We start from the raw sequence: 54,612 nt of genomic DNA on the forward strand, positions 1-54,612 counted from the left end.
GCGCCCGTTCCTGACCGTCTACGAACCCGCCTGCGGCGCCGGCGCCATGATGATCGCGATGACCCAAGCGCTCGCGGCGCAGGGCATCGAGTATCAGACGAAGGTGCACGTGACCGCCGACGACATCAGCGCGATCGCCGTGCACATGAGCTATGTGCAGCTGTCGCTGCTCGGAGTGCCGGCAGTGGTCAATCGACGCAACTCCCTGACGCTGGAGCACTTCGACACATGGCCGACTCCGGCGCACGTTCTCGACGGCTGGGCTCGGAAGCTCGAACTCACTGGGTCGGCTTGAGCGCGGCCCTCAGCGGGGCAGGACGAGCCCGCGACTGTCCCACTCGTCGAAGTCCAACGCCCAGTGGCCGCCCTCACGCGAGCTCTCCACGAACCGATGACCGAGCGCGGTCCGATCCGTGCCCCAATCCTCAATGATCCGGATCGGAGTGCCGCTCTTGTACCAGCGCTCGTCGATCGCGGCGGCTATGCGCTCCGAGGCATTCATGAGACTTGTTCCACCGTTCTCGCGAACGATCACGACCGTCTCCCCGTCTGTCAACGACCACGCCTCGGTGTAGTAGCGGCCATTGTGCGCAGTCGCGACGTAGTCCGCGCCGAGGAAGATCGGCCGCCGCCCCTGTGGTGCATCGTTGGCGTCGACGGTCACTGCATCAACCATGGTTCACCCCTTGATCCTCAGCCCGCGATGAGCTGTGAAACGCGCCCGCGGGAGACTCGAAGAATGGCCGCGGAGTCGGTCACGGAGAACCCGGCTTCGCGGAGGTGGCGTGCCGCGGCGCGCGCCTGAGCGGCCGCCTGTACGCTCGCCGCCGTGGCTTCCTCCGTTGCCTGCCTGGCCGCCGAAACCTCGTCATAGAGCGCCCCGATGTCAGGGACGACCGTGATCGTCCAGTCGCTGTGGTCGATGCGGGGGTCGATGCTGTCGAGGTAGTCGCGTACCTGCTGCTCGGCCTTATCGAGCGTTGCAACCTGAGTGGCGGCGTTGCCGTCGATGTGCAGTTCCCAGCCGCGCTCCCACTTGTGAGCCGTTGCGGTGATGTTCATGAGTCCTGATCCTCCTTCTTGGATGCCTCGATCGCCTTCAGCACGTTACGAACCAGCCCCGGCGACACGTCGCGCGTCTGGGTGATCACGACCTGCTGGGAACCCTTCGACCACACCTCGTGATCGCCCTTGCCCTGCCTCGAAGAGAACCCGGCCTCCCGCAGCAATGCGACGAGCGATCGGTATCTCATCGGCTTGACCATAAGACTAGTTTAGGGGGGCTAGATACTCAATGTCAATCCCCCCTAGATACCTCTGGATCCCGAGCTCACTGAGGTGGCGAAGTGTCTGGCTCTCTGAATCCGGGATTGCTCTCGCGAGACGTTCGTTCGCGATCCTTCAATGTCTGACCCCCCTAGTAGTTTGTAACTGTCAGGGATACCAGTTACTAGGAGGATCAGAAATGGCCACCACAACCCCCGCCCAAACGGTCGCCGACTACTACGCGACCACCTACGGAGCCGAGTTCGCAGAGCTCGCCCTCGCCAGCACCCACGACTACTTCGACCTGTGAGGAGACCCACGATGACCACCGCACTCCCCACCCTCAACCGCCAGTCCAACCCCCTGCTGACCGTCATGCGCGCAGCGGGCCGCGCCGGGGTCGCCGTGCTCCTGTGGGGCAAGCCCGGCATCGGCAAGTCGTCGCTGTTGCAGGCGCTCGCCGACGCCGAGGGCATCCCCATGGAAACCGTGATCGCGTCCCTCCGCGAACCCGCCGACTTCGCGGGCCTGCCCGTCGTGCAGGACACCGGCGTCGAACTGGCCGCGCCCGCCTGGGCGGTCCGCCTCGCCGGGGTCGATGACGGCTACCTGTTCCTCGACGAGTTGACCACCGCACCGCCCGCCGTGCAGGCCGCAGCGCTCCGCGTCGTCCTCGACCGGGTGGTCGGCGATCTCACCCTCCCGCGAGGCGTGCGCATCGTCGCCGCCGCGAACCCGCCCGAGCAAGCCGCCGACGGCTGGGACTTGGCCGCACCCATGGCCAACCGGTTCCTCCACATCGACCACGAACCCGCCACCGACGACTGGATCGACGGCATGACCACCGGCTTCCGGGTGCCCGCGTCCGGTCGAGTACTCGACTACTCACCCCTGCTCCGCGCCGCGAGCCGCGCTCAGGTCGCATCCTTCATCCGCACCCGCCCCGACCTTCTCCACGCCCTGCCCCGCGACGACGCCGCCAGCGGACGCGCCTGGCCCTCGCACCGCACCTGGACGATGACCGCCGACGTGCTCGCGTTCCTCGACCCGGGCGACACCCCCGCCAACCTCCTCGCCGCCAGCGGCTTGGTCGGCGAGGGCGCGGCCACCGAGTTCATCGCCTGGCGCTCCCTGAACGACCTCCCCGACCCCGCCGACGTGCTGGCAGACCCCGAGTCCGTCCCGTGGGCCACCCTCGAACCCTCCCGCGCGTGGGCCACCCTCACCGCCGTCACCGCCTACGCGACCGCAGACGGCACCAAGACCGGCTGGACAGCCGCATGGGCACCCCTCGCCGCCGCCGCCAACGCGGGACTGCAAGACGTCGCCGCCGCCAACGCCCGCGCCCTCCTCAAGTCCCGCCCCACCGGAACCCGCCCCCCGGCGAGCGCCCGCGCGTTCCTCGCGATCCTCACCGACGCCGGACTGATCCCCCAGGAGGCCGCAGCATGAACCCCACCATCCGCCCCCTCACCGACGACGAACGGCGAGCGCTCGCCGCAGCGCGTCTGGTTGCCGTCGAGTCTGCTCCCTACCTCGCCCATGCGCTGTTCTCGGTGCGGCCTCTTGCAGCGGTCGGGCTGGCCACGTTCGCCGTGGACGCGCACTGGCGGCTGTACGTCGACCCGGCGACCCTGGCCGAGTGGGGTCCGCAGGTGTCGGGTGCCGTTCTCGTGCACGAGGTGTTCCACCTGGTGCGCGACCACGCGGGCCGCGCCGCGGCGTTGCCGGGGCCGGTGGATCACGCGCGGTGGAACATCGCCGCGGATGCCGCGATCAATGACGATCTGCTCTCTGCGGGCCTGCCGCTGCCGGAGTGGGTTGTCACACCGGCAAGCCTCGGTTTGCCCGCTCAGGGCGTCGAGGAGGCCTACTACGCCGCGATCTCGCCCCAGCCGCCGCAGAGCGAGGTCGGGTGCGGGTCGGGTGCGGGTGACCCTCGGCAACCGTGGGAACCGGCACCCGATGCTCCCGGGATGCCGGGGTTGGACGACGGTCAGGTGACGATCACGCGCCGCAAGGTCGCGCACGACGTGCGCGACCTTGCGGCGACGGGGCGCGGCACCGTCCCGGCTGGGCTGTCGCGCTGGGCGGGTGAAGAACTGGCCGCGCCTACGGTGCCGTGGCGGAAGATGCTCGCCGGTATGGTGCGTCGCGCGGCCTCGCTCACCACGGGTCGGATCACATACACATACACGCGGCCCGGGCGCCGCCGCCTCCCCCAGATCATCACCCCCGCGATGCGCGCGCCGCGCGTGACGGCGGCGGTGGTCATCGACACGTCGGGGAGCATGACCCGTGCCGACCTCGATACCGCGCTCAGCGAGATTGGCGGCGTCGTCAAAGCGGTTGGAGGCTCGGTCAAGGTGATCGCGTGCGACGCCCGCGCCACCCGCGCTCGCAATGTGCGGCACGCGCGCGATGTCCGGCTGATCGGCGGCGGTGGGACCGACATGACGGTCGGGATCGCGGCTGCCGAATCACTGACGCCCAGCCCCGATGTAATCATCGTCCTGACCGATGGGGACACTCCCTGGCCGTCGCACCCGACCCGTGCCCGCCTCATCGCTGTGCTCACTCGCGAGCGCGGCATGAGCAGGCTCCCCGCATGGGCGCGCGGCCTCCACGTCCCCGCCGTCACTGCCGAGAATTAGCGCCTCGCCCTCACGGAGCGACGAAATAGGGCCACCCCCCAGACGAACAGGAATAGGGCAATTCCGAGTACAGACCATATGACCACTGCGATCGCTACGCCCATGTTGGCGTCCGTGCCATTCAGGGCATTGAAAGTGACAAAGAAGAGGGTCGAGCTCCAGCCGATGAGACTCAGAACCTTCCCGACACCGTCCATCAACGCCATGAACGTTCCGCGCTGCGCGCCGTGCACGCCCGCGCGGATCGACATACCGGCACCGTTGACGATCACACCGATCACGAGGATCCAGGCTGCAGCGGTTGCCGGATCGGGCAGCTCCGGAACGGTCCACAGCGGCACTACTAGCGCCACAACCAGCGCGATCGCAGAAACGATCAACCACCATCCGCGTGTAGGAGAGTCTGCCGCTTGCGTGTCACGTGTCATTGCTACATCATGCCCTGCGTTCAGCGATGCGCCGGGTGCTCCTACGGGAAGGGCCTCGAGCTCGCCTGATCGATGAGGGCCTTCTCTGCGGGACTCGACAAGGCAACGGCGCCCGTCGATGCCTCTTGGCTCATTGTTCACCGGATGTGTCTAGTTCTGCCGGTGTCGGTGCCCCTCGGTACATTGGAAGTAGACAGAGAGAGGACACCATGACCTCAGCAACACCACCCATCGACTCCGCACTCATACGGCTGGGAGACCGCATCTGCGAGGCTGCGGGCACCGACCTCCGCACGGTGCTCGACGATCTGACAAGCGGTTCAGGCGGCTCCTGCACGCCTCCCGCGATCCGCTCCGGCTGGCAGGTGTCCGACACGGCCCTCCCCACCCCAGACGGGACGGTGGCCCCGTGAGCCGCGCACAGTTCGACCTCGGCGCTCGGCTCCGCGCGGCGCACACCTCCGCCCCGGTCCCCACCGCCGCGTATGCACCCGCGATCCCGCCCACGGGCGGCATCGCCGTGACCGTGGATACCGACGGCGATCACGTCTACCTCGCCGCCACAGACGACAACACCGGTCGCGTGCTCACCGGCACCGACCGGGCAGGCCTCGACGCCCTCGCCTCACTCGGAGCCACCCTCACCGCCCCGCGCCGCCCCGTCGTCGTCGGCACCTCACGCGACCTCGCCACCCTCACAGCGCTCGCACGCGCCTACCCCGACGCCGCTGCATCCCCTGTGATCGGCTGGTGGGACGACCGTCTCGACTACCCCGGCACCGACGCCGTGCACGTCGTCGCCGACGCCGCACGGCTGCGCTGGACCCTCGGCGTCCACCCCGACCGCGAGCGGGAGGTCGACACCTGGGCGCACTGGCTCGGCGTCACCATCACAGGCCCGCAGCGACTCCTCGACCTCGCACGCCGCACGACCTCCGGCCCCCTCCTTCCGGGCATCCTCCACGCCAGCATCCTCGACACCGCCTCCTGGGAGCGGTACACGAAGCGTCTGGCGGCAGGACGCCCCTGGTGGACCAAAGACACCCGCATCGACGCCGCGCTCGGACTGATCGGCCGCTCTCACGCGGCAGAGTGGTACGAGTCCCTGCGACTGTCGGACCCCCTCGTCGCCCTAGCCGCCTCGCACGACGGAACCCTCGTCCCGGGCCACGTGATCGCCCGCGCCGACGATGCCGCCGTGATCGCCGCCGACCGTCCGCTGAGCAGGCTCCGCGTCGGGACGAGGGTCAGCGGCTGGGCAGGCGACCCCGCGAACGCAGGCGCAGTCGAATGCATCACCGGGACCGTCACCGCCGCCACCATCGACACCGCCGCGCAACTGACGATCACCGTGAACGGCATTCCTCGCCGCCACCGCGAGGTCAAGATCGGCGACCGGGTCACCCTCCGTCCCGCACGGGTCGATCCGAACATGCAGGCCACCGCACGCCAACTCGCATCCGCGGGATACCGACGCGGCACCAACTGGATCGCCGGGAGAGGCAAGCCCGTTCCCCGCCGCGGCGACGTTCCTCTCGACGTCATCGTCGCCGCGGCTGGCACCTAAACTGTCTACTTATCCCGGTGTCGGTGGCCCCTTGTAGATTGAAACCATGAGGAAAGCACCCGCCGCAACCACCCAAGCCCCACCCGCCACCACGGCCTCCCCCACCACGGCGAGCGCGACGGATCACCTGCGCAATCCCACGCTCGCACAAGCACTGTTCTCCGTATGGAGCGGCGACCCCGCAGTCGTCATCGACTCCCCTCCCGGAGCAGGCAAGACCCACCTCATCACCCGACTCGCCCACCAACTGCACACCCGCGCCGGGATGACCGTCGCCGTCGCCGCACAGACCCGCGCACAAGCCGTAGACGTCGCCAACCGCACCGCCGCGACCGGCGCACCCACGATCCTCCACGTTGACGCCGAGAAGGAACGCCCCCGCACCCTCAACCCCGGCGTCACCCTCACCAACTCCCGCACGCTCCGCCCCGGCAACGGCGTCATCGTCGCCACCACCGCCCGCTGGCTCTGGGTTCCCGGCAACCGCAGCGTCCACTTCGACGTCCTCCTCATCGACGAGGCCTACCAACTCACCTTCGCCGACCTCGGAGCGCTCGGCGCGCTCGCCGATCAGTTTGTGCTCGTCGGCGACCCGGGCCAGATCGACCCTGTGGTTACCGGGATAACGCGGCGCTGGGACGCGCAGAGCACCGGCCCGCATGTCCCTGCTCCCCAGGCGCTCGTCGCGGCGCACGGCGACGATGTGGCGCGGTTGAGGCTGCCGCAGACGTGGCGGTTCGGCCAGGACACCGCCGACCTTCTCGCGCCGCTGTATCCGGCGCTCCCGTTCACGTCCGCTCGGCCGCCTCGGCACCTGACGCTCGACGGCGACACTCTTCCTGAGTACAGGGCGATGCCTGTGCCCGCGACGGGTGGCACCGCCGATCCGCACGTGATTCTCACCGCGACAGGGGCTGTCCGAGACCTCATCGCCCGGGCTGCGGTCACGACCCCGGACGGCACCCGCCCCATCGGTGCGGCCGACGTGGCCGTGATCGCGCCTCACGTGGAGCAGGCGGCGCTTGCGGCGGCGGGGCTGGCTGATCTGCCTGACGTGTTCGTGGGGACGATCAATCAGGCGCAGGGGCTTCAGCGGGAGGCTGTGGTCGCGATCCACCCGCTGCTCGGTCATGACGTGGGCGAGAGCTTCGCTCTCGACCTGGGCCGGTTGTGCGTGGCTCTCTCGCGGCACCGCGCGCACGTGTCGGTGGTGTCCGATGAGCGCTCGCCCGATCTTCTCGCTACGGCGCTGGCCGAGCACCCTCAGTCGGGTCGGATCGCTGTTCAAGAGCAGTTGCTTGGCCGCCTCATCGCCGCGGGATGAGACCTGCGCCCGGCGCCGGTCACCCCTCGGCAGGTCCTCGTCGCGTCGGCGGGGACCAGTCCCATCCTGGGACCGCGTCGAGCGCGGCCACTTCCGTGTCGCTCAGCAGGCCGGCGGCGTGCCGCTCGCGCCAGTAGGCGGCGCGGCGGCCGAGGGGGATGCTACGGCGGCCCATGCGGTGTGTGTCCGCGTACCGCAGGCTGCCGGCGTCTCGCTCGGGCTCTGTGGAGATCCAGGACAGCAGCGCTGTGATGAAGTCCCCCTGGCGCGTCTTGCGCTCCTCGAGGGCACCGGGGATCCGCGTGAGCTCACGTCGCTGCGATGGCGTCAGCGGCTCGTTGCGCTGCTGCCGGAGCCATCGTGAGAGCGGCGCGTCGGCGCGCTCCAGCCCGTCGAGCGTCCCGCGCTCGGTCGCATATGCCTGAAGCCGCGAGAGGTGCTTCGACCAGACTTTCGTCGACCGGGCCGAGTATCCATCCCACGACCATCCCGCTCTGCCTGCGAGCTCGGCGATCTGGGAGGCGCTGAGCGCGTCGGCACGGTAGCGAATGCGCACGTTCTTCACCCGCTGGCCGAGGGGATAGTCGACGCCGCCGGCGCAGCTCGTGGCCGCCTGCGGAACGCGGGCATCTCCGTGGCGCGCGATCCACCAGTCGAGCTGCTCGAGGAACGCGGACCAATCCGCGGGTCTCATGCTCATTGTTCGGGCCCTTCTGCAGCCGCCGTGGATGGCCTCGGCACCATGTCTGCCTTGCCGACCATCCATCCCCGGCATCTCGTGCGCGGGGCGATGTTATGCGGCGCTAGTAGGTAGGTGGACGCCATGCGCAGGGCGGTCATATCGGCGTTCCACATCGCTGCGGTGTTGCGGCCGCACTCGGGGCAGATGGCGCGCTCTGCGCGGCTGCGGACGGCGCCGCGCCGGCCGCTCATGAACGCCCACTTTCGGTATCGACGCGCTTCACGCGAGTGACGCTGTCGAGCTTCCGCTCGATGTGAACGAACGCTCTCTGCAGGCAGGATTCTCGCCCTCTGGCGGCTCCGCGCTGTTGCTCGTTCATCGGCACTTCCATTCGCGCGCTTAGGACGTTGACATCGGAATAACTAGACACCCTATCGTCGTCCACCGACAGTCCCGGCGGCGATACACGCTCCCGAACACCATCCTCCTGCTTCTGTACCTTCATGTCCGAAGTAGATGCTACTTTGTACCTGTCAGGGATACGAACAGGAGTGATCATGCGTCGAGCCAGTATCGGAAGCATCCGCACCACAGTCAGCACTGCCGCCGACACCCAGTACGAGAGCAACCAAGCACTCGCCCGCCGCGAGGAGGAGCTCGATGGCTACGCCGCCGACGGGTACACGCTCGTCAGCACCATCTCAATCACTGCAGCCGACCGCGCGATCATCGTCGACACCCTGCAGCGCATCACGGAAGGCTGAGCCGTGGCGGCCACTTGGGGCGGAGTCACAACCGTGCAGCCACCGCCTTTGACGAACCCGTCAAGCCCCTACTGCCAGCGGTGGGCAGGTGGTCGGCACAGTTGGCGGCACGTGAGCGAAGGAGGGTTCGATGCCTCACAGTTCGAGGTGCGACCGATTCCCGAATCCCTCGCCCGCTTGATTGTCGCCAGGCACCACTACGCCGGAACGCTGCCGGCAACACGGTTCTCCTGGGGGATGCTCACCCGAGACGAACGTCTGATCGATGACTCCACGCCACAGGTCGACGGCCTGGGGCTAGTCGGCGTCGCCTGCTTGAGCGTGCCCATGGCCGCATCCGTTCTGTCCAACGTTTTCCCGCAGCTGGAGCCCTTCACAGAGTCGCTCGAGCTCGGCCGACTCGTCCTCACCGACCCCGTTCCTGCCAATGCCGAGAGCTGGTTCCTAACCCGGGTGTGGCAGCAAGCGGCCGCGACAGGCCTGCGCGGCATCGTCTCCTTCGCTGATCCCCTCCCTCGCCACCGCGTGGCCGCAGTCACCCTGCCAGATGGAAGCGTGACCGAGTCGGTCGAGATCTTGAGTCCCGGCCATGTGGGCTCGTGCTACCAGGGCGCCGGCGCGATCGCCTGTGGCCGATCCACCGCACGCACCCTCATCTACCTCCCCCGCTACGGCACCGTGCTGTCCGAGCGAACGCTGTCGAAGATCCGCCAACAGGAGAGCGGCAGCGCAGCGGCGGAGAAGCGGCTGGTCAGCCTCGGCGCCTCTCCGAGACGCCGAGGCCAGGATCCTCTGACCTGGCTGCGGTCCGCACTGGACGACGTCGGCGCGACACGTCTACGCCATCCGGGAAATTTCCGATACGCGTGGCCCATCGGGCCCCGCCGACAGCAACAGCGATCAGCGATCGCCATTGCCACCACCCCCTACCCGAAGGCCGCCACCCACCGGCTCGCTTCACCACTCAGCAGCTCGCTTCACCACTCAGCAGCTCGCTCACCACTCAGCAGCTCGCTCACCACTCGTCACCACTGATCGGCGCCGACCATGCGCTGGCATCACCGGACGCAGGGTCTTTTGTCGACCGACACCATCCAGTTCCACCCCTTGTTGGTAGAGGCAGCCGCCCATCGAAACCCGAAGCGACCGACCCGTGCTCGGCCCACACGAACGGTAGGAGTCTGTGATGGAGAAGGACGATCTGCTGAAGCTGACGGCGTGGCCGGAGCGTGAGGAGGACGCTACGGCCGATGCCCTGATCGTGCACGGCGCGCGCCTCGCGATGGGGTGGTCCGCCGAGACACGACCGCTCTCAGCGCGCGTCTTCCGGATGTCGAAGGACGACCCGGAGTACCAGGACGCGATGCGCCGCTACCTCGACGCCATGACAGCGATGATCGCTGAGGCGCAGGTCACGGCGGCGCTCGTCGCGATCCAGGAGGTGTCGCGCGAGCAGGCGAACGACGTCGCACGCCGACTCTGGCACTTCACCGAGGACGGCGGTCTGCTGCACGAGCTGATGTTCGACTACCTCGACGCTCGCGGCATCCCGTCTGAGCAGGTGTGGGAAGCGGCAGAGGCCTTCACCGCGTCGGAGCACGGTTCGGTCGATCCGTCGCCGGTGGATCCCGAGCACTGACAGACAAAGGAGACTAGAGATGACCATCGACGAAAAGACCACGTACACGGCGACTTCTCTGCCGGGCGCCCAGCCGCGTGAAACCCGCGAGGAGGCTGAAGCGGACGAGGCCCGCGGCGTCGAGCTGGCGGAGTACCTGGCCGTCCTCCCGACACTCACCGAAGAGCAGTGGGCGCGGGGTGCGGTGTGGGTTGAGGCGCGGGGTGCGGCGTGGGTTGAGGCGTGGGATGCGGCGCGGGATGCGGCGCGGGTTGAGGCGCGGGTTGAGGCGTGGGATGCGGCGCGGGTTGAGGTGCGGGATACGGCGCGGGATACGGCGTGGGATACGGCGCGGGATACGGCGCGGGTTGAGGCGTGGGATGCGGCGTGGCGTGCGGGTGCGGCGTGGGATGCGGCGTGGGATGCGGCGTGCGCGATCATCGCCCGCGACCTCATCACTCCCGTCCAGTTCGATACCCTCACCGCGCCGATGCGTGCCGCCGGGGTCAACTTTGACGCGCTCGCAAACCACGAGGACGGGAGTAAGTGATGCCCGCACGGCCTATCGAGACGTTCCAGAGTGAGGGCTGGTATCGCCCCAGTGGCGCGCGGTCGGAGCACTACTTCCGCCCTTCCGACCGCATGAGCGCACGTCTTGGCACGCCGTCGCTTGAAGCGATCTGCGCGCCGAAGAACGGGTTGGGTTACGGCAGCGGCGAGGGCATCCGGCCGTGGCTGGAATCCACCGCGAGGGGCCGCGTGTGCAAGCAGTGCGCGCAGATTCAGGAGGCCGCACTGTTCGCCGAAGGTGACTGGTTCGGTTCGGGAGGTTCGGAGCATGCCTGACGGAAGCCCCATCGACCAGTGGTGGAAGTCTCACCGACCGGCGCGCTCGACCTCGGCGTCGAAGCGCGTGTGCGCAGCGAACCGCTACGGCGTCGCCTACTGCGGCACGAGCCGCAACGCGGGCATCTCCACCAACCCCACATCCGTGACGTGCGCCGACTGCCAGGCCGCGATCGCCGCGGATCAGAGTTCGGCCGCTCCGTCGCCCCCCCAACACCGTCGGGAACGAGTGATGCCGATCACCCAACCGATCCCTCGCCCGACAACGCGGGCCGAGTACGAGGCCGCGAAGCCGTCCATGATCGACACCCACGGCCGCCCCCTCGTGATCACCATGTGCAGCGCCTGCAAGGTCGAGCACTTCACGGTTGAGCCATGCCTGTCCATGGTGCCGTGCCCGCGCTGCGGATCCACTCGGTCACGCTGCTTGCGACCGTCCGAGCACGAAGCCGCAGAGTGGCACGCGGAGCGCATCGAAGCCTTCGACCAGCTGCGCGATCGCCTCGAGGACCAAGGGATCGCACAAGTCGCCAAGTGGGCTGAGCACGCATCACTCGCGATCGCCGCATGCGGTGGCGCGGAGGGGCAATCATGACGCCGCGGATCGGCACGTCAGAGCCCACGATGAGCGACTTCTATTGCGGGGCGGGGGGCTCGTCGACGGGTGGCGTCGCAGCAGGGGTGCGAGTGCGCATGGCAGTGAACCACTGGGATCTCGCAATCGAGACGCACAACACGAACCACCCGGACACGGATCACGACAAGGCCGACGTCAACAAGGCCGACCCGCGCCGCTACCCACGCACGACGATCGGCTGGTTCTCCCCGGAGTGCACCTACTGGTCGCAGGCGCGCGGCGAGAAGCTCCCCGACGGGCAGCTCGCGTGGGACTTCTTCGGCGACTCGCTCCCGAACGAGGCGGCAGACCGCTCCCGGATGGGCATGTGGGACGTCCCGAGGTTCGCCGCGCACCACCTCTACGACATCGTGATCGTCGAGAACGTGCCCCGCGTCGTGAAGGGCGTGCACTGGAACCGCTGGCTGACGTCGATGCACGACCTCGGCTACCTGCACGAGGTGGTCTGGCTGAACTCGATGCACGCCCAGGCCCTCGGGGACGGCGCCCCGCAGTCCCGCGACCGCGTCTACATCGTGTTCTGGCGCGCCGGTAACCCGCGCCCCGCGTTCGAGAAGTGGCTGCGCCCCGCGGCGATCTGCCCTGAGCACGGCCTGATCCAATCCGTGCAGGTCTTCAAGCCGAAGGGCTCCCCGATGAAGACGTACGGCGCGCAGTACACGCTGCGCTGCCCGCACCCGTCTTGCAACACCGAAGTGTTCCCCACGGTGGCCGGCGCGGACACGATCATCGACTGGTCGCGCCGCGGCACCCGCATCGGCGACCGGAAGGCGCTCGGGATGCGGGAGCTCGAGGAGAAGACGATGCTCCGCACCTTCCACGGCGTCAAGCGGCACTGGGCGCCGATGGTGATCGAAGCCGCCGGCAACACGTACGACGCGGCGTCGCCCCGCCACCCCCAGCACGGCAACCCCGACGCCTACTACCGGGCGTGGCCCGTCGACGAGCCACTGCGCACCCTCCACACAACCGCGTCGAAGGGCCTCATTGTCCGAGGTGAAGGGAACACCACACCGGCCCGGCCAACGGACTGCCCGATCGGGTCGATCACCGCCGCCGGGTCGCAGTTCCTCGCGACGCCGCCGCTGATCGTGAACAACGTCTCGGGGGCGGACCTGTCCCGCACGCGCCGGGCGTCGGACCCGCTGCCCTCGCTGGTCGCCGGCGGGAACCACGCCGCGCTGCTCGTGCCGGTCGAGGGCCGTGACGGGAAGACTGCTCGCCGGGCCGCGGACCCGCTGCGTACCCAGTCGACGCGCAACGAGACGGGCATCCTGGTGCCGCTGCGGAACCACGGAGTCGCGAAGTCCACGAGATCGCCGATCGACACGGTCGCGGCATCCGGTAACCACCACGCGCTGCTGATGCGAAACAACGGCGGACCGGAGAAGTCCGCGTGGCAGACGACCCCCGCATCCGAGCCGCTGCGTACTCTCACGACCGCGGGACACCAATCTCTCATCGAGACCGATGCGCTGCCCGAACCTGCATCGACGCTCACCGATGACGAGATCTGGCAGATGGTCTACGACGCCGAGTTCCGGATGCTCGAACCGGACGAGGTGAAGTGCGGGATGGCGTTCCCGACGTCGTATGTCCTCCTCGGCAACAAGCGGGAGCGGGTCCGCCTGGCCGGGAACGCGGTCACCCCGAACGCCGCGCGCGACATCATCGCCGCGTGCATGGAATCTCTCGGGTACGACAGCTGGGCGCTCGCGGCTTGATCTCGATCAACGAGACGGAGCGGTCTCGTCAGCGGATGCTTGGTGGCTAACGCGCCGGATGATGAGGTAGGCGATGCCGAGAAGGGTGCTCAGGAACAGGCCGACGTAGACGAGCCTGAGCGTCCCGCCCTCGTCGTCTTGACGCATCCGCAGAGGGATGCCGACCCCGATCATGATGGCTCCGGCGAGGGCGATCACGATCGGCGCGATCGCGGCCAGTTGAGCATTGAGGTCTACGTGTCAGACGACCTCGAGGTCGAGGTCGATCAACCTGACCTCTAGGTCAGGAATCGTCTGCGCGGGGTGGCATCGGGTCGCGCGCACCGCCGTCACGGTGACGGTGTCTCCCTTGCGCACGGCGACCCGGATCAGCTCTGCTTGCGAGCCGGAGGCGTGGACGTTGTAGGCGCCGTCCGGACCGTCGATGCGAAAGCTGACTCGCGCGGTGCGATCAGAGATGCGTCGAGTCAGCGTGAGAGGCGAGCGCACGGTTCCCGTGACGGTCACCGAGGCGGACTCTTCAGCGTCTGGGGCAGGCGCGGTCTGGGTGGTGTTCATTTCTCCTCCTGATACCGATCGGCTGGCGCGCCGAGTAGAGCGCGCCGGAGCACGAGGTCGGCGTCGACGGCGCATCCGGCGCCGAGGTGGTCTCCGACCATCGCTGCCGCGCAGCAGAGCTCGCCCTCGTCGTGCAGCGCGGCGAGCGCGGCGAGGATGTTGGTGAAGGTGATCGTGGTGGTGCCTTCGGTTTCGTCGGGGCGGTGGAGGTAGTGCGTCACCGTGACGTGTTCGTGGTCGAGGTCGGTTTCGGTGGCGATCAGCCACGGCGAGGTGCGCCCGTCGAGAAGGTCGATGAGGTCGACGATCTGGTCGTCGGAGATCTGCTTGGTGAAGGTCAGGGGGTAGTTCATGGCTCGCTGGTCTCTTCGCTGGGCGGGTTGGGGACGGTGAGGGAGTCGAATCCGTTGAGGTCGACGCGGTGGCTTCTGGGTGTGACGCCGGCGATGTAGGTGGGGTGCCATTCGAAGCCGGGGGCGTTTCCATGCTCGGAGGCGTAGTCCGCGAGCTCGCCGAGGGTTCTTCCGATGACAGGCCGGTCGGCGCGCAGCGAGATCGCGATGATGCCTTGCACGGTGCGGGGGTGGAGGAGTTGCCGTTCGAGGTTCAGCGTTTTCAGGTGAGCGGGCCACAGATCTTCGGCGTTGGGGCCGTAGTCCTCGACGAATCTCGCGTGAGCGGCGTCGGTGACCTGCTGTCGGATGAGGTCGACGACGGGGCCGGTGTAGCGGTTCGCTTCAGCGGCGAAGGCGGCGCGTTCGTCGTCTGCGGCTTTCTGTGCGAGGCGGCATGCTGTTCGCCACTGGGTCAGTTCGTCGAGGAGCTGTTCGTCGGCCCAGGCGAGCGTGGGGCGTGTGTCGCCGTAGTCGCGCGCGTCGGCGGGCCACCAGGGGGTGTGGCCCCAGCGGGAGCCTCCCGAGTAGGTCGAGAACGCGTGTGGGGCTTCTCCGTAGTCGGTGGTCGGTGTCAGTGAGACGGCGCCGTTCAGCCGGGTGATGTCCCAGCCGTGGGAGCGGACGACTGGGTCGGCTTGGTGGTGCCAGGAGAGCGGGTCGTGGTCGGGCGTGATCTGGGCGTCGGCGGGTGTTCCTTCTCTCGCCCAGGCGTAGGTGAAGAGCTTGCGTGAGGCGGGGCGGCGCGGGTCCCATAGTTCGGTGACGCAGAGCGCAGTTCCTGGCGTGCGTTCGATCGCGGCCGCGATGAGGGACTGCCGTTCGGGTGCGGTCAGGTGGTGGGACGGGTTCGCGCCGAAGGTCCATGTGTCCCATGCTTCGCTCTTCCAGGCGACGTGGAGCGCGGAGGCGGTTCGTTGCGGGAGGAGCTGCCAGGTCGACGTGGTCCCGATCTTCCCGTTGCGGTAGAGCCGTGTCACGTCGAGGTAGATCCGTTCCTTCCGATCGTCGGGTGAGGGCGTGTACGCGAACCATCTGCCTTGCCGGTCGCGGGCGACGGCGATCGCGCCCGGCAGGGCGCTTCCGAGCTTGATCATCTGCGTGGCGCCGTGGTCGACGGCGCTCGCGCGGCGGGAGCGGTGCTCGGTAAGGATCTGGTCGGCGGCGCGCTTCTCGTGTGTGCCGCTGCCGTTGAGCGGTTTCGTCCAGGTGTGTGCGAGCTTCCACCAGTGCACGAGCTCGTCGACGAGTTGCTCGATCGTCTCGGCGTCGGCGCCTTCTGTCACGAGTAGCTGTCCTATGAGGCCGCGGAAGTCGTTCTCCTGCTGCGCTTCGGAGTGCTTCGCGTCGAGAGCTGCGCGGATGGTGGGCACCATCGAGAGGAAGTGCTTGCTGCGTTCCTCTCTCGAGTAGAGAAATCGTTCGAGTTCGGGGATGCTGACCAGGTCGAACGGCAGGACCCAGGAGTCGTCGGGCATGATCACGCACGAGGCGCGGAGTTGCGCCGTCGCCGCGGTCTCGCCGCGGTAGATGTAGCCGGGTTCGCCGGGGACGGGCATGTTGCGCTTGTAGATCGGCTCGGCGCGCTCGTAGCGGATCACGAACCCGCCGTCGCGGCGCCCTTCGATCAGGTGCGGTACGTTCGCGGCCGGGTACTCGGCGTTGCCTGGGTGGAGGCGGGGGTGGTAGCCGCGGGTCCACTTGTCCCCTTCGACGTGGAGGGATCGGAAGTCCCGTACGCCCCAGTTCCCGATGACGCGCAGCCCGGGGCGGAGCATTTTGTTGAGGCGCCGCTGCCAGCTCTCGAAGCTTTCGCCGCCCTCTCCCAGCTGGATGGAGTCTTCGTCGTCCTGGATCAGCTGGATCTTGCCGGCGTCCTGGTCGGCGATCGAGAGGAAGCTGACTCCAGCTGGCGGGAGTGGGTGCCACACGGGGGTGCGGTCGACGAGGCCCTGCAGGACGAGCATGATCCGCATGTAGTGCCGGCGGCGGGCGTCAGCGATCTTCTCGATCTCGAACCATTCTTCGCTGCCCGGTCGGACGGGCTCCTTGGCGCCTCGCCCGAAACCGAACAGGCCACGGTCGAAGACCTCGACGAACTCCCGCCTACGTGGGAGCACGCGATCGCGGATCCGGAGCGCGGGATCGACGGTGAGCAGGTACAGCTTCTCGCCGTTGCGCAGTAGCCAGTAGCTGCGCTGGTTGGCGGCGTCGCGGCCGGCGTCTTCCCACAGGTTCCCCGATCGCGACTCCACCTTGGTGGGGATCAGCACGACGACGCCCTTGGGCTCCGGGAGGACACGGTCCAGGTGGGCGGCGTCGGAGATGAGCCAGTCGATGAACTCGGGGATGTTGTCGGCGGTCAGGCCGGTGTGGGTTCCCCCCATCATGATCAGCGATTCCTCGGCCATCACGAGCACCTTCTGGCGGAGCGTGATGGGGGTCTCCGCGGGCGCCGGCTTGCCGTCGCGGACGAGCTGAAGCTGTTCGTCTCGGCCGAGGTAGAGGTCCACGGTCCACAGCACTTCGGCCATCTGCTCCAGCTGCTGCTTCAGGGGGGCCATCCGCGCCTCGAGCTCACGACGCGCCTTGTCGAACTGGGCTTCCAGCTCCTTGCGCTGCTTCTCGAGGTCCGCGCGTTGCCGTTGCTGTTCAGCCTCCATAGACGCGCGCTGGCGGGCGAGTTCGGTCCGCGCGGCTACGAGCGACTCCCGCGTGGAGGCCGCGTCGGAGCCGAGGCGCGGTGTGAGGTCGCTGCCGGTCATGCCTGCTCGACCTCCCATGAGGTGGTGTTGTAGGTGCTGTCACCGTCGGCGCCGATCCCGTAGATGGAGCCCTCGTCGGCGTTCTCCAGCCACTCGATGATCGCCTCGGCCATCTCATCGCGAGACGCGAACTTCCCCTGCTCGCGTTCGACCTCGACGGTGACGGTGAAGGTGAAGGTGTGCGCCATGTCAGTCCTCCTCGGAGACAGGTGGGGCGGTGACGATACGCGCCCTGGTGGGGCGCGAGAAGAACCCGAACGCCTCGTCGTCGACGCTGACTTCGATCGTGGCGGTGAGGGCGACCCGGTGGCCGCGTGCGGGGCGGCCGTTGAAGTCCAGAGATCTCGGAACGGTGCCCCACGCCTTCCACCCGGCCCCCGAGAGGAGCATCTTCAGCGATCCTCCGTACTTGCTCTCGACCCACTTCGTAGAGAGCACATCGGCCTCGATCTCCACGCGGCCGGTCGGAACTGGACGCTTCGCTTCCTCCCGGTTAGCGAGGTCATCGAGAGCAGCTTCAGCTGCTACCCGCCACTCGTCGACGTCGAGATCTCCGGCGTGGGACTCCTCCGCGGCCTGCAGGAGGAGACCGATGCGGCCGCGGATCGGGTCGGTGTGCCGGAGCAGCGCGTGCTTCTCCGCGAGCGCTTCGTGGACGGCGCCGTGGCTGGCCATGAACGCCGCTCGCGCCCGGGCGATCCGCGCGGCTGTTCGACGCGTGCGGTCAGCCTCCTGGGCGCGACGTCGCGCGGTCTGGCGGGCGGAGGAGACGAGGAAGGACCGAGCGCCGGTGCCGGCGCAGGAGAAGCATCCGGTCGTGACGTCATGAACGGCCGAGGTGTAGAAGGTGATCTTGCTGGGGGCGCTGTATACGCCGGTCCCGCCGCAGGATCCGCACGTCTCGACGATGCGTTCGCGGCCCTTCCTGCCCGGGTACGGGTCGACGTAGGAGCTGGTGAGTTCCAGCTCCTCAGCAGTCATTTGACCGGTCATCACTCCCCCGCTCTTATTCGTACCTTTGTTAGTTTCATACTAGGCAGCTTTCGACGCCGCTCGCAAGCTTCTCGCGTGCACACCCATCGTCCGCCCACACCCCGACAGGGGGGCCTGTCCCGACTGACGCATATGCTCGCCGACATGCCCGATCGCGACACCTGGCCATCCGTCGAATGGGCAGAGGTCTGCCGCTGGGTCGACGAGAACCGACCCGATCTCCGCGCCCGTCTCGGGCCGCCCGTGGAGCCCGTCGCGCCTAGAGGTGACGACCCCACCGAGGACGAGCGGCCGCGTCAATCGGGGCGCGCAACGCACGACGAACTACGCTAGAATGTAACTGACAGAGATAGTTACTAGGAGGCGATGAGATGGCGAACGAATCCGCGATGCAGGCGATGAAGGTACTGCACAAGCAAGCCAACCCCGCCGCCACAGTGCGCGCGGCTCCCGAGATCGAGGCACGCCGCCTGGAGAAGTCTCGCCTGCTGGCGCTGAACAACGCCGCCGCGCTCGTCGTGCAGATCAATCGCGCCGCAGGAGGGACGGATGATGCCCTTGTTCAGCGACTGACCGACGACGCTCAGATCATGCTCGCCGCAGCGGCGGGATTCCAGGAACTCATCGACGACATCCCCAACGGTCGGCAGCTCGCCGCATGAAACGCGTCCAACGACGTGCACTCACGTTTGCGTTCGGAGTCGCTGCAGCGGCGGCCGCGGTCGCGATCGCCATCACACAGTTCACCCCGAAGGTCCACCAGGTTGTGCCCACCCCCGACCTTCACGCTCTGGTCGCCGCCGGCTACGTGACGGTCACCGATGGTGTCCCCTCCTACGACACCCTGGCCATCAATGCCGCACTCGACCAGCTCCCCGAGGACACCACCACCGACACCACACGCCCGTATGACCGGGCCTTCTTCGGACAGCGATGGGCCGATGTCGATCGCAACGGCTGCGACACCCGCAACCAAGAGCTCGCAGCGTGGATGAGTTCCATCACCTTCAAGCCCCGGACCAACGACTGCGTCGTCCTCCACGGCACGCTCGATGACCCCTACACCGGCAGGACGATCACCTTCACCCGGGGGCAGGGGACCAGTGAAGCTGTCCAGATCGATCACCTCTGGCCCCTGGCTGCGGCATGGCAGCGCGGCGCGGACAACTGGAGTGACGAGCAGCGACTCGAGTTCGCGAACGACCCCCTCAACCTCACCCCCGTCGACGGACCCACGAACCAGTCCAAGAGCTACAGTGGGCCGGAGTGGTTCCCCCCGAACCAGAGCTACCGCTGCACCTACGCCGCCCGGCTCGTTCTCGTCGCCGCCACCTACAGGATCGAGCTGACGAAGACCGACCGGTCGGCTCTCCACTCCGCACTCGTCAACTGCGGCTGAGCGCCCGCCTCGCGGCATCCGAGCGGCACCGACTACTCCTTCCGAATCAGCCGAAGCGCAGCCATGCGGGCCCCTCGAGGCCCCCAACGGCGCTCCGCGACGGCGCGGTGTCTGAAGGGCGCGGTACTGTGCTTGGAAGACGCCCGGTCGGGTGTGGCGGTTGAGAAGTGATTCCCTGACACGAACGCTCCTCTCATCTCCCGCCACTCCACCCGGGCGTCTTTCATGTTGCCCCCGGCTGCGTCGCTACCGGGCGTGCGCGCGAGCTCGTTGCTCGCCTTCAGTCGCGCTCGGAACCGTCCTGCGAGAGCGGACTGCGCGAGCTCCTCGAGTCGTCCCCGACAAGGCCGCTCAGTTGGCTGATCACCTCAGGACGCATCCACGAGGAGCAGCCAGCGAAGACGAGGAGCTTGTCGAGCCTCCCATTCCGAGATACAGTTAGTAACTGTCAGGGATACAGTCTAGTTGGGAGTGGTCATGAGCACAGAGGTCGTCCGCAGCGACACAATCGATCTGCTCGTATCGGCGCTGATGGTCTTGGGATTGAGTCCCGACCCGAAGAAGCCGCTACCGACGGGGGAACAGTGCGTCACGCACATCGCCGATGGCGTCGGCCGCGACCTGGCTGAGGCGAACCTCGACGCCGTCAGCCTCTCCGAGGGGTCGAACCCCCCGGAGGCGGCGTACCGGTGGCGGCCGGTCATGGAAGTCGCGCTGAGGTACACCCTGTCGCCGGCGGTGGCTGTTCAGGTGGAAGCGGCGCGACGCCATGTGGTCCGCAACTGCGCAGCACACCCCGGGTGGGAACATTCGCAGGCGCGCCAGATCGCGGCCCGACTTGGGGAGAGCCTGCGGCGGGGACCGCTGCAGCATTGGCCGCGAGAGACCCACGGCGACTTCCGCGGCATCGCCGCCTGCACTCCTGGGTGGACGCGTGAGGACGGGTTCCCGACGCTGCAGTCGAGGGCAGATGCATGAGCACCGCTTCGCGCCCCGGCCGCTCTCTTCCTGCGGCGCTCCAGCGTCGCCTGCGGCGCCAGTTGACGGTGCTCGTGTCCGCGGCCGCGGTAGGCCTCGCGGCATGGCTCGGCGTACTCATGATGCCGGTCCTCGATCGGCTCTTGATGGTGGGGCTGCTGCTGCTCGTGTCCTATGCCTTGACGGTCTCGCTCGTCGACTTCTTCCGCCGCGAGTAGGTGGGGAGTGATGGCCAGGCAGACGATCACCTGGACGCAGAGTGTGCAGTTCACAACCACCGTCGACGTCGACGAAGGCGAGCTCACTCGGTGGGCATCCCGCGCCGACCACGTGCGCACCATCGACGGAGAGGTAGCCCGCTCAGCCGGGAGCGACGATGTGTCACGGATGCTCAAGTCGAATCAGCACCTGCGCGCAGCTCTGTTGCAATCGTGGGCGGCCGAGACGGCTCAGGAACAGCAGTGAGGGCGCCCGCGTACGGACGCCCTCACTTGCTGCGGCACTCAGACGAGTCGGGCCGCGAGCTCGGCGATCTTGTCGGGCCGGAAGCCTGACCAGTGATCCTCGTCGGTGATGACGACGGGGGCCTGCAGATAGCCGAGGGCCTTGACGCGCTCGAGCGCGTCAGCGTCCTGGCTCATATCCACGACCTCGTAGTCGATGCCCTTCGAGTCCAGCGCTCTGTACGAGGACGAGCATTGAACACATGAGGGCTTGCTGTAGACGGTGACAGTCATGCGGGGGTTACCTCCTCTCTTCGGATCGTAGTGTGCGGTGGACCTCAGACACGCGGGGCAGATAGTCCTACCCCTGCGCGCGGGGGACGGCCCTTCCCGCCGCATCAGGAGGACCTCTCCTGACGGGGGGTGGTGGAGCGTGCAGCTTTCAGGACGCGGGCGATATGGGTGTCGTAGCCGGCGAGTGCGCCGCCGGCGCTCGCTGCGGCGCGACCTCGTTCGCCACATCCGCAACCCCAGCGGCCGGGTCCGGCGGGAACGAAGAAGTGCTCGAAGGCAGGCGGGTTGGCGGAGCTCACGTGCTGCGGTCCGCGTAGTCATCGGGGCCCGCGGGGGTAACGCGCACAGTGACAGCCGCGACGATGCCCGGGTGCCTCCAGACGCGTCCGTCGACGAGCATGACAGGGCGTGTCCCAACTGCTGCGGTGGGGTCCGCGGAGATCTCTCGCGCCCAGGTGCCGATGATGCCGCTGGTGGGGTCCGCGAACCCGAGGAGCTTCGGCAGCACGCGGCGCGGCATCCCAGAGTTGACGACGTGGTCGGCATCGACGAGGAGAGGCGGCGGTTCGATGATCGCGTCTGCAGGCTGCGTCAGGTACACGGTGTACGCGGTTCGAGCTCTGCGCAGCATCCCGGTGCTCACGGGGTGTGCTCTTCCACCTGATGGGCAGCAGCGACGATCGCGAGGACGCCTTCGAAGTCGGCGCGGCGAGCGAGGCGGATCATGGCGCGGGTGATCTCGACGCTCAGATCGAGCTTGGAGAGCACGTAGTGGCGTTGGCGCGCTCTGGCGGCCTCGGCGCAGGTGGTGAGGGTGCGCGAGCCGTGGTTGGGGCATCCGCCGCGGCTCTTGCATCCGTCGAGGAACCCCGCCGGCGTGCCATGCTCGACGCGTTCGAGCATGTCGAGGGTCTTGCTCATCAGGCGGCCAACTGCACGTCGGGAACGGCGGAGATCTCGGGTACGTGCAGCACGCGCATGACAGTCCTCGACGTGATGTTGAGCCGCTGCGCCGTTGCCTCGAGGCTGTATCCCCGTTCGCGAGCCAGGTGGATGGCGAGGTGTCGCTCTTCTTGGGTCAAGCTCACGCGCTCACCGCACAGAGCGAGGTCGATCGCGACGTCGTCGACGACCGATTCCTCGTCGACGAGGGCAGGCTCGTCGTCGGTGTCGATGTCGTCCCACGCCATGGGGGGCAGCCATCGGCGCGCGCGCGCGTACTCGAGCGCTCCGGTGCGCACGGCCTTGTCGTAGCGAGTGACGTCAGGGGCGGGGGTCCGCCACAGCTGCTCATACAGCGCCGCTGCAGCGTTGTGCAGCTTGGCCGGGATGTCAGTCTCGCCGGTGAGGATCCTCCCCATCCTCGATTGGCTGATGCCGAGCATCCTCGCCAAGCGGGTCTGCGCCCAACCGAGCGTCCCGAGCGCTTGGATGCGTCGACGCATCCCTCGCGACGAGACCTTCACCTCCGCGGGGAGCGACGCCAGGTCAGGAGTGACAGCGAGGAGCTTCTCTGCCGTGGAGCGATGGATGCGCGCGGGGGACGAACCCCGACCGCTGCCGTCCCTTTTCTTGCTGCCGAACCAGATCGCACGAACGGTGTCGGCACTCACGTCAGCGGCGGTAGCGATCGCGGTCACTGTCATGCCGTGCCGGAGGAGGAGGCCGATGTGGACCTTGACGGGTGATGTCGGCGACATTCCGCAGTCGTACCTGCCGTAGGCGATGAGCTTCTTCCGCTCATAGCAGCGAGTCGTGTTCGCGGCGCGGCACTTCGCGCATCCGCACTTGTGCACCCGGTAGCAGGTCGGCGTGTTGCCGTGCTTGTGATCGGGCGGGCAGAGCGTCGTCCTATCCATCCTTCACCCCTCAAAGTTGCTTACATTTATGAATGTAAGCCCTCCGTGTTTCCGATGCAACCGGAGAGGCGGTCCCTCCTACCTACAAGGGGTGGGCGCCCGCTGGGAAAGTCGACAAACCGCCAGCTTCAGGAAGGGGGGGCTCAGCTGCGGGGTTGCGGGCGTCGCCGGTAGAACCCGTCGACGTCGCGACCGTTCCGTTGATGGGGTGCCACCCAGACCTCGCCCGACGCGCTCTGCGCAGATCCCGAGACTTCATCGATCGAACGCGACGCGGGGCGGGATGGCGCTGCCAGCGGATGCGTCGACGCTTCGGCCTGCGTCACCGCCCCACGAAGGGTCCACTTGCGTGACCAGCGGCCGTCGTCCCGCTTCCCTGCGTACTTCTCGACGAGCTCGGGGGCCGCCTCGGGGCGCTGGACGGTGTACCGCTGGAAGCTGACGACGTTGACGTTGGCGTCGGCCACGCGTTTCGCGATGCCGGCGCAGATGGACTGGTCGTCCTGCTCGTAGAGGGCGTCGCTGAAGCCCGCGGGCACAGCGCGGCCGCCGAGCCTCTCCACTTCGGTCGCATCGGGCTTCAGGCTCGCCAAGTACTCAGTCCGCCAGCGGTACTCGGCTCGCGCCTGCGTCACAGCCTTCGGTCCGTCGACGACGACGAGATCGACCGCGTATCCGTTCTCCTGCAGCATCCGCAGCGTGTCGAAGGCCTTCCTTTCGTTCGCGAGCGTGCCGTCGAGGATCACGTTCTCGCCGCGGAGAACGGCCCGATCTCGCTCCTGCTTCATGAGAAGCGAGGATTCTTCGTGCACGAGGGACGCGCGCTCACGCGGTGACAGCACCTCGGTCCCCGGAGGGGAGAGCTCGTGCTCGAGGGTCCCGTCCCGCTGAGCGCGTAGGAGCAGATGATCTTTGAAGTCGTCGGCGTTCAGATCCCGCCAGTCCTGTTCGGATGAATCGAGATCAGCGATCAGCTTCGCGCGCGCCGAAGACTTCCCCGCGCCGGGGGGACCCGCGAGAACGATCGCTCGTCGGTCGCGCTTGACGTTCGGTCTCTGAGCGCGGAAAGCGGCCCGGATCTCCCGGTGAGCTGCTCGGCGCTCTGCTGACGGGCGGATCCCGTCTCTGAACCAGCCGGAGTTGTGAACGGTCGAGCTGGACGTGTCCGCGGCGAGCGGGCCTCCTGGCGCTCCCAGCTGATCAAGCAGCTTCTTTCGGGCGTCGAAGTCGACCTGGCGATCAGGGGATGCGTCCACCGTTGGCCTCCGTCACGGCATCGGCGATCTCCTCGTAGAGGTCGTCGTCGATGAAGTCGCATGCAAGCGCAGTGCCAATCTCCTCGAACGAGTTCCTCGTGGTCACCGCAGGGTCGTCGAAGGGTGGGGCGATGTGCTCGCGCGCGGCGAAGGGGAACGCCCGCAGCGCGGCGATGAGGTCGGCGCGCGAGATCTCCCCGTCGCTGTACTGGCGCGTGAGATCGAGCGGAGTGGTGGTCATCCTGATCACCTCCTTCTCAACCGTCATCTCCATGCCCTCAGCATACGCCACAGATGGTTACATTCGTTAAGGTTCGCTGCATGGGTCATCGGGAGTCCCTTCCATCTACAAGGGGTGGAAGGGGGGACGCTAGGTCGACAAAGTCAGGCGAGGATCCCCGCCGCGGTGACGATCAGCGCGGCGGCCGCGATCGCCGGACCGTGCGCGTGTGCAGCACGCCCCCGCCCAGCCGCGATGCGCACGAGCCGCTCGCCGGCACTGAGCAGCACGGCGAGTGGCACGAGATAGATGGCGAACCAGCCAGAGAAGACGCCGGCGAAGAGGGTGACCGCGCCTGCGAACTTCGCGTCTCCGAATCCGAACCAGCCTGCCATGCCCATCATCGCGTAGGCGAGGAAGACCACGGCGGCCGCGGCGACGGCGATGACGAGGATCCATGGGTCTGCGGTCGAGATGCTCACCGCGGCCGCTTGCAGAGCGCCGGCCAACGCGTAGGGGCCCGTGTACCGGTTGGGCAACCGCTTCGTGCGAACGTCGACGCCCGCGATCGCGGAGCTGGCGGCGGTGAAGCAGGCCAGGGCGATCCACGGGTATCCCGGGATGCCGGCGAGTGCCAGGCCTGCGAGAAACGCACCGTCAACGGCAGCGACGACGTACTCGCTTCGCGCGCGAGCGTCGGTCCTCTCTTCGATCACGGTCATCGGGCGTTGACGAGCTTGGCCGGCGCGGAGTCGATGAGTTGCTGAGTCGCGTCGTCGAGCTCGTAGTCCGGGTCCCCTCCCCCGGGGCGGGCATAGAGCTCGTCAACGACGCGGGAGAACTCGGCGGGGCTGCCGGCGCGCATGGCGGCCTCGAGCTCGAGGCGCCACCCGGCCTCGTTGAGCGGGTCGGCCGACTGGGCGATGCGTGCGGCGAACCGGGCCTGGTCGAACTCTCCCCGCCGGAGCGCCCGGTGGGCGAGCTCGTCGGCGGCGTCCAGGACGGCAGCGATCATCGCTTCCTCGGCCGGGGCACGCCAGACCCACCACCCCCGTCGATTCGTCGGAGGGGTGAGAGGCTGCCCGCGGACCAGCCTGATCGCCGCGATCAAGTCCTCGTTGGGGGTGGTCTTGAGATCAGGGCCGATCAGGGAGCGGAAGTCGTCCCAATCGCTCCGAATCGCGGGGTGGATGAGGAAGCCGACTTCCTTCCGTCCCTCGGGGAGGAGCTTGCGCCCATCGGGGTCTGCGCCCAGGGCATTCCGAAGGTGCTTGGCGAGCTGACGCGCGTTGTTGGCATCCGGGTCGACCTTGTCCGGCCAGAACGCCTTGTGCAGCTGCGCCCCGGGCACCTGCCCGCCATGCAGGAGCAGGTAGGCCATCATCTCCGCACCGCGACCGGGGAGCTTCTCCTGGACGTTCATGACGTCCACCGGTCCGAGCATGCGCACGTACGGCGCGGGCCAGTCGGGTGCGCTGACCGTGGCCGAAAGCGTGAGCTCCGGCTCCTCGACTGCGGCCACAGGCTCGTTGGAGGCGGGTGCCGATTCGATGTCCAGTTCGGAGATCTCGACGGATCCGACCGCCGCCTCGTGCTGAGGCGTGCTCTCGGCGGCGGCGGCGTCGTCAAGAGCTGTGTGCTCTTCCTCGACCGTCGACGGCTCGATCTCGGGCGCCTCTACGGATGCGAGATCCGCCTCGTCGACGGGAAGCTGAGGTGCGACCTCAACCTCGTCGTCGAGGGCCCGCTCGTCGACGACGTTCTCCGCCGCCAGATCGGCGATGTGGGATTCCTGAGCTGTGGTGTCGAAGAGGTTCTGGACGAGCTCGAGCTCTTCGCCGGCGAGCAGCTGGGGGTGGAAAGGGAGCGGCGGCAGTTGGCCTCCGGAGCGGTACTCGGCGGTGGTGCGATCGGTGATGACGACGGTGGATCCCGCCTCGATCGAGTCGCCGCTGGCGACAGTGGCGATGCCCAGCCGCGGCATGCGCGCGACGAGCTCGGCGAGCTCGGTCCGCTGCGCCTCGGGCGGCTCCACGCCGAGGATGACGATGTGCGGCGCCCACGATTCCAGGTCGGTGGCCTTCACGCGTGCCTGGTGCACGTCGTCGACGTCGTACGAGTCCAGCGCGGCGCGACGGTCCTCCATGTCGGCCCGGAGGTTTCGGATCAGTGCCGGGACGTCGTCGACGTGCTGCACTCGGAACCGTCCGAGGTCGCGGGCGAGTCCGTGGGGCATCCCGACGAGAGTGACCTGGATCTGATCGGACCAGGGGTTCACAGCCAGCTCGACGGCGATCGCAGTGAGAACACCTCGCGCTGTCTCTTCGTCGCCGACGACGTTCAGCGAACCGATCTGCTCGAGGTCGAGGAGGAGAACCCCGCCGGCGTCATCGGTTCCGATAGTCGTGAGCGCAGGGTACGGCGACACGGTCGGTCGGCTCGGTGGCTGTGCACGTCCAGGCCGCACGATCCAGGCCGTGCGGTCGGGGTGGGCAGCCTCGAACGGCTCGGGTAGATCTGCGGGCTCGGTCAGGTAGACGGCGATCTCATCGTCGGCCAGACGGACGGCGAGGAGCTCGGGGAGCACCGCTCCGGTGTCCTCGGCCCAGGCCTGCAACCCGCGCAGGGCGTTGTCGATGTCATCGACACCGATCGGGTTCTCGACCAGACGCAGCTCAAGTTCCAGATCAGCCGCGGCCTCGCTGGGCATTGCGATTCGCTCTCCGGCGAGACGCTTCCGGCGTTGCCGTAGTCGCCTCGCCCCAAGCGCGGCGAGTAGACCCGCCACGAGCAGGCCCACTGCACCTCCTGCCGTCGCGAGAGGCACCGAGTAACCCGCATCGGAGGACTCTTCCTCCTGCGCGTCGCCGGATGCAGACTCGTCGTGCGTGGCGGTCTGGCTGGCGGAGTCCTCGTGCTTGACGCCCTGATCCCCTGCAGCATTCCCAACCGCGCCGCCGGATCCCTCTGCGCCGCCCGCGCCGTCGCCGCCTGGCCCGCCGACATCGACGCTCCCGGGTCCGACGGACGCGGAAGCAGAGTCCGCCGGCGCCGCCGGCGCCGGCGGGTCGGGTGCCGGCGCCGGCGGGGCCTCCTCCACCTGGACGTTCGGCACAGACAACGTCCATCCGGTGAGGATGAGGTCCTGGTCGCTCAGCGCGCGTCCGTCTGCCTGCGTGACTCCCTGATTCGCATCGAAGATCTCTGGGTATCGCTGCCCGTCCCCGTAGTACTTCGCGGCGAGATCCCAAAGGGTGTCTCCGCGGACGACCTGGTGGTCGATGGTGACGTTCGTGGTGGCTGGCGCGACGTCCTGCGTCATCGTGTTCGCGGGGATGGCCGACGACACGTTCGCAGTCGGCCCAGCGGGGTCCACCACGGAGGCCTGTGACCAGGGTATGGCTGTCGCTGAGACGGGCTCAGCAGCGACCGCCGGGGTTGCTGTGCCGCCCAGCGCGCCGAATCCCGTGAGCATCACTGCGACGGCCGCGACGAGGGATGCGGCAACGCGCTGCTGTCCGCGGAACGCGCCGACCTTCTTCGGAGTCGGGCGCCCAGCGAGTCCCGCGCCGATCTCGAGGAGAAGCGGCCCTGCGAACGCCAGCCACGCAAGCCAGCACAGCAGCGGCAGTACCTTCGTCGTCAGGATGACGTACCCGTAGTCGGGCGTGAGGGAGAAGATCGCCTCCCACTGTGCCGAGGTGGGAAGCGGGTTCCCTGCGATGAACGCAAGGACAACAGGCACGCCGACGAGGATCGCGCCGATCACGATCAGGGCACCCAGGCCTCGCAACAGTTTCGCCACGTCGTCGCCTTTCAGTCAGCCAGGCTGTTCAGCCACCGTAGTTGGCGGTATTGACAGACTGGAGCTCGCCGACGCGGACCTGGGCCGTCGTGGTCGTAGAGGGCATTGCGATCGTCCCGCTCTCCCCACCACCGGTCCACTCGACGACCCACGTCGTCGACGCGGATACGGTGAACGATCCCGAACCCGAGGTCCGCTGGTAACGGAAGCCGCACGTCGGTGAATCGACAGCGAGCTGATTCGCCATGGCGGCCGCGTTGAAGGGGGTTCCCACGCCGCAGTTGATCGTCTGGCCGTCGCCGGACGACCACGTCAGTGAGCGAACATTCGCCGTCGCGGTTACCGTCACTCCCCCGTATGTCGCAGTGCGAGACAGAGGCCCCCAGGTGCTCTCGGAGGTGCCGTCGACCCACAGCCAGACAGGGATCCCGACCCAGGTGCGTCGATACGCGGCCGTTCCGATCGGGTCATCGGAATGGACCTTGCTTTCCGGGGCCATGCCGATCGTGATCGGCTCCAGCGTGAAGGTACGCACCAGCATTCCCGCCGCCTGAGCAGGCGTGTACCGGCTGACCCCGGGAGGTGGCGCCAGGAGCCACTGGCCCATTGTGTAGCAGCCGCGGGGGTTGTTGCACTGGTAGAGGTTGCACGTGTACCAGGCGCCCACCGACGCATCTCGGCCAGCGGGAGGCGCACCCTGGGGGTCGTCCAACGACCAGTAGCACTGCTTGTCGTTCGACCACCACCCGCCATCACGAGAACACGGAATCTCCTCCGGCCCGCCAGCCCCTCCCTGGTATGTGCACGCAGACGGCCCCGGCGTAAAGCCAACCGGACCCGTGGAACCCCCACTCGGCTCATACCCGCCAGGCGTACCACCACCCCCAGTACCAACCTCACAGTTCCAGGAGTTGTCGATCGGGTTATAGGTGCAGTTGTCCGCAGCGGATGCCGCTGTGACTGGGACCAGCACGGCGAGCACCACCGCCAAAATGGCTACGAGGGCGCCTACTGCCCGACGCCTCAGCATTGCGGCGCTCCTTCCACCACGGTCCCGTCGCGGTTGACGAGCGTCTTGAAGTTGTAGATCAACCAGGCGCCCTGCGACGGTGAGAAGTACACCGAAAAGACACCCGGTGAGCTGCCCTTCGGAGTGTCGAGGTGCGTCCCCTGCGGGTCGAAGGTCTCGGTATCGGCGTTGCTGGAGCATCCGTAGACGTCGACGTTTCCGTACTGTGCTGAGGCGCCTGTGCCGTCCTTGATCGGTCCGACGGTGCTCATGGCGGCGTTGGTCGACCACTTCGTCGGGGCGCCTTCCAGGCGGTAGCCGGACTTGGCGTTCAGCTGCACGAGCTGCTCGATGGGTGCGCCGGGGACGATCAATCCGGTGAGGTAGTCGGCGCCCAGTCCGGCGGTACTCATCATCGTGAATGTGGCGTCGTAGTACCTCTGCACGGCTTGGGTTGCCTGGTCGACTGCTTCGCTTTCGGACGTTGCCTGCTCGCCGGCGGTCGGCGTGGGCGGTGTCGTGGGGTTGGCCGTCGGTGTGGGCGAGCTCGTGGGGCTCGGCGTGGCGGTCTGCCAGGCGTTCGGGTCTTCGTTCGGGGTACAGGCCGCCATCGCGATGGCGGCCGCGACCAGGAGGGTGATCGTGGCGGTCGTCTTGGTGGTCTTCATGCGATGTCCCTAGTTGTCGATGAGTGCGGCGGATCCGGTGGCCTGGACCGGTAGCGATCCGATCATCCAGAGGATACGTGGGGTGTAGGCCATGTCGACGGTGACGAAGACCTCGTTGCCGGTGACAGTGACGTTGCCGGTGGCGCCGGCGGAGGTGATGTAGTTCTCCGCGGCTGCGACAGCGGCAGGGATGGAGAGGTCGAAGGCGTCACCGTTGACGGAGGTTCCGGTTGCGGCGTTGGTGCCTGCTCGAGCTGCCGACTGGGCGACGGTGAGAGCCTGTTGGAAGGTCTGCGTCTTGCCCTGTCCGTCGACGACGATGCCTGCGATGAAGATGAGCGCGACGAAGAAGCCGAGCCACATGGGGACGAACTTCATGAGGTCACCTCTCTCGATAGGGGTCGACGGGGCTGCTGGCGGTCTTGGTGATCGTGACCGATCCGGGCATTCCAGGGAAGGAGATGTCGGAGGTCGCGATGGTGCAGCTCACGGTGGCGGTGACGGTGCCGGTTTGGCCGATGCCGGTGCTGAGACCGTCGCCGCCGATCTTGACGTCAAGATCGATGCAGGTGACGTTGCCACCGAGTGCTGTGGTGGCCGCCGCTTGCGCGTGGGGTACAGCGTCGGCGACGGTCCGGGAAATGGATGCGTCTCGGGCGGCGGCGTATGCGGCGGCTTGGACGGTGTTGGCCGCAGCTCCGCCACGACCGACCCAGATGATCAGGCCGAAGAGTGTCACTGCGGCGAGGGCGAGGATCGTCCATCCGGGGAGGTCGTCGAGATCTCCGGACTCGTCGTGGATGATGCGGCGGATTGTCTTCACGGTGCTGGCACCCATCGTTCGATCGGTCCGGTGAGGGTGCGCTCGATGGTCGGGAGGGTGATTCCTGGAATGAGGGAGACGGGCTGTCCGGTGACGGTGACGGAGACGGTGTCGGCGGTGCGGTTGATGGTGACGTTCGTGCCGGTGAGGAAGCCGGTTCCGTTGAGTAGCTGGTTGGCGCTGGCGATACCGGCGGCGGAGTTGGATTCGTATGCGCGGGCGACGGTGTAGCCGGCTTGGGTGGCGACGTTGGCCGCATCGTTGCCGAGATACCAGGTCCCCAGCTGGAGGCCCACCAGAACCAGCAGGACGCTGAGGAAGGCGAGGATGGGTGTGGAAGCCATCCCGTCTTCCTTGGCCAGCGTCCTGCTGGTGCGGTGGATCCAGTTGCGCATCGTGCGATCAGAACCCGTTGATCCGCGTCTGGATGTAGTTCTGGCCCCAGGTGAACAGCATGGTCGCGATCGCGATCGCCGCGGCGCCGCCGACGGTGATCCAGATCGCCTTCCAGGCGGCGTCGTCGAGTCCCGACTCGGGCTCCTCGGTGAGGCGGTCGATGCCTTCGCGGACCCGGGCCTGGGCGTCGATGACGGTCTTGGTGACCTTGTCGCTGATGGTGCTCATTGGTGTTTCCTTCCGGTGTGGGTGGTGCTCAGAGGGTGGTCAGTTGGAGAACGGAGGGGACGATCATGAGGGCCATGATCGGGACGAGGGTGCAGAAGACGGGGATGTCCATCTTGCTGGTGACTCTCTCGGCAGCATCCTTGTCGCTGGCTGCGACTTGCGCACGGAGCATGTCGCAGGCGGGGAGCAACTGCTCGCGGAGGCCGACTCGGGCTTCCGAGAGGCGCATCGTTCTCGCCATGTCGATCAGTGCGGGAACTCCGACGCTGACGCCGAGCCTCTCGAGGGCATCCCACTTGCTGGTGCGGGTGAGTTCGGCCGCCTGATACTCGCGGCGGATGCGGCGGAAGACCCACGAGTCGGAGACGGATGCCGCGGACACCAGCGCGGCGTCAGCGGTGGTGTTCCCCAGGAGCGCGACGGCGACCAGCTGCAGATAGACGGTCACGAACCGGGTGAACTCGCGGCGAGCCTCCTTCGCCTTGGTGCGCACTCCCGAGTCGGGGATGATCCAGAACACGAACGCGAGGATGGGGCAGAACAGGAGCGGCAGCGGGAAGCTGATGCCGGCGAGCTGAAGAAGGGCAGCGAACCCGAGCGGGATGCAGAATCCGATGGCCGCCATCTTCAGCTTGTCGGCGTAGAACTGCGCGACGGGGATCTCCAGGAGGTCGAGCTCGGCTGTGGGAGCGGTGAAGAAGGGGATGCTCGGTGCGCGTCGAGACACCCAGGCGCCGGCCTTATCCCATCCAGCGAGCGCTTTGGAGGGCGCGGCGTTGGGGACAGACACTTCACCGAGCCGGGTGAGTGCGTCTCCGGCCCGGATGGTGCGGGGTGCGTAGGTCAGGAGCAGCAGTGCCAGACCGGCGCCGGCGATCAGGCCGGGGATGGTGGCGAGGAGGACCGGGTTCATCGTTCGACCTCCGCTGCGGTGGGGCTGAGCACGATCCGCGGTTCGGGGCGGAATCTGGTCTGGGACTTCGCCCAGATGAGGATGACCACGAAGATGCCGATGATCACCAGAAGCGCGATCTGCCCCATGGCGGTGCGGTAGAAGGCGATCGTGGGCGTCTGGGAGAACACGACGAGGCCGGCGAGGACGACCCCGACGATGCCGGTCATGACCTGCATCGTGCGTCGCGGCTTTTCGCGCTCGTTGAAGATCTCCATGCGCTGCTTCGCCTGGACGGCGAGGGTGTCGGCAACTCCGGAAAGCGCGCGAGCCAGGCCTCCGCTGTTGAACTGGGCGGCCTGGATCAGGTAGATCGTGACCTCGTCGACGTAGGCGCTGTCGAGCTCGTCGGCGAACGCCTTGAAGGCTTCAGCCGCCGACCACGAAGTCGACATGCGCGCGTGAAGGCGGTCGACGGCAGAGCGCAGCTGCGGCGGGGTCGCGCCCCGGGTGATTCCGATGACTTCGCGGAGGGTGTACTTGCCGGTCTCGGCAGTGGACGCGAGTGAGCGAGCCCAGGCCTCCAGCGCCATGATGAGCTGCTGTTCGCGGGTGTCCTGCTTGCCAAGCAGCAGCGGGAGTCCGACGATCGCCGCGGGGACGACGACCAGGAGCAGCGGGATCGCGGTGAACAGTGCCGCCACGAGACCAGCAGCGGAACCGATGAGCAGTCGGAGCCGCGTGGGGCGGCTGACGCGACGCCACCGCTGGGCGAGGGTGGTCTGGTTCTTGGCGCGCTTGGGAGCCTTCTGCGGCGCGGGCCGGAAGAAGGCGATGAGCATCACGAGGCCGGCGAGCAGGATGGCCCCAGCAATTGCTGCGGGAAGGATCATCAGAGCTCCCAGGGGATTCCGTTGACGCGGCTGGCGCGGTCGAGCATGGGCATCAGCTTCAGGGGGCTGGGCTTCTCGGGTTCGACGTAGGTGTCGTGGTCCCAGTCCCACTGGAACAGCTTCGACGCCATCGGTTCGCCCCTGTCGTTGGAGACGACCTCGGCGACCTCGGACACGATGCGGGTGCGTGTGCCGTCAGGGTTCTCGATGAAGTCGAGGTAGATGATGACGTCGATGCTGCGGAGGATCTGGCGGAGCGGGACGGTGTCGGCCGCGAGCCCGTATTCGCTCATGAGCATGTCCGCGAAGCGGTGAATGGCGTCGTCTGCGCTGCGTGCGTGGATGGTGGACACGGATCCGCGGCCGGCCTGCATGGCCTTCATCGCCCATCCAGATTCGGGGCCGCGCATCTCGCCGAACAGGATGCGCTGCGCGGAGGAACGCAGGGACTCGTAGAACGCGTCGGCGAGGCTGTAGGAGGCCGTCACGTCGCTGCCGGCGAACATCGCGGGGCTGTACTGGAGGTCCTGCACCTGCGAGTGCCGGGGCCCCTTGTTCAGGTAGAGCTCGCGTTCGGTTTCGATGGTGACGATCTTCTCTTCCCAGGGGACGGTCGCCATCCATGCGCGCAGGAACGTGGTCTTCCCTGTCCCGGGGTATCCGGCGATGAGTGCGGAGCAGTTGGCTCGTGCGGCGAGGGTAAGGAAGGTCTTCATCTTCGCGGTGAGCGTGTTCTTGCCGACCATGTCGTCGAGGTCGACGTCGACGAGGTTGTGCTTACGGATGGTGAGGTTGGGGACGCTGGTGTTGGGGACGCCGGTGGCGGAGAGTCGAGCGCCTCCGATGTCGAGGTCGAGGTGCCCGCCGGGGCGGGAGAAGTTGCGTCCTCGCCAGGAGGCGATGTCGGACACCATCTGCTCGAGGTCGGATCCGTGCTCCGCAAGTGCCGGGCGTTTTTCGCGGCGTCCTGTGGTCTTGGTGACCATGACGTTGTCGTGGCCGACGACGCTGATGTCTTCGACGTCGGGTTCGCGCAGATACTGCTGCAGCCGCCCGTATCGGAAGACGTTGTCGAAGACCGCCTGGACGTGCTGGGCGCGTTTGCGGGGACCCCATTCGTTGTCGCTTCCGAGGGTGACCACCCGCCACTCCGCGTGGCTGTCGACCATCCGGGTCATCTCCCTCAAGGACTGCTCCTCGAAGGCGGTCTCGGGGCCTGCGGAGGCGGTTGCGACGTCGAACTCAGCACGGGTGCGCCCGGCGCCGTCCTCGTTGACCGTGAGCTTCTTGGTGAGGGTGTCGACCACGGTCCAATCGACGTCGTCGAGGAAGGTCTCCACGACGGTCACCGGTGCGACGGTCGCCGCACGTCGGGTCGATGGCACAGGCGCAACAGGCAGCTGGTAGGTGTCGGGGAGGTTTTCTGCGGTGGGCTCGTTCAGGTGAGGGCGGTCATCGTCGGTGACGCGATGCAGGTGGGCGCGCCCGGTGGCCGCGGCGAACAGGTGCGGGTTCTCTGCCGCCGAGTTCGATCGTGGAGTGGACTGTGGTGAAGGCGCGGTCAGCATGTTTCCCAGGAAGGGACGGGTGCTGATCTGGACTTCGGGGAGGGACTCGTCGCTCATGTCAGCTGGCGCTCCGATCGAGGTCGCTGTATCCGATGATGGTGCCCAGTCCAGCGATGACGCTGCGGATCTTCTGCCTGTAGGTGTTGCGGTTGGGCTTGGGGTCGGGGCGCCCGACTGAGAAGGTCGCCGCTCCTTGCGGGTCGAACGGGAGCATCGCGAGGACGGGGAGCGTGTTGTTGGCGAAGTCGACCGCCGGGATCTGCTCTGCCGGCACCTCGTTGAGGAGAAGGAAGAACTTCTCCGCGCTTCCGACGCTCACGCCGACGCGTTGGGTCAGGTCGGGCCCTTCGAGACGGCGGTAGACGCGGTTCAGGTCGACCATGGTCGCGTTCGCGCATATCAGGACCTGATCGGAGGTGTCGATCAGGGGCATCCGGACGTCGTCGCGGCCGAGGCGGCCGAGGTCGATGATGACGTCGATGCCTGCCTCGGATAGGGAACGGAGCAGCTCGGGCAGCCGAACCCAGAGTCCGCTCACTCCGTCGGCGATGCCGAGGTGGAAGAACCCAGGGACGACCCAGAGCTTGTGCCCGGGAGGGATGGCGGGGATGGGGGCGGACTTGATCGGAGGGAGTTCGTGCACGGCGATCGCGAGGAACCGTTCGGGGTCGAGGAGGTCCTCGCGGGTGAGGACGCCACGGCTGTATGCCAGCTGCACCTTGTCGATGCCGCCGAGCTCAGGAAGCAGGTTGGATCGGAAGAAACCGGGCATGGCACTGGTGACGGCGTTCGTGTCCGCCTCGATGACCACGACGGGGCGCGGCCAATGGACGCCGAGGGCGAGGGCAGCGGTGCTGACCCCTGGGGATCCGCTGACGCTTGTGAGCGTGATGACGGCCACGGGTCAGTCTCCGGGGGCGAGGTAGATGGCGACGGCGCCGGCAGCGGCGTGGCTGGCGACGTTGGCGGCGGAGCGAGACTCGACGTAGACGTCGACGACGACGGTGCCGGTGGTGCCGGTGGTGGGCCGCACCTGGGACACGGTGCCTTGGACGGTGGTGGAGGGGTCAACGGTGGTGATCCCCCCGGTGGCCGCCTGCGTGGCCACCGGGACGATGACCACCTTGTCGCCGGCGACGAGCGTTTGCGCGGGCAGTTGGCTGCTCTTGAGCTCAAGGCCGACGAGCGCTTGGCCCGAGGCGACAGGGAGGCTGGTGGTGAGGTCGTTGGCGGTGAGCATGCCGCCGGCGGCGATGTCGTTGGCGGCGATCTTGCCGAGCACCTCGTCGGCGCGCACGATCGGGATGGCTGCGGTGGTCTGTCCGGCGGCCAGCGCGATCGTCGTCAGGTCGTCGCGCCCGATGGTGTGCCCTCGCTCGATGGCGTGGGCGCTGACGAATACCTGCTGCGTGTTGCTGGCGGTGGTGTAGAGGAATGCGCCGCTGATCGCGCCGAGCAGGATGAGTACGATCGCCGCGGCGAGCCACATGCCCGACCGGCGCGTGCGTACCGGCGTGATCTCGGCCTGGGTGGAGGTGTCCTGCCCGCGGGTGCGGGTCTTGTCCGATTTGGGCTCGGCCGTGGCGGTGCTGGTTGCGGTGCTCACCGTCGTCCTTTCGCAGGTGTCTACCTACAAGGGGTGGGAGCTGCCCGACGGAGTCGACATTCCCGTCGGCCCGCTTTTCGTGACTCCCGCCCCTGAGTCTGTGGGGACACAATAACAGCTTGCGATGCTGGTCGAAGGCTTGACGGTGGCCGATGGTGGTAACAATTCGGAAGACGAGATCAGGCTGTCCCCCAAACGGGGGACAGCCTGATCTCGTCGAGGATGGGGGCCGGTCACTCTCCTGTGAGCGCGTGCGCGACGTTCCGGAGCAGCTGTTGCAGAGCGTCCTGGTCGACCCTCCAGAGGATCCGGTTGTATCCGGAGGCTGTGCCCGCGCGAGAAGGATCGGCCTCAGCAACGAGGATGCCCGCGTCGACGAGGGGCTGAATGTGATGGGTCAACGTGCTGCGGGCGATGCCGAGCTGCTCCATGAGCTGCCCGGCGGTGACGTGGCCATGTTGATACGTAATCCGGACAATGCCGACACGGGATGGCGATAGTCCGATCGTCTTGACCAGGTCGTCGATGAGCTCGGGGGAAGGCTCGGGCATGCACGCCATTGTGCCAGGCGTGATCACCGACCTCCGGGATGTGGCCGTTACAGGTACAGGGATGAGTCGGCGAACTCCGCCGGGGTCGGGTCTGGGAGGTCGGGATACCGCAGCTCGTTGCGGAGGTCGTCGATGGCGGCTTGGTATTCGTCGGCGAACTGTTCTGGTGTCACGCACAGTGGGTGCTGGGTAGCGAAGTCGTGCGCCCGGTCCCATGCGTGGCGGTGGTCGTCTGCGCTCACCTCACAGCCCTTCCTTGGCGGCGCCGGCGATGCGGGCACGGATGCGGTCGGCGCGCTTGCGAAGGCAGGCGACGGTGATGCCGAGGTCGGCGGCGATCGCGGCGTGCTTCTCGTCGCTGAGTGCGGTACGTGAAAGCAGCGCGATCTCCGCGGTGGTGACGAGGTTCGTGTCGAGCGCCCAGGTGAACAGCTCGGCAAGACGCTCTTCAGCGGTCGGCTCCGGCGCCACCCAAGCTCCGGCTTCCGCCTCGAGCACGTCGGTTGCGACGGGCGTGGTGTGGTCGGCGATAATCCGATCGTTGGCGCTCTTCTCGGGCGCGAGGATGCCGAGCATGTTCATGGTCAGGTTCGCCATGACCCGAGCGCGGAGGTGCAGCTTGTAGCGCTGGATGGATTCCCACGCGGCCCCGATCGCGTACCCGACACGATCGTGACGGTCGAAGTCGTCGAGGGAGCGCACCCGGTGTGCCATGCGCTGGGCTGCGGGGATCAGTGCCTGCAGGAGGACCCGTTCGGCGTTGCGGTCTCCGGCGTGGGCGAGGGTGACGAGCTCGTACAGGACACAGTCCTGAGCGGCGTTCCTGCTGCTGCGGATCTTCTCGAGGATGGCTGCCGAGGTGGCAGTTCCGAGAGAGCCGAACTGGTGCTCCTTCTCGGCGATCAGCTTGGTCCATTCAGTGTTCAAGCGGGTCATCAGCGGCGCCGGCCGCGTGCTGGTGATCGACATGGGGACTCCCGGGTTGAGGGTTGTGTTCCCACCCGACGGTCCTCACGCGATGTGTACCCGAGCGTGTATCGGGGACAGCTTCGACGTGCTCGTCTGCAGTTCGGTGATCGCGCGATTCCCCGGAATGACGCGGAATCCGGGCGTGTATCGAAGAGCCGCAAAAGAATCTGGCGAGTTTGTCCACTTCGCGTCGCTGCGCCCACCCCTTGTAGGTGAGGGGGCTGAACCGCTCCCACGGACCACAGGAACGAGGAGAGCGAGATGAGCTCACGTGAGGGCGAGGACGACGCGGTCATCGGCGCTGATCTGTTGGCACAGCTCCAGGAGAACGCGACCGTCCTGGGCGTGTTCGACGAGGGGCAGGACATCGCCCTGGACCTGCACGAGGAGCTCTTCTCCCCCACCACCCGCCAGCGGGCCCTCGCGTTTCTGAACTCCGACCGCTACCAGGACGCGGCCACCAAGTTCCGCCGCCTCAATGGCGGCATCGCCGGGGAGGCATCATGAGATTTCGTAAGACCGCGGCGGCGCCCGCCGCGCCGGACGCCGCCGCGCCGAACCCGCAACCGACTGCGCAGGGAAGCAGTTGGTCGCACGGGCGTTCCTTGGGGCAGAAGGCAGTGACAGGGCTGCTCTACCTGGGGCTCGCCTGCGGGGTGGTGGCACTGGGGATGCAGTTGCTGCTGCCTCCCTCGAAGCCTGCCGTGGCTGTGGCCGCAACGCAGACCGGGCTGACGGTGCAGCAGCAGGAGTCCGGCGCCTACGCGATGTCATTCGTCGGTGCATGGTTGGGGGCCACCCGCCAGCAGCCCGGTGCTCTGCTGGATTACGTCGCCGACTCGGCGACGTCGCTGCTCAGCGAACAGGCATGGGCGTACCGAGACTTGGGCGTCGTCTCGATCGACCCGATCGAGAGCACGGGAACTGTGTCCGTCGTCATCGCCGCGAACGTCGAAGAGTACGACATGACCTCCGACAAGGGCACGAAGATCTGGCCGCGCAGGTATTTCTCGGTGCCGGTGCGCGTGAGCGGCGCCGGCCTTACGGTCCTCGCTCTCCCCACCCCTGTGGCAGCGCCGTCCCGCGACTCGTCGACCGTGCAGCTGTCCTACACGAAGACGGTCTCACCGAATACATCGGCACGGACGACTGTGGAGTCGTTCCTGGGCGCTTACCTCGCGGGCTCCGGTGACATCACCCGGGTGATCTCGCCGGGATCGACCATCACCGCGATCGCCCCGGCGCCGTATCAGCAGCTCAAAGTCACCGATGTGCGCAGCGACCTCACCCCTTCCGACAGTCCCGCCAACGGCGACGTGGTTCACGTGTTCGCCACTGCGGACGTGTCCAGCGCAACCGGTCAGCGGTTGACCACGACCTACGCCCTCACCCTCACCGCGAGAGATGGGCGTTGGGAGACGACCTCGGTCGATCCCGCACCACAGGAGCGCTCAACGCGAGCGACCTCCAAGCCCGCCACACCCGCCCCGACCCCCTCGCACTGAGCGGGCACCTGAAAGGAACAGCACCATGGACTCTCTCTCCTCCTGGCTCATCAGCCTCTTCGGCACGTGGACGACGGTCGCGCAGACGGCGGTCATCTTCCTCGCGATCGTCGTCGTGATCAGCGTTGCGATCGCGACCAATCTCAAGTGGGGCAAGATCATCGTCACCGGTCTCGCGGCCGCGGTGGTCGTGATGCTCGTCAACGGCGGCATCCAGCTCTTCTCCAGTCGGCTCAACACCGAGGTCAACTCCGCCCCGACATCGCACACGGTTCAGCTCACGGCTGACGCCGGTGTATGGGTGCTCCCGGAGCTGACCGCGCCGGCGGTGTGACCATGCCGCAGGAGGAGATCGCCCGCTTCTACACGCGATCCCGCCGATTCCCCAAGATGATCGGCCGGATGAACGACGGCAGCCGCATTCCCGGCGGCCCCTACACCCTCACCCAGGTGGGGGTCGGCGGGGCCGTACTGCTGGTGATGCTGGTCACCCGCGGCCTGCTGTGGAGCACTGGCGAGATCCTCCTCGACCTCCTCATGACGGCAGGTATCGGGTTCGCCGCGACCTGGCTCGTGGGGCGGATACCGATGACGCGACGCAACCTGCTGTTCGCGTTCCTCGACAGCACGGCAGCCGTCTTCAAGCCGTTCGGGGGGAAGTACCAGGGGCAGGCTATCCGACTCGCCCCACCGCACGCCGCCGGTGGCGGCATGCAGGTGCTCTCCCCCCGGACGGATCGAACCAGCCCCCCGGTCACCGCTCCATCCCCGACACCGAAGGCGAACCCGGCACCTGCCCCAGACCCTCGGCGCACACGCCGCGATCCAGTTCCCGCCGCGGCCGAGGTCACGCAGCACCGTCCCGAGACCGGGGTGGAGCGGCTGCTCGCTCAGATCAACTCGACCACCAACTAGGAGACCGTGATGCAGATCCCCACCGCCGCGTTCGCCGGACACCTCACCTGGACTCGCACCGGGACAATCTGGGCGACCTGGCGCCTTCAGGGACTCCCGCACGGCCTTGGCACCGACGAGATGCTGCAGCTGGTCCTCTCCCAGCATCAGGCACTGTTCCAGTCACTGCGCGGCGAGGCGCTCCTGCTGGGCTACTGCGCTGCCACGGATCCCGTGGACATCGTCGACAAGATGCTCGCCGGCGTCGACATCCGCGACACACCCGCGTGGGCTGAGGAGTGCGCTCTCACGCTTGACTCGCTGGAGGAGATCCCGCTCGGGGAGCGGGTCTACTGGCTGTCGATCCCTCTCGCTGCCGGGAACTGGCGCACCCGCTTACGAGCGGCGTGGCGCGCTGGCTCCGACCAGTTCCGTGAGCAACTGGCGCTGCCTCGCCGCGTCCCCACCAAAGGTGAGGTCTCGGCGGCGATGGCCGCGGCGACCCAGCTCGAGCACCGCATCCCCGCCGGCTTCCAGGCCCGCCCCGCCACCGTCGCCGAGCAGGTCTGGATCGCGATGCGCTCGCAGCACCGCGGACTGGTCGCCGACGGTGCTGCACCCGACGAGGTCGCTGGAATCGACGAAGTGCCTGCGACCCAGCTGCCGACGGCCATGCCGCGGCCATGGCTGGATGAGGGAGGTCAGTCCGACCTCTCCCCCAGTGAGCTCAAGAGGTTCCTCCCGTTCAACAGGCGCTACCTCAAGGTGCAGAGCCCCCACTCCGAGCTACCCAGCTACCAGGTGATGCAGGCCGTAGTCGCCGGCCCCAAGGGTGGGTGGCTGATGCCCGGCGTGGAATGGATCAGCAGGGTCGAGCAGTACGAGATCGACGTCGATTGGGCAATCCGCCTGACGGTGTCCCCCGCCGAGGCTGTCAAGCGTCGCAACAAGCGTGCGGAGGAGCAGCTCATCGACCAGGTGCAGCAGCAGTCCGGCACCAACGCCATCACCGGCAGCGGTTCAGACCTCGTCGAGATTGGGGAGACGCTGGCGGCCTACCACGCGTCGTTGAACGTCTCCGACAAGGAAGTCGAGGTCGAGGCCACCGTGATCTTCGCGGTCGGCGGGGAAACGGCCGACATCGCCCAGGCGCGGGCCCGTTACCTGGCAGCGGACTTCAAGGCCAGCGACTTCCTCCTCGAGACGCCGCTCGGAGGGCAGGAGGAACTGTGGTGGGCGATGCAGCCGGGAACTCCCACCTCGAGGATCGTCCGCGACCTCGCGCAGATCACGACCGGGAGGGAATTCGCCTCCGGTCTCCCGATCGTCAGCTGCTCCCTCGGCGATGACCGGGGCATCCGCCTCGGGGACAACATCACCACCGGACGTCACACGCCGATCCTGATCGATCTGCACGGCAACATCCGCGCGGACTCTTCAGGATCCTTCGGGGTCGTCGCCGAGCTCGGCGCCGGGAAAAGCGTCCTGCTGAAGGCGATCGCTGGGGATGTCCTGGATCGTGGCGGCCGCATCGTCGCCATCGACCGCACGGACTCGCGCGAGTACGCCACGTTCGCCCAGTCGCTGACGGGCAAGCAGGTGCGCGTCGTGGACATCCTCGAACCGGAGTGGTCGCTGGACCCCATCCGCGTCCTCGGCCCCGAGAGGGGCTCTCGCATGGTGCAGTCCCTGTTCGCACTCATGCTGAACGTCGACCCGGTCGAGCCGCGCGGTGTCGAGCTGTCCCGCCTGTTGGAAGCCGAGTACATGGCCAAGAACGGGATCAGGAGCCTCGGCTCGCTGATGACACATCTCGCCGAGCTCACCGACAACACAATCGCCACCGAGCTGCTCCACCTTATCCGCGTCGTGGCGACCAAGGACTTCGGAGCGGTCCTGTTCGACGAGACCATCCCCGCGCTGGATCTGAGCGCGGACGCCATCGTGTTCACCACCCGCGGACTGCCGCTGCCGGATCGCGGTGAGGTCGAGAAGGAGCACCTGTTCAAGCAGCTGCCGCTGGAGAAGAAGTTCGGCCGGGCCATGTACGCGGTGCTCACGCAGCTGACCCGGGAGGCGTGCTTCATGGACATCTACCAACTTGCCCTGGCGGTGTTCGACGAGGCACACCACATCACCGCAAGCCGCGACGGTGAGGCGGAGCTGCAGACATTCTTCCGCGACGGCCGCAAGCACGGCGCGGCCGCCGCGGTGGGCTCCCACGACCCGGCCGACTTCGGCGACGAGGTGACCCGCGGTCTGATCAAGATCCGATTCGTGATGCGCCAGACCGACGAGAACCTCGCACGGCGCGCCCTGGAATGGCTCGGCCTGCCGGTCACAGTCGACACGATCCGTGAGGTGACGAAGAACCTCAGCCCGATGGGGGCGGGCCGTGAAGTCGCGCCGGAGCGTCGCGGTGAAGGGATCATGCGGGACATCCGCGGCCGGTACGGCAAGTTCCGCAAGACCCTGCCTGCTCGTCCAGAGCGTCGCAAGGCGGTCATGTCCACCCCCTCGGCCCCGGTGGAGTCCCGGTGATCTCCTTCTACGCCTCCTCGTTCCACACGCTGTCGTCGTGGGCGCTGCGCGCACGCGTATGGGCGCACCTGAACCCTCGGAAGACCAAGGTGCTGGTGACGGTGATGCTGGTGATCTACTTCACCAGCATCACAGCGCAAGCAGCGCACGCCTCCTGGCTCCTCCCGGAAGGCACCGAGTTCACCGACAGTCATGGCGTCCCCATCGAACGGTTCGCGGCGATCAACGTCAACGCCGGCGACATCTGGACGCCGGCGAAGGTGATCGCCAACTTCATCGTGCAGCTGGTCTGGGTCATCCAGTACTACGTCGCCACAGCGATCATCTGGCTGTTCAGCTTCATGCTGTCCTTCGAGTGGGTGTCCTGGCTGGCGACACCGTTCAACGCTCTCGCCTCCTGGATGCAAGGCGAGCTGTCCGGCATCGGCTGGATCCCGTTCGCACTGACCATCGCCGCGCTGGTGGGCGGTGCGGCCATCCTGTTCGGGAAGACCTCCGCAGGCATCTGGGAGATCGTCGTCGCCCTCGTGATGTCCGTCCTCGCCGTGGGCATCCTCGCCAACCCCGTCGCGACGCTGACGGCAACCGGAGGGATGCTCGACAAGGCGCAGGAGTGGGGCGGATCGCTGGCCGGGGCCATCGTCGTCGACGACACGCAAACCTCCACCGACGTTGACACGATGTCTGCAGCCGTGACCTCACAGCTCGTGGACGTCTTCATCCGCGTCCCGCACCAGGTGATCTCCTACGGCATGGTGCTCCCCGACAACTGCCAGGAGCCCTATACGCAGGCGATGAGCGTCTCCGACCCGGTCACCGGGATCTTCTCCGGCACATACGCAACGCTCTCCAACTGCCTGCCCGACTTCGCGAAGTCCGTCTCGGACAACCCCGGCGGGCTGAACATCATGTTCGCCTTCATCAACGCCGGCGGCGTTTTCACCCTCCTGATCTTCGCCCTGGCAATCACCGCGCTGCTGATGGTGTCGGTGTTCTTCTTCCTGGTCGCCGCAGTGAAGTCGATGTTCCTCGTCTACCTCGCGATCCTCCCGGTCAACCGCGAGCCCCTGTGGCGCTCGATCAGCGACTCCATCATGGGGCTCATCAGCCTGATCGTGATGACCTGCCTGCTGTCGCTGTACCTCAAGCTGACCACCTGGATCATGACCGCCAGCGGCGGGATCCCCCACAACTTCCGCATGCTCCTGCTATCGATCCTGCTGACCATCATGGTCGTGCTGATCTGGCGCGCGCGGAAAGCGACGCTCAAGGCCGGCCGGATGGCCGCCGGGCCGCTGAGTCGTCTCGGCCTCGGCATGAAGAGCGCACCCAAGGACTCCAACGCCCTCCTGAAGATGGGCGCGGTCACCAGCATGGCGAAGAACGCCTACGACCTCTTCCACAAGGACGGGAAGAAGACCCCCGCCGTGCAAGGTCCCGCCCCGGATCTGCCCGAGCCGGACCCGATGGTGCTTCGGCAAGTTCGCGACCCGCAGCGCGCGGCAACATCGCGCTCCGCACTCACGACCGGCAGTGGGTCCTCGACCGGGTCGAGCGCGGCTCCCACCGGCGGCCCCGGACCGCGTCCTCACGGGGGCTCCGCAGCGAAGAAGGCGATCGGAGCGGGCCGAGTCACCGTCAACGTCGCCAAGGGCGCCGCCAGCGGCGGCGTCGCCGGCGCGGCCGCCGCAGCGGGTGTTGAGGTGGCCAAGGGCGTCACCGGGAAGGCGGCCCGGGCCGGCGCCGATCTGGGCGAGCTGAAAGTGATGAGGGTTCAGGAGTCTCCGAGCCGGATCGAGGTCGACAAGAACGGCGTCGCAACTGCCCGCCGGCGCCCCGCCACGCCGGTGCATGACGTGTCCTCGATGCCGCCCCGCCCGGCTGCCGTGTCCCCGCGCGCTGAGGCGCGACGTCGCGAGCTCGAAGCGTTCCGACCGAAGGAACTGGCGTCGCGATGAAGAAGCTCGCACTTATCGCCGGTGCGCTCGTCGTTGTCCTCGTTCTGGGGTTCGGCGGGTTTGTCGTTGTCGCGATGGGTGCGCTGTCCTCCTCGGCTGCGGCCTCCGGCAGCGGGTCGGGCGGGTGCGTCCCGGCGGCGATCTCCTCCACCAGGCCGACCACATCCGCGACGAGAGCTTCGGCACCGCCGCCTCCACCCGCGAAGGGCGCCGCGGCCGCGACTTCGTCGACGACGTCGACGAAGTCGGCGCCGGACTCGCTGGAGATCTCGCGCGGCGACGGCACCGTGACGCTGAACAGCAAGCAGCTGGCGATCGCCACGGCGATCATCACCGTTGGCCGGCAGCTCGGCATCTCCGATAAGGGCGTGAAGGTCGCGTTGATGACGGCCTTGCAGGAGTCGGTGCTGCGCATGTACGCCAACAGCACCGTCCCCGAGTCGCTCAACTACGACCACGACGCGGTGGGCAGCGACCACGACAGCGTCAATCCCTTCCAGCAGCGCGCCGGCTGGGGCTCGGTCAAGGAGCGGATGAACCTCGACTACTCGATCAAAGCGTTCTACGGCGGTGCCGATGGCCCGAACCATGGCTCTCCGCGCGGCCTGCGCGACATCGACGGCTGGGAGAGCATGACCCCAGGCGTCGCCGCGCAGACCGTTCAGGTCAGCGCCTACCCCGACGCGTACGACAAGTGGGAAGCCGGCGCAGAGCAGCTGATCAGCACCCTCGGCAATGGGATCTCCGCCGGGTGCGGCTCGGGAACGATCAGCGGCCAGATGGCGCTCCCTCTCGATCAGCCCTACCAGATGACCAGCGGTTACGGACCCCGTGACATCGACGTCGAGGGGGCCTCGACCTGGCATGTGGCGATCGACCTGCAGAACTGGCCAGGCAACTGCGGCGCCCCCGTGTACGCGATTCTTCCTGGCACGGTCACGCTCAGCAGCCCCCTCTGGCTCTCGATCAAGCACGCCGACGGCTTCGTCGTGTCCTACCTCCACATGTACATGTCCGACCGGCGCGTCAACGTCGGCGACCAGGTGGTCGCGGGGCAGCAGATCGGGAAAACCGGGAACGTGCCTCCCAGTGGTGGCTGCCACCTCGATCTGCGGATCAACGTGGCCGAGAACACCAACGCGCAGGTCGCGCAGCTCACCCTCTCGCAGAACGAGACGCGGATGGCGGGGGCGACCCGCCCCGAGCATCAGAACTTCGTCGACCCAGAGCAATTTATGCGCCTGTGGGGTGTCGAGGTATGCCCGGACGACTGGTGCAAGCGGCTATGAGCGGCAACGGGTTTGTCGACTCTCCGACTCAGACCAGACCCCTTATGGAGTGAACGCGCATGCGCACAGCAAGGAGCACCACATGAACACCGACGACGACCGCACAATGCTGATCCTCACCCTCCCGATCCTCCTGCTCTTGATCGGTCCGGGGATCCTCGCCTCGTTCCTTCCCGACGTGCGCGGGGCGCTGCTGCAGGCTCGCCTGCTCGTCGACGAGAACGTGCTGATCCCGATCGCTGACGGGATCGGTCTGGATCTCGCACGTGTCATGATCCTGGCGGGCTTGCTGGTGGGGGTACTCACTCTTGGCGCGTGGGCGATCAAGCGACACCACGCCGCACGCGATGAGAAGGCGGGATCCCGCTGATGTCGTCCCGGGCCGCGGCAGCCGCGCTCCCCCGCATCAACCCACCGATCCTGGCGGTCGGGTCGCTCCTGGCCGCCGCGCTCGTGATCGTCGGTGTCGGCGCAATCCTCGAGGTGGCCGCCGGCCTCGTCGTGCTCGCGGCCACGGCAATGGTGCTGATAGCCGCGGCCGTCATCACGACCCATGTTCGGTCCTCGCGCCGTCAGGAGGCGATGGATCTGTGCATCCTGCGGATCTATGGCGCCCTGGGATGGCCTGTGCCGGCACGAGAGCATCTGGTGGCGTCTCGGTGGCGTGGAGGTTGGTTCGGGCGCCCGACGCGCGTGCTGGTGCGCTACAACCCCGTCTCCGACGAGTCGTTCCCCGAGATCCTCGGGGAGACCAAGCGAGTCATGGAGCGGGCGTTCGACACCCGATACAAGCTCGGCAAGCACAAGCCCCGCAAGGGGTGGTTCCTGCTGACCGTGAACCTGGCGGTCGAGGACACCAGCAAAGACGCCCAGATCGAACGGGTCAACACGGTGATCGCGAAGACCTTCAGTGGAGATGCGAAGGCGAGCGCGAAGTTCGTCGAGGAGAAGCTGCGCGAGATCACCGTCCGCTACGAGGTGACCCCCCGGCTCTCCTCCAACGCGCTGCGCGCGCGCATCGAGTCGCAGATCTCCGCGGTGCTCGACGGTCGGTGGCGGGCGTTCTGGGACCTGCAGCATGACACCGTCCGCTTCGAAGTGCGCCCCAACCTGTCAGGGGTCATCTTCAACCCCAACATCGCGCCGACCACGGTCGACCCTCTCGCGACCTACGACGACCTCAAGGTGCCATTCGCTGTCGACGAAGACGGCAACACCATCTACTGGCGACCCAAGCGCGACCCGCACGGACTGATCACCGGCAAGACCGGTGCTGGCAAGACCGTCGCGATGCTCGGCATCATCCAGTACCTCGCGGCACAGGGCTGGGAGATCTGGGGAATCGACGGCAAGCGCATCGAACTGCTCGGCCTGCGCTCATGGCCGAACGTGCGCCTGATCGCTGGTCGCATCGACCACCAGGCGCGAGTCGCCCACGAGGTGTTCCGCATCATGCAGCAGCGCTTCGAGGACTACGAGAGCGGCCGCGTTCGCCTCGAGGACTTCACACCGGTGCTGTTCCCCATCGACGAGTTCAAGACGTTCAAGAACGCCGCCACTCGCTGGTATCGCACCGTCAAGCCCAAGGGCCCGGGCACGCAGCCTCCTGTGCTCGAGGAGATCAGCGACTTCATGTCCCTGGCCCGCAAGGTGCGTATGCACGCTCTCGTTGGCCTGCAGCGGCCCGACACAGAGTTCCTCACCGGCGACATGCGCGACAACTTCGGGTTCCGCGCCTCGTTCGGGCGCCTCTCCCCCGACGGCGCCCAGATGATGTGGAACTCGTACTCCATCGGCGTCACCGTGCCCGTCAACGCCAAGGGCCGCGGCATCGCCTACGACGACCACGGCGTGCCCGTCGAGATCCAGGCGTACTGGACTCCGGACCCCTACCAGACCGAAGCAGACCACCCCGAGAACTGGGTGTTCCCCGACGACATGAAACTCGTCGAGCAGATCACTCCCAAGCACACCATCCACCAGCTGATGGCCGTCGTTGACCCCGAAGACCAACCCGACCTCGATGGAACCGGCGCCGAGGGGAACCCTGACTACAACGACTACATGGCAGCGAGGATCGTCGAGGCCGGCCGAGCGGCCGAGCTGCAACGGAAAGCCGCCGGCATCTTCACCGGTCTCGACGACGACGACGCCGGCAAGCGCGTCGCCGAGCTCGAGCGCATCCAGCGCGAAGAGGCCGAGCCCGAGCTCGACGACACCGAGGAGCTGTTCCAGGGCTATGCGCAACCCGACGAGCTCGTCGTGGAAGAAGTACTCGACGATGAAGGGGGCCTCGCCCGGCAAGGCCTCCTCGCCCTCGTCGACCCCGACACCAACACCTGGGGCCTCGTCGAGTCCGCCGAGTACGACGAACTCGACGAGGGATACATCGCCTTCACCTACCGCGACTACGAGACCGGAGAACCCGGCACCCTCGCCCTCCCCACCGACGGCACCATCACCGTCCGCGCACCAGAAACGGCGTGACTGACCGATGTCCAGTCTTCGAGTGGGACGACACGCTAGTCCCAAATGTCTAGGCGTAGTGCTACCGCTACCGCTACGCTGGCGGCATGGCCGAGGCTCAAGCCCGCAGGAAGCGGGGCACAATGATCGACCCTGTTCCCGTCGGGTACAAGATCGAGCGCTCACGCCGTTCCCGCGTCGAACAGCTTGCCAAGAACGCAGGCGTGTCTGGCGCAGTCATGCTCGAGTTCATCATCGACCAGATCCAGGTCACCGATCAGGATCTCCCTGTCGGTTGGCCAGAGAACAGTCGCGACGAGGAGTTGCCTATCGAGATGGCCTAAAAGCAAGGTCCCCCCGCCGAAGCGAGGGGACCTGGTGTCAGTGGTTTCGAACTGAAGTGTTTGGCGACGCGCAGTTCGAACTAGTTCCTTCAAGATCCGCGACTTGCAGGTCGCATCTCTTGTCGTATGCGCCGGGAGGCAACCCGGGCCTTTGTTGCGCCCTCAACCAGCAGGAGGAGGTGACCCCATCGTAACTGCTACAGCTACCGTTTTCCAGCATCCGCGGCCGAAATCTGCAAGCAGTTTGCAAGAAAAATGCAAGCAGATTTCGCCTGAGAGCTCGTCTCTTGCTGGGGTGGCCCCTCAGCCCGTTTCATCTAGCGCGCCTGATGGGCTCTGCACCTGCCTGAGCAGACCCGCACGGAATCGCTCTAGCGCAGCTCCCCTGCCGTCGCCGTGCGTCGCTGGTGTGCACAGGTGGCGGCGTCCTCTGGCCTCGACCACGCCGGCCACAGGGCGTGGGTCGGGTTCGTCGGATGCTCCCTCGTCCCGGTCCTGGTCTTTGCCCGTCGCAGACGGCGCCTACAGCCGAATCGTGGCTTGGCATTCGGCGACGTCGTGGCTGGCGCTGGTCCGCCGGATACTCTCATCGACGCGTGGAGAGCAGCTTCGGGGGCGAGTGAAGATCTCGGCCGACACAGTCCTCCGCGTCGCGCAGATGGACGCGCAGTGCGCCGACCGACTCACTGGCAGAGGCGTCACCACCTCGCACGCGTCTGTCGCCCACCAGCTAGGCATGTCGGACCGCACCGTTGGAGCAGCTCGCCGGCTGCTCGAGAAGCTCGGGCTCGCCGTCACCGTCGTGATGGGCAGGCACCTCTCCCCCGCCGAGCGCCGGCAGGCGAAGCGTTCCCACGGCGGTTACCAGGAAGCGGCAGCCTCCGTGCGTGCCATGACCATCCCCGAATCCGCGCGACCTGTGGAGAGTTTCCACCTACCGCGTAGCGGTTCAGTTCTTGAGGAACCTCACGATCAAAGGTGGTCACCAACGCGCGCCGGAGCGCACGGGACGGCCGCTCCGCGGCCGAAGCTGAGACGAAAGAGTCAATCTCGCCCCCAGTCCCCCAGATCGCCCCGCCCAATCGCACTGCAGGAGTTCGCCTGGAGGATCGCTCGCAACTACGGCCTGCACTCCCCCGGCCCCGCAACGACACCAGGAGCGCTCTTCGGCGGCCGGCACATCGGCCACCTGTGCAACATCCTCGAGCGCTACCACGTCACCCCTGACCGCTACACCCTCGAGACGCTGCGCGCCGAGCTCGACGAGGCGCTGAGCGCGGCCCGGATCCGGCCACTCGAGAACGCAGACAAGCACGACCGGCTCGCGCACTTCGCCTGGATGCTCGGGAAGCTCCAGGCGGCCACGAAGGGACAGACCCGCAGGGAGAAGCAGCTCCAAGACCACGAGAACCGGGTCAGGGCTCGGGCCGCGGCCGCGGAACAAGCACGGGCCCGTGCCGAAGAGGAAGCAGCAGTACTCGAGGAAGCCGAGACGGCGCGCGCAGCGTTCTTCGCCGAGCACCACCGCTCAGCACCCCGCCGGTCGAGCACGTCCCAGGCGGCTCGCGCCGCTGCCACCAAGGCGCTCGTGACCGCGCTCGTGGGATCGATCCCCCTCCACCAGCACACCAGAGCTCTTCAGCAGCTGGTGGGCGACATCACGCTCCTCGAGAGAGCTCTCGTCGACGCCGACTGGACTCCCGCGCACGATCAGGTCGAACGCCGGGCGTGCTGGGAGCACGATGGCCAGTCGATCACGATCGAACTGTACGGCGAGCAGGCGAAGGTCATTACGACACCTCTCGCGATTCCCGAACCTGTCGCGGAGCTCCTCCTCCTTATCCAAATCCGCTAATAACGTGATTAGCGGGAAGAACGGAAGACACGGTAATGCCGTGTATTGCGGGAAGAACGGAATACACGTTATATTCGTTAAGCACGTTGATACGTGTATTGCCGGAAACGACGGTAATCCCGTCATTAACACTGGAGGATGAGAGTGGCTGCTCAAGGACATCTGATCGACCACGCAGTGCTCAGCAGAGTCATCGCAGTCGAGAGCCTCAAGGGTGGCGTCGGTAAGACGACGCTCGTCGCAAACGTCGGCGGCTACTTCGCTCTCAACGACAGGCGCGTGCTTCTCGTCGACCTGGACCCGCAGGGAAACCTCGAGGACGACCTCGGCTACTCCGGGGATGAACGCAACGACGAGGGGGAGTCGCTCGCCAAGGCGCTCATGTTCAGTGGGACCGTCGACGCGATCACCGAAGTGAGGCCGAACCTCGATGTGTGGGCCGGCGGGGGAGCATTACACAACGTGACCGCCGCGCTCAGCGCGGAGATGGGCCGCAACCCCGCGGCCGCGAAGCTCGCGCTGGCGCGCATTCTCGCTCCCGTCGCCGACGACTACGACTACATCTTCCTCGACTGCCCCCCTGGCGATGGGGTTCTGCAGCTGGCCGCACTGTCGGCCGCGCGCTGGGTCCTGGTGCCGAGCAAGACCGATATGTCCAGCATCAAGGGCGTCGCGAAGGTCGCCGAGCGCATCGACCAGGTCCTCGACGTGAACCGGGGCATCGACCTCCTCGGCGTCGTCCTCACCGACGTCGGAACCGCCACCGCACGAAAGGACGGCACCGTAGTCGTCCGCAACGCGGAGAAGGACGCCCGTCACGCTCTCGACGAGATGTTCGGCGTCGGAGACGAAGACGGTATCGGCCGAGACATCGTCTTCCAGCGGACAGTCCGCCACAGCGAGGCCGTCGCCAGCCAGGCCCGCAACGCGGGCCTCCTGGCCTACGAGCTCGACGACCGCGCCAAGGAGGAGACCAAGGCCGGCATCGCCTGGTGGAAGATCCGCAGCGGCGAGCTCAAGAACAAGCAGCTCACGAGCTCGACCGCCGGATCCGTCGCCGACGATCTGCACGCGATCGCCCTCGAAATCAACGCCCGCCTCGTCGAAGCCGAAGCAACGCAGCTGGAAGGAGCACACGCATGAGCGACGACAGCCGACGCACCATCCCCGGGCTCGCCCCCCGGAAGGTGAGCCCGAAGACCATGATCGCCCGCAACCGCCCCGCGCCGCCTATCGGGGCCGCCCCCGCGGAAGGCATCGAGGGGGCACCCACCGCCTCTGAGCGCCCCACGGTCGCACCGGAAGCACCTCGGCGTGCCACGGCGCCCAGGAAGCCCGCCACAGCCCTCAAGAGCGAGCAGGGGCGTGTCAACACGTACATCGACGCCGACACTCGCTCCCGCGTCGTCGCGACGTACAAGGCGACCGCGCACCTCGAGGGAGACGAGTCCTTCAGCGCGTTCGTCGAGACCGCGCTGCTGAACGAGACCATCCGCCGCGAGCAGCTGCACAACGACGGAGAACCGTTCGCCGCCAGCGGCAAACTGCAGCGCGGTCGCCCCATGCGCGGCTGAGTACACGCACCAGCGAGCGTGTATCCGTGGGGGATACCCTCGCAGCATGTGCGGCCGATACGCCCTGAGCTCAACGACCAACGAGCTGATCACAGCCTTCGTCGCCGCCGGCGGCCGCGCGGCAGACTGGCGCCCCACCTACTCGATCGCCCCGACAACGTCGGCGCCGATCGTGCGGACCGGCACGGACCAGGACCGCGACCCACGTGAGCTCACGCTGGCGCGATGGGACTGGCCCAAGCCCCCGAACAGACCGGCCGGTGGACCGATCATCAACGCGCGCATCGAGAAGCTCACGAGCCGCTTCTGGGTCGGTGCGTTCTCGCGGAGCCGATGCCTCGTGCCGATGTCTCCCGGGTACATCGAGTGGACGGGGCCCGCCGGCGACAAGCAGCCTCACCTGATCTCCGGCGACGGCCTGTTGGCCGCGGCCGGGCTCACGTGGACGACGGAGATCTCCGGTGCCCGCGCGCGTGTGTTCGTCGTCGTCACCCGAGAAGCGCGCGACGCCTCCGGAGAAGTCCACGACCGGATGCCGGCGTTCGTCACACCAGACCTCTGGGATGCCTGGCTCGACCCGACCCCGCTCACCGTCGACGGCGATGCACGCGCCTCCGCCGGCAACCGGGAAGAACTGCTCGAGCTGCTCGATCACAGCTCGCAGGCCGTCGCCCGTACGATGCGAACCCGCCTGGTGAACCGCAGCCTGAACAACAGCCGCACCGTCGACAAGCATGACGCGCGGATCCTCGATCCGATCACCGAGCCCACCGCGAAACCTGCTTGAAAAATGCAAGCAGCTCCCGCCCCCGGATCGCGCACGGCTTGTGCGCGGAACGTGTACCGGGGGAGAGGGCCTGTTGGTCTGAGCCTCCGCATCTCTCTCGCGCCATAGCGCGGATCGAAGCTGCGGCTCAGCCTAACACGGGCGGCGAAACCTGCATGCAAAATACACGCAATTTGCAAGCACGTTTCTGTCCGATGACAACGCATCTGTAGTTTCTGCCATCGATTCTGTGGTTGTGACAACCGACCTGTAGTTTCTGCCAATCCATCTGTAGTTTCTGCGGGCCCGTCGTCTGTCTGCGGGCGTGTCTCGTCGCCTGCGTGCCTGGTCGGTCGTACTCTGGCGGCGTCAGAGGACTCTCCAACTGAACAATCTCGTCGAGATCGGAGAGCAGATGTCGTTGAAGCGCTGGGAACCCGCGGCTACGGTGAACGCGCCGCACGCTCAGATTGAGTACGTGCTTCGGGGCGTGGATCATCGCCGGGATTCTGTTGACGTGGTCGATGTGCAGTTCGAGGCCGTCGACAAGGTCCGGACCCCGAAGTCGTGGAAGCACAAGAAGAACTACATGGGCCAGTACTGGGCCGCCACGACCGGCGGGCATGTCTGGTTCGAGTCCTTGTATGAACGGGTCGCCCTCATGCAGATGGACCGTGACCCTGCTGTCGCTGCGATCGCGTCTCAGCCGATGTGGATTGACTGGGCGGGAACGCCTCGACGCCACGCGCCCGACTTCTTCGTCCGCTTCCGCAATGGATCGGCGGCGGTGATCGATGTGAAGCCTCTGCTGCGCATCAAGCCGGATGACGTCGAAGCATTCGATTGGACTTCGGCCCTGTGTGGCGAGCTGGGGTGGGACTACTTCGTTGTGCACGACATCAGTGAGAGCGAGGGCCGCAATCTTCGCTTCCTGTCCGGCTACCGGTATGACCGGTGGCGCGATTCGGCGAGTTTGGATGTGATGCGTGCCCACTCCGGTGAGTCCGCGCGGTTGTCGGAGTGGGCGAGCCTGCTGGAGGGTGTAGCGCCTCAGCCGCTGGGTGCGGTCTACTCGGCGTTGTGGTGGCGGGATCTGATCTTCGACTCGTCGCGGCGTTTGTCGTTAACGACGGTCGCGAAGGCGGCGTGATCGTGCGGGTCGGCATCGGTGTGACGCTGACCTGGGATGAGGAGCGGTTCGTGATCATCGCGGCTGACTACCGGCATGTCACTCTCCGCTCTCTGGAGGGTGACTTCACGCGGATGGTCGATGCCGATGAGCTGGTCAGGTTGCCGAATGTCACCTGGCATGCGGACCGCACGGATTCGGCGACAGGCTCCGCGG

66 protein-coding genes and 1 pseudogene (1 of these 67 only partly in view) are annotated in these 54,612 nt (G+C 67.2%); 33 read left to right on the forward strand and 34 right to left on the reverse strand.

Annotation, left to right across the window (positions count from 1 at the left end; genetic code table 11):
- Positions 1–295, forward strand: a pseudogene (locus G3N18_RS01790) (SAM-dependent DNA methyltransferase); the annotation flags it as partial.
- A 9-nt stretch (positions 296–304) separates the two neighbouring features.
- Here the strand turns inward: G3N18_RS01790 and G3N18_RS01795 are convergent.
- From G3N18_RS01795 to G3N18_RS01805, 3 genes are read right to left on the reverse strand one after another with little or no spacing between them, the layout of a single operon-like run.
- A complete protein-coding gene (locus G3N18_RS01795; protein WP_196382608.1) occupies positions 305–664 on the reverse strand; it encodes a hypothetical protein in 360 nt (119 codons plus the stop codon).
- Between the two features lie 29 nt (positions 665–693).
- Entirely contained in the window at positions 694–1,062 is a 369-nt protein-coding gene (locus G3N18_RS01800) for an antitoxin HicB (RefSeq protein WP_196382609.1), read from the reverse strand.
- A complete protein-coding gene (locus G3N18_RS01805) occupies positions 1,059–1,253 on the reverse strand; it encodes a type II toxin-antitoxin system HicA family toxin (RefSeq protein ID WP_206692883.1) in 195 nt (64 codons plus the stop codon). Before G3N18_RS01805 ends, G3N18_RS01800 begins: the two co-directional genes overlap by 4 nt.
- Before the next feature lie 334 nt (positions 1,254–1,587).
- Here G3N18_RS01805 and G3N18_RS01810 point away from each other — a divergent pair, with 334 nt between their 5' ends.
- Together G3N18_RS01810 and G3N18_RS01815 are read left to right on the forward strand one after the other, a co-directional pair.
- Positions 1,588–2,718, forward strand: a complete 1,131-nt coding sequence (locus G3N18_RS01810; protein WP_196382611.1) for an AAA family ATPase — start codon at positions 1,588–1,590, stop codon at positions 2,716–2,718.
- The gene (locus G3N18_RS01815; protein WP_196382612.1) at positions 2,715–3,920 is read left to right on the forward strand and encodes a vWA domain-containing protein; all 1,206 of its coding nucleotides are present in this window, start codon (positions 2,715–2,717) and stop codon (positions 3,918–3,920) included. Before G3N18_RS01810 ends, G3N18_RS01815 begins: the two co-directional genes overlap by 4 nt.
- Here G3N18_RS01815 and G3N18_RS01820 read toward each other — a convergent pair.
- Positions 3,917–4,348 (reverse strand): hypothetical protein, encoded by a 432-nt coding sequence (locus tag G3N18_RS01820; protein WP_196382613.1) that lies wholly within the window; start codon positions 4,346–4,348, stop codon positions 3,917–3,919. The genes G3N18_RS01815 and G3N18_RS01820 overlap by 4 nt on opposite strands.
- A 409-nt stretch (positions 4,349–4,757) precedes the next feature.
- Here G3N18_RS01820 and G3N18_RS01825 point away from each other — a divergent pair, with 409 nt between their 5' ends.
- Together G3N18_RS01825 and G3N18_RS01830 are read left to right on the forward strand one after the other, a co-directional pair.
- Positions 4,758–5,915, forward strand: coding sequence for a hypothetical protein (locus tag G3N18_RS01825; RefSeq protein WP_196382614.1), 1,158 nt, complete (start codon positions 4,758–4,760; stop codon positions 5,913–5,915).
- Positions 5,916–5,961: 46 nt separating this feature from the next.
- A complete protein-coding gene (locus G3N18_RS01830) occupies positions 5,962–7,239 on the forward strand; it encodes an AAA family ATPase (protein WP_196382615.1) in 1,278 nt (425 codons plus the stop codon).
- Positions 7,240–7,258: 19 nt separating this feature from the next.
- Here the strand turns inward: G3N18_RS01830 and G3N18_RS01835 are convergent, their stop codons facing one another.
- Both G3N18_RS01835 and G3N18_RS01840 read right to left on the reverse strand, forming a co-directional pair.
- Positions 7,259–7,939, reverse strand: a complete 681-nt coding sequence (locus tag G3N18_RS01835) for a helicase associated domain-containing protein (RefSeq protein WP_196382616.1) — start codon at positions 7,937–7,939, stop codon at positions 7,259–7,261.
- A gap of 229 nt (positions 7,940–8,168) precedes the next feature.
- Positions 8,169–8,426, reverse strand: a complete 258-nt coding sequence (locus G3N18_RS01840; RefSeq protein ID WP_196382617.1) for a hypothetical protein — start codon at positions 8,424–8,426, stop codon at positions 8,169–8,171.
- Positions 8,427–8,478: 52 nt separating this feature from the next.
- On the opposite strand from G3N18_RS01840, the gene G3N18_RS01845 reads away from it, so the two are divergent.
- From G3N18_RS01845 to G3N18_RS01875, 7 genes are all read left to right on the forward strand, one after another.
- The gene (locus G3N18_RS01845; RefSeq protein ID WP_196382618.1) at positions 8,479–8,685 is read left to right on the forward strand and encodes a hypothetical protein; all 207 of its coding nucleotides are present in this window, start codon (positions 8,479–8,481) and stop codon (positions 8,683–8,685) included.
- A 111-nt stretch (positions 8,686–8,796) separates the two neighbouring features.
- Positions 8,797–9,720, forward strand: a complete 924-nt coding sequence (locus G3N18_RS01850) for a Mom family adenine methylcarbamoylation protein (protein ID WP_196382619.1) — start codon at positions 8,797–8,799, stop codon at positions 9,718–9,720.
- Between the two features lie 151 nt (positions 9,721–9,871).
- A complete protein-coding gene (locus G3N18_RS01855; protein ID WP_196382620.1) occupies positions 9,872–10,324 on the forward strand; it encodes a hypothetical protein in 453 nt (150 codons plus the stop codon).
- Positions 10,325–10,343: 19 nt separating this feature from the next.
- The gene (locus tag G3N18_RS01860) at positions 10,344–10,853 is read left to right on the forward strand and encodes a hypothetical protein (RefSeq protein WP_196382621.1); all 510 of its coding nucleotides are present in this window, start codon (positions 10,344–10,346) and stop codon (positions 10,851–10,853) included.
- Positions 10,853–11,149 (forward strand): hypothetical protein, encoded by a 297-nt coding sequence (locus G3N18_RS01865; protein ID WP_196382622.1) that lies wholly within the window; start codon positions 10,853–10,855, stop codon positions 11,147–11,149. The genes G3N18_RS01860 and G3N18_RS01865 overlap by 1 nt, the downstream gene beginning before the upstream one ends.
- Positions 11,142–11,744, forward strand: a complete 603-nt coding sequence (locus tag G3N18_RS01870; protein ID WP_196382623.1) for a hypothetical protein — start codon at positions 11,142–11,144, stop codon at positions 11,742–11,744. The genes G3N18_RS01865 and G3N18_RS01870 overlap by 8 nt, the downstream gene beginning before the upstream one ends.
- Before the next feature lie 29 nt (positions 11,745–11,773).
- Positions 11,774–13,510: a DNA cytosine methyltransferase gene (locus G3N18_RS01875; RefSeq protein WP_230403758.1), complete on the forward strand. Its 1,737-nt coding sequence runs from the start codon at positions 11,774–11,776 to the stop codon at positions 13,508–13,510.
- A gap of 6 nt (positions 13,511–13,516) precedes the next feature.
- Here G3N18_RS01875 and G3N18_RS01880 read toward each other — a convergent pair whose 3' ends face one another.
- The 6 genes from G3N18_RS01880 to G3N18_RS01905 are packed head-to-tail and all read right to left on the reverse strand — an operon-like array spanning position 13,517 to position 18,206.
- A complete protein-coding gene (locus tag G3N18_RS01880) occupies positions 13,517–13,708 on the reverse strand; it encodes a hypothetical protein (RefSeq protein WP_196382625.1) in 192 nt (63 codons plus the stop codon).
- Positions 13,709–13,750: 42 nt separating this feature from the next.
- Positions 13,751–14,068, reverse strand: coding sequence for a hypothetical protein (locus G3N18_RS01885; RefSeq protein WP_196382626.1), 318 nt, complete (start codon positions 14,066–14,068; stop codon positions 13,751–13,753).
- Positions 14,065–14,421, reverse strand: a complete 357-nt coding sequence (locus G3N18_RS01890; protein ID WP_196382627.1) for a hypothetical protein — start codon at positions 14,419–14,421, stop codon at positions 14,065–14,067. The genes G3N18_RS01885 and G3N18_RS01890 overlap by 4 nt, the downstream gene beginning before the upstream one ends.
- A complete protein-coding gene (locus tag G3N18_RS01895) occupies positions 14,418–17,225 on the reverse strand; it encodes a hypothetical protein (RefSeq protein ID WP_196382628.1) in 2,808 nt (935 codons plus the stop codon). The genes G3N18_RS01890 and G3N18_RS01895 overlap by 4 nt, the downstream gene beginning before the upstream one ends.
- Positions 17,222–17,413, reverse strand: a complete 192-nt coding sequence (locus G3N18_RS01900) for a hypothetical protein (RefSeq protein ID WP_196382629.1) — start codon at positions 17,411–17,413, stop codon at positions 17,222–17,224. Before G3N18_RS01900 ends, G3N18_RS01895 begins: the two co-directional genes overlap by 4 nt.
- 1 nt (position 17,414) lies before the next feature.
- A complete protein-coding gene (locus tag G3N18_RS01905; protein WP_196382630.1) occupies positions 17,415–18,206 on the reverse strand; it encodes a hypothetical protein in 792 nt (263 codons plus the stop codon).
- Positions 18,207–18,589: 383 nt separating this feature from the next.
- On the opposite strand from G3N18_RS01905, the gene G3N18_RS01910 reads away from it, so the two are divergent.
- The 5 genes from G3N18_RS01910 (at position 18,590) to G3N18_RS01930 (ending at position 21,060) form a co-directional block, all read left to right on the forward strand.
- The gene (locus G3N18_RS01910) at positions 18,590–18,880 is read left to right on the forward strand and encodes a hypothetical protein (protein ID WP_196382631.1); all 291 of its coding nucleotides are present in this window, start codon (positions 18,590–18,592) and stop codon (positions 18,878–18,880) included.
- Entirely contained in the window at positions 18,877–19,617 is a 741-nt protein-coding gene (locus G3N18_RS01915; protein WP_196382632.1) for an HNH endonuclease family protein, read from the forward strand. Before G3N18_RS01910 ends, G3N18_RS01915 begins: the two co-directional genes overlap by 4 nt.
- Positions 19,618–20,094: 477 nt before the next feature.
- Positions 20,095–20,595 carry a hypothetical protein gene (locus G3N18_RS01920; RefSeq protein WP_196382633.1) on the forward strand — a complete coding sequence of 167 codons (501 nt, stop codon included), beginning with the start codon at positions 20,095–20,097 and terminating at the stop codon, positions 20,593–20,595.
- Positions 20,592–20,813, forward strand: coding sequence for a hypothetical protein (locus G3N18_RS01925; RefSeq protein ID WP_196382634.1), 222 nt, complete (start codon positions 20,592–20,594; stop codon positions 20,811–20,813). The genes G3N18_RS01920 and G3N18_RS01925 overlap by 4 nt, the downstream gene beginning before the upstream one ends.
- 10 nt (positions 20,814–20,823) lie before the next feature.
- On the forward strand, positions 20,824–21,060 hold the full coding sequence (locus G3N18_RS01930; RefSeq protein ID WP_196382635.1) for a hypothetical protein: 237 nt from the start codon (positions 20,824–20,826) through the stop codon (positions 21,058–21,060).
- Positions 21,061–21,098: 38 nt separating this feature from the next.
- Here the strand turns inward: G3N18_RS01930 and nrdH are convergent, their stop codons facing one another.
- The 22 genes from nrdH to G3N18_RS02040 form a co-directional block, all read right to left on the reverse strand.
- On the reverse strand, positions 21,099–21,332 hold the full coding sequence (nrdH, locus tag G3N18_RS01935; RefSeq protein WP_196382636.1) for a glutaredoxin-like protein NrdH: 234 nt from the start codon (positions 21,330–21,332) through the stop codon (positions 21,099–21,101).
- 295 nt (positions 21,333–21,627) lie between these two features.
- Positions 21,628–21,975: a hypothetical protein gene (locus tag G3N18_RS01940; protein WP_196382637.1), complete on the reverse strand. Its 348-nt coding sequence runs from the start codon at positions 21,973–21,975 to the stop codon at positions 21,628–21,630.
- Positions 21,972–22,235 (reverse strand): hypothetical protein, encoded by a 264-nt coding sequence (locus G3N18_RS01945; RefSeq protein WP_230403752.1) that lies wholly within the window; start codon positions 22,233–22,235, stop codon positions 21,972–21,974. Before G3N18_RS01945 ends, G3N18_RS01940 begins: the two co-directional genes overlap by 4 nt.
- A gap of 17 nt (positions 22,236–22,252) precedes the next feature.
- Complete coding sequence (locus G3N18_RS01950) at positions 22,253–23,191, reverse strand: helix-turn-helix domain-containing protein (RefSeq protein ID WP_196382639.1); 939 nt, start codon at positions 23,189–23,191, stop codon at positions 22,253–22,255.
- A 143-nt stretch (positions 23,192–23,334) separates the two neighbouring features.
- Positions 23,335–24,447 (reverse strand): zeta toxin family protein, encoded by a 1,113-nt coding sequence (locus G3N18_RS01955; RefSeq protein WP_196382640.1) that lies wholly within the window; start codon positions 24,445–24,447, stop codon positions 23,335–23,337.
- Complete coding sequence (locus G3N18_RS01960; RefSeq protein WP_196382641.1) at positions 24,431–24,721, reverse strand: hypothetical protein; 291 nt, start codon at positions 24,719–24,721, stop codon at positions 24,431–24,433. The genes G3N18_RS01955 and G3N18_RS01960 overlap by 17 nt, the downstream gene beginning before the upstream one ends.
- A gap of 110 nt (positions 24,722–24,831) precedes the next feature.
- Positions 24,832–25,389, reverse strand: a complete 558-nt coding sequence (locus G3N18_RS01965; protein ID WP_196382642.1) for a prepilin peptidase — start codon at positions 25,387–25,389, stop codon at positions 24,832–24,834.
- The gene (locus tag G3N18_RS01970) at positions 25,386–28,472 is read right to left on the reverse strand and encodes a LysM peptidoglycan-binding domain-containing protein (protein ID WP_196382643.1); all 3,087 of its coding nucleotides are present in this window, start codon (positions 28,470–28,472) and stop codon (positions 25,386–25,388) included. The genes G3N18_RS01965 and G3N18_RS01970 overlap by 4 nt, the downstream gene beginning before the upstream one ends.
- 28 nt (positions 28,473–28,500) lie before the next feature.
- Positions 28,501–29,013, reverse strand: coding sequence for a hypothetical protein (locus tag G3N18_RS01975; RefSeq protein WP_196382644.1), 513 nt, complete (start codon positions 29,011–29,013; stop codon positions 28,501–28,503).
- 482 nt (positions 29,014–29,495) lie between these two features.
- Entirely contained in the window at positions 29,496–30,149 is a 654-nt protein-coding gene (locus tag G3N18_RS01980) for a hypothetical protein (protein WP_196382645.1), read from the reverse strand.
- A 9-nt stretch (positions 30,150–30,158) separates the two neighbouring features.
- Entirely contained in the window at positions 30,159–30,527 is a 369-nt protein-coding gene (locus G3N18_RS01985; protein ID WP_196382646.1) for a hypothetical protein, read from the reverse strand.
- 4 nt (positions 30,528–30,531) lie between these two features.
- Positions 30,532–30,987: a hypothetical protein gene (locus G3N18_RS01990; RefSeq protein WP_196382647.1), complete on the reverse strand. Its 456-nt coding sequence runs from the start codon at positions 30,985–30,987 to the stop codon at positions 30,532–30,534.
- Positions 30,969–31,367, reverse strand: a complete 399-nt coding sequence (locus G3N18_RS01995) for a hypothetical protein (RefSeq protein ID WP_196382648.1) — start codon at positions 31,365–31,367, stop codon at positions 30,969–30,971. Before G3N18_RS01995 ends, G3N18_RS01990 begins: the two co-directional genes overlap by 19 nt.
- 7 nt (positions 31,368–31,374) lie before the next feature.
- Complete coding sequence (locus tag G3N18_RS02000) at positions 31,375–31,596, reverse strand: hypothetical protein (RefSeq protein ID WP_196382649.1); 222 nt, start codon at positions 31,594–31,596, stop codon at positions 31,375–31,377.
- 28 nt (positions 31,597–31,624) lie between these two features.
- The gene (locus tag G3N18_RS02005) at positions 31,625–32,509 is read right to left on the reverse strand and encodes a hypothetical protein (RefSeq protein ID WP_196382650.1); all 885 of its coding nucleotides are present in this window, start codon (positions 32,507–32,509) and stop codon (positions 31,625–31,627) included.
- Complete coding sequence (locus G3N18_RS02010) at positions 32,506–33,381, reverse strand: type II secretion system F family protein (protein ID WP_196382651.1); 876 nt, start codon at positions 33,379–33,381, stop codon at positions 32,506–32,508. The genes G3N18_RS02005 and G3N18_RS02010 overlap by 4 nt, the downstream gene beginning before the upstream one ends.
- Positions 33,381–35,006 carry an ATPase, T2SS/T4P/T4SS family gene (locus tag G3N18_RS02015; protein ID WP_196382652.1) on the reverse strand — a complete coding sequence of 542 codons (1,626 nt, stop codon included), beginning with the start codon at positions 35,004–35,006 and terminating at the stop codon, positions 33,381–33,383. The genes G3N18_RS02010 and G3N18_RS02015 overlap by 1 nt, the downstream gene beginning before the upstream one ends.
- 1 nt (position 35,007) lies before the next feature.
- Positions 35,008–35,850, reverse strand: coding sequence for a hypothetical protein (locus G3N18_RS02020; RefSeq protein WP_196382653.1), 843 nt, complete (start codon positions 35,848–35,850; stop codon positions 35,008–35,010).
- A gap of 3 nt (positions 35,851–35,853) precedes the next feature.
- Positions 35,854–36,555 (reverse strand): SAF domain-containing protein, encoded by a 702-nt coding sequence (locus G3N18_RS02025; protein ID WP_196382654.1) that lies wholly within the window; start codon positions 36,553–36,555, stop codon positions 35,854–35,856.
- A gap of 233 nt (positions 36,556–36,788) precedes the next feature.
- On the reverse strand, positions 36,789–37,106 hold the full coding sequence (locus G3N18_RS02030; protein ID WP_196382655.1) for a winged helix-turn-helix domain-containing protein: 318 nt from the start codon (positions 37,104–37,106) through the stop codon (positions 36,789–36,791).
- A gap of 47 nt (positions 37,107–37,153) precedes the next feature.
- Positions 37,154–37,348 (reverse strand): hypothetical protein, encoded by a 195-nt coding sequence (locus G3N18_RS02035; protein ID WP_196382656.1) that lies wholly within the window; start codon positions 37,346–37,348, stop codon positions 37,154–37,156.
- 1 nt (position 37,349) lies between these two features.
- Complete coding sequence (locus G3N18_RS02040; protein ID WP_230403754.1) at positions 37,350–38,042, reverse strand: hypothetical protein; 693 nt, start codon at positions 38,040–38,042, stop codon at positions 37,350–37,352.
- A gap of 294 nt (positions 38,043–38,336) precedes the next feature.
- Here G3N18_RS02040 and G3N18_RS02045 point away from each other — a divergent pair, with 294 nt between their 5' ends.
- The 16 genes from G3N18_RS02045 to G3N18_RS16420 form a co-directional block, all read left to right on the forward strand.
- Positions 38,337–38,582 (forward strand): hypothetical protein, encoded by a 246-nt coding sequence (locus tag G3N18_RS02045; RefSeq protein ID WP_196382658.1) that lies wholly within the window; start codon positions 38,337–38,339, stop codon positions 38,580–38,582.
- 113 nt (positions 38,583–38,695) lie between these two features.
- Entirely contained in the window at positions 38,696–39,580 is an 885-nt protein-coding gene (locus G3N18_RS02050; RefSeq protein ID WP_196382659.1) for a conjugal transfer protein, read from the forward strand.
- A gap of 25 nt (positions 39,581–39,605) precedes the next feature.
- A complete protein-coding gene (locus G3N18_RS02055; protein ID WP_196382660.1) occupies positions 39,606–39,914 on the forward strand; it encodes a hypothetical protein in 309 nt (102 codons plus the stop codon).
- 2 nt (positions 39,915–39,916) lie between these two features.
- Entirely contained in the window at positions 39,917–40,495 is a 579-nt protein-coding gene (locus G3N18_RS02060) for a hypothetical protein (protein ID WP_196382661.1), read from the forward strand.
- 9 nt (positions 40,496–40,504) lie between these two features.
- A complete protein-coding gene (locus G3N18_RS02065) occupies positions 40,505–43,015 on the forward strand; it encodes an ATP-binding protein (protein ID WP_230403756.1) in 2,511 nt (836 codons plus the stop codon).
- 89 nt (positions 43,016–43,104) lie between these two features.
- A complete protein-coding gene (locus G3N18_RS02070) occupies positions 43,105–44,973 on the forward strand; it encodes a hypothetical protein (protein ID WP_196382662.1) in 1,869 nt (622 codons plus the stop codon).
- The gene (locus tag G3N18_RS02075) at positions 44,970–46,262 is read left to right on the forward strand and encodes a M23 family metallopeptidase (RefSeq protein WP_196382663.1); all 1,293 of its coding nucleotides are present in this window, start codon (positions 44,970–44,972) and stop codon (positions 46,260–46,262) included. Before G3N18_RS02070 ends, G3N18_RS02075 begins: the two co-directional genes overlap by 4 nt.
- An 82-nt stretch (positions 46,263–46,344) precedes the next feature.
- Positions 46,345–46,632: a hypothetical protein gene (locus tag G3N18_RS02080; protein WP_196382664.1), complete on the forward strand. Its 288-nt coding sequence runs from the start codon at positions 46,345–46,347 to the stop codon at positions 46,630–46,632.
- Positions 46,632–48,749 (forward strand): FtsK/SpoIIIE domain-containing protein, encoded by a 2,118-nt coding sequence (locus G3N18_RS02085; protein WP_196382665.1) that lies wholly within the window; start codon positions 46,632–46,634, stop codon positions 48,747–48,749. Before G3N18_RS02080 ends, G3N18_RS02085 begins: the two co-directional genes overlap by 1 nt.
- An 86-nt stretch (positions 48,750–48,835) precedes the next feature.
- Positions 48,836–49,072 carry a hypothetical protein gene (locus tag G3N18_RS02090; protein ID WP_196382666.1) on the forward strand — a complete coding sequence of 79 codons (237 nt, stop codon included), beginning with the start codon at positions 48,836–48,838 and terminating at the stop codon, positions 49,070–49,072.
- Between the two features lie 736 nt (positions 49,073–49,808).
- Positions 49,809–50,927, forward strand: coding sequence for a hypothetical protein (locus G3N18_RS02095; RefSeq protein WP_196382667.1), 1,119 nt, complete (start codon positions 49,809–49,811; stop codon positions 50,925–50,927).
- Positions 50,928–51,071: 144 nt separating this feature from the next.
- On the forward strand, positions 51,072–52,070 hold the full coding sequence (locus G3N18_RS02100) for an AAA family ATPase (protein ID WP_206692884.1): 999 nt from the start codon (positions 51,072–51,074) through the stop codon (positions 52,068–52,070).
- On the forward strand, positions 52,067–52,501 hold the full coding sequence (locus G3N18_RS02105; RefSeq protein ID WP_196382669.1) for a ParB family protein: 435 nt from the start codon (positions 52,067–52,069) through the stop codon (positions 52,499–52,501). The genes G3N18_RS02100 and G3N18_RS02105 overlap by 4 nt, the downstream gene beginning before the upstream one ends.
- Before the next feature lie 46 nt (positions 52,502–52,547).
- Positions 52,548–53,288: an SOS response-associated peptidase gene (locus tag G3N18_RS02110; RefSeq protein ID WP_196382670.1), complete on the forward strand. Its 741-nt coding sequence runs from the start codon at positions 52,548–52,550 to the stop codon at positions 53,286–53,288.
- 394 nt (positions 53,289–53,682) lie between these two features.
- Positions 53,683–54,417, forward strand: a complete 735-nt coding sequence (locus tag G3N18_RS02115) for a TnsA-like heteromeric transposase endonuclease subunit (RefSeq protein ID WP_196382671.1) — start codon at positions 53,683–53,685, stop codon at positions 54,415–54,417.
- A protein-coding gene (locus tag G3N18_RS16420) for a Mu transposase C-terminal domain-containing protein (RefSeq protein ID WP_196382672.1) crosses the window boundary here: on the forward strand, positions 54,348–54,612 show its start. Its footprint extends 1,793 nt past the window's final position; 265 of the gene's 2,058 nt are visible here — the first part of the coding sequence; it begins with the start codon at positions 54,348–54,350; its stop codon lies off the right edge, out of view. The genes G3N18_RS02115 and G3N18_RS16420 overlap by 70 nt, the downstream gene beginning before the upstream one ends.

The organism is Microbacterium paulum, assembly GCF_015707995.1.
GTDB classification, from domain to species: Bacteria; Actinomycetota; Actinomycetes; order Actinomycetales; family Microbacteriaceae; genus Microbacterium; species Microbacterium paulum.

Coding starts and splice junctions, on each gene's coding strand:
- G3N18_RS01900 (WP_196382629.1), bottom strand. CDS start 17,413: ATGGCGCACACCTTCACCTTCACCGTCACCGTCGAGGTCGAACGCGAG.
- G3N18_RS02040 (WP_230403754.1), bottom strand. CDS start 38,042: ATGACCCGCTTGAACACTGAATGGACCAAGCTGATCGCCGAGAAGGAG.
- G3N18_RS01915 (WP_196382632.1), top strand. CDS start 18,877: ATGAAACGCGTCCAACGACGTGCACTCACGTTTGCGTTCGGAGTCGCT.
- G3N18_RS02090 (WP_196382666.1), top strand. CDS start 48,836: ATGGCCGAGGCTCAAGCCCGCAGGAAGCGGGGCACAATGATCGACCCT.
- G3N18_RS01810 (WP_196382611.1), top strand. CDS start 1,588: ATGACCACCGCACTCCCCACCCTCAACCGCCAGTCCAACCCCCTGCTG.
- G3N18_RS02055 (WP_196382660.1), top strand. CDS start 39,606: ATGGACTCTCTCTCCTCCTGGCTCATCAGCCTCTTCGGCACGTGGACG.
- G3N18_RS02010 (WP_196382651.1), bottom strand. CDS start 33,381: ATGATCCTTCCCGCAGCAATTGCTGGGGCCATCCTGCTCGCCGGCCTC.
- G3N18_RS02045 (WP_196382658.1), top strand. CDS start 38,337: ATGAGCTCACGTGAGGGCGAGGACGACGCGGTCATCGGCGCTGATCTG.
- G3N18_RS01845 (WP_196382618.1), top strand. CDS start 8,479: ATGCGTCGAGCCAGTATCGGAAGCATCCGCACCACAGTCAGCACTGCC.
- G3N18_RS02015 (WP_196382652.1), bottom strand. CDS start 35,006: ATGAGCGACGAGTCCCTCCCCGAAGTCCAGATCAGCACCCGTCCCTTC.
- G3N18_RS01910 (WP_196382631.1), top strand. CDS start 18,590: ATGGCGAACGAATCCGCGATGCAGGCGATGAAGGTACTGCACAAGCAA.
- G3N18_RS02105 (WP_196382669.1), top strand. CDS start 52,067: ATGAGCGACGACAGCCGACGCACCATCCCCGGGCTCGCCCCCCGGAAG.
- G3N18_RS01905 (WP_196382630.1), bottom strand. CDS start 18,206: ATGACTGCTGAGGAGCTGGAACTCACCAGCTCCTACGTCGACCCGTAC.
- G3N18_RS02005 (WP_196382650.1), bottom strand. CDS start 32,509: ATGAACCCGGTCCTCCTCGCCACCATCCCCGGCCTGATCGCCGGCGCC.
- G3N18_RS02075 (WP_196382663.1), top strand. CDS start 44,970: ATGAAGAAGCTCGCACTTATCGCCGGTGCGCTCGTCGTTGTCCTCGTT.
- G3N18_RS01800 (WP_196382609.1), bottom strand. CDS start 1,062: ATGAACATCACCGCAACGGCTCACAAGTGGGAGCGCGGCTGGGAACTG.
- G3N18_RS02095 (WP_196382667.1), top strand. CDS start 49,809: ATGTCGGACCGCACCGTTGGAGCAGCTCGCCGGCTGCTCGAGAAGCTC.
- G3N18_RS01805 (WP_206692883.1), bottom strand. CDS start 1,253: ATGAGATACCGATCGCTCGTCGCATTGCTGCGGGAGGCCGGGTTCTCT.
- G3N18_RS02115 (WP_196382671.1), top strand. CDS start 53,683: ATGTCGTTGAAGCGCTGGGAACCCGCGGCTACGGTGAACGCGCCGCAC.
- G3N18_RS01855 (WP_196382620.1), top strand. CDS start 9,872: ATGGAGAAGGACGATCTGCTGAAGCTGACGGCGTGGCCGGAGCGTGAG.
- G3N18_RS01925 (WP_196382634.1), top strand. CDS start 20,592: ATGAGCACCGCTTCGCGCCCCGGCCGCTCTCTTCCTGCGGCGCTCCAG.
- G3N18_RS01840 (WP_196382617.1), bottom strand. CDS start 8,426: ATGAAGGTACAGAAGCAGGAGGATGGTGTTCGGGAGCGTGTATCGCCG.
- G3N18_RS01875 (WP_230403758.1), top strand. CDS start 11,774: ATGAGCGACTTCTATTGCGGGGCGGGGGGCTCGTCGACGGGTGGCGTC.
- G3N18_RS01945 (WP_230403752.1), bottom strand. CDS start 22,235: ATGCTCGAACGCGTCGAGCATGGCACGCCGGCGGGGTTCCTCGACGGA.
- nrdH (WP_196382636.1), bottom strand. CDS start 21,332: ATGACTGTCACCGTCTACAGCAAGCCCTCATGTGTTCAATGCTCGTCC.
- G3N18_RS01835 (WP_196382616.1), bottom strand. CDS start 7,939: ATGAGCATGAGACCCGCGGATTGGTCCGCGTTCCTCGAGCAGCTCGAC.
- G3N18_RS02110 (WP_196382670.1), top strand. CDS start 52,548: ATGTGCGGCCGATACGCCCTGAGCTCAACGACCAACGAGCTGATCACA.
- G3N18_RS01930 (WP_196382635.1), top strand. CDS start 20,824: ATGGCCAGGCAGACGATCACCTGGACGCAGAGTGTGCAGTTCACAACC.
- G3N18_RS01985 (WP_196382646.1), bottom strand. CDS start 30,527: ATGAAGTTCGTCCCCATGTGGCTCGGCTTCTTCGTCGCGCTCATCTTC.
- G3N18_RS02030 (WP_196382655.1), bottom strand. CDS start 37,106: ATGCCCGAGCCTTCCCCCGAGCTCATCGACGACCTGGTCAAGACGATC.
- G3N18_RS01960 (WP_196382641.1), bottom strand. CDS start 24,721: ATGGAGATGACGGTTGAGAAGGAGGTGATCAGGATGACCACCACTCCG.
- G3N18_RS02000 (WP_196382649.1), bottom strand. CDS start 31,596: ATGAGCACCATCAGCGACAAGGTCACCAAGACCGTCATCGACGCCCAG.
- G3N18_RS02085 (WP_196382665.1), top strand. CDS start 46,632: ATGTCGTCCCGGGCCGCGGCAGCCGCGCTCCCCCGCATCAACCCACCG.
- G3N18_RS02065 (WP_230403756.1), top strand. CDS start 40,505: ATGCAGATCCCCACCGCCGCGTTCGCCGGACACCTCACCTGGACTCGC.
- G3N18_RS02060 (WP_196382661.1), top strand. CDS start 39,917: ATGCCGCAGGAGGAGATCGCCCGCTTCTACACGCGATCCCGCCGATTC.
- G3N18_RS01990 (WP_196382647.1), bottom strand. CDS start 30,987: ATGGGTGCCAGCACCGTGAAGACAATCCGCCGCATCATCCACGACGAG.
- G3N18_RS01895 (WP_196382628.1), bottom strand. CDS start 17,225: ATGACCGGCAGCGACCTCACACCGCGCCTCGGCTCCGACGCGGCCTCC.
- G3N18_RS01865 (WP_196382622.1), top strand. CDS start 10,853: ATGCCCGCACGGCCTATCGAGACGTTCCAGAGTGAGGGCTGGTATCGC.
- G3N18_RS01815 (WP_196382612.1), top strand. CDS start 2,715: ATGAACCCCACCATCCGCCCCCTCACCGACGACGAACGGCGAGCGCTC.
- G3N18_RS01885 (WP_196382626.1), bottom strand. CDS start 14,068: ATGAACACCACCCAGACCGCGCCTGCCCCAGACGCTGAAGAGTCCGCC.
- G3N18_RS01965 (WP_196382642.1), bottom strand. CDS start 25,389: ATGACCGTGATCGAAGAGAGGACCGACGCTCGCGCGCGAAGCGAGTAC.
- G3N18_RS01980 (WP_196382645.1), bottom strand. CDS start 30,149: ATGAAGACCACCAAGACGACCGCCACGATCACCCTCCTGGTCGCGGCC.
- G3N18_RS01890 (WP_196382627.1), bottom strand. CDS start 14,421: ATGAACTACCCCCTGACCTTCACCAAGCAGATCTCCGACGACCAGATC.
- G3N18_RS01870 (WP_196382623.1), top strand. CDS start 11,142: ATGCCTGACGGAAGCCCCATCGACCAGTGGTGGAAGTCTCACCGACCG.
- G3N18_RS01920 (WP_196382633.1), top strand. CDS start 20,095: ATGAGCACAGAGGTCGTCCGCAGCGACACAATCGATCTGCTCGTATCG.
- G3N18_RS01860 (WP_196382621.1), top strand. CDS start 10,344: ATGACCATCGACGAAAAGACCACGTACACGGCGACTTCTCTGCCGGGC.
- G3N18_RS01820 (WP_196382613.1), bottom strand. CDS start 4,348: ATGACACGTGACACGCAAGCGGCAGACTCTCCTACACGCGGATGGTGG.
- G3N18_RS01995 (WP_196382648.1), bottom strand. CDS start 31,367: ATGCGCAACTGGATCCACCGCACCAGCAGGACGCTGGCCAAGGAAGAC.
- G3N18_RS02080 (WP_196382664.1), top strand. CDS start 46,345: ATGAACACCGACGACGACCGCACAATGCTGATCCTCACCCTCCCGATC.
- G3N18_RS01950 (WP_196382639.1), bottom strand. CDS start 23,191: ATGGATAGGACGACGCTCTGCCCGCCCGATCACAAGCACGGCAACACG.
- G3N18_RS01830 (WP_196382615.1), top strand. CDS start 5,962: ATGAGGAAAGCACCCGCCGCAACCACCCAAGCCCCACCCGCCACCACG.
- G3N18_RS01975 (WP_196382644.1), bottom strand. CDS start 29,013: ATGCTGGTGCGTACCTTCACGCTGGAGCCGATCACGATCGGCATGGCC.